Origin of the sequence: Niallia sp. XMNu-256, from assembly GCF_036670015.1 — a bacterium.
In the GTDB taxonomy this organism is placed as follows: Bacteria; Bacillota; Bacilli; order Bacillales; family Cytobacillaceae; genus Bacillus_BD.
In genome coordinates, this window is the sequence record NZ_CP137636.1 from 1,941,822 (window position 1) to 1,999,492 (window position 57,671).

Genomic DNA, 57,671 nt, shown 5'->3' on the forward strand with positions numbered 1-57,671 from the left:
GGTAGAGTCTCTTGTATTAAGGATAGCTCCTTTATGTTCGAGTAAATGGGATTGTCCTGTAAAATCATAGGTGCGGCGTATTAGAGCTTGAACTTTGGAAGTAAGGACATTCAGATCAAACGGCTTGGCTATAAAATCATCACCGCCCATATTAATGGCCATGACAATGTTCATATTGTCAGAGGAGGAGGAGATAAAGATGATGGGAACTTTAGATAGCTTACGAATCTCCGTGCACCAATGATAGCCATTGAAAAAGGGTAAAGAGATATCTAAAAGAATTAACTGTGGATCAAAGGAAACAAAGTGGCTCAATACATTCTTAAAATCATCCACACACTCTACTTCGTATCCCCATGTAGCAAGATGCTTTTTCGTGGTTTTAGAAATAATGGAATCATCTTCAATAATTAGAATTTTATACATGATCTACTCCTATCTTAGAGGAAAAAATTCTCCCCCCTTAAATGAAATGATGATTTTTATATTATTAGTTCATCGAAACAATTAATTAGTCCTGTTAATCTATATCGTATAAGTATTATAACACGAAATAGGAGTTAAACTTCCAATGGCTAAAGCGTAATATTGAAACAGATCGCCACTACGTTTCAAGGGACAACCTATTCGACAAGTCTCTGTGATTTTGTAAAATTTAATTACTCCGATTGGTAAGTGAGTCTGGATTCTATTTAACTGTGTTGTTTGCACATATCCTGCCACATTAAAAAGTAGATAATATTATGATAACTTTAAATAAAGTTTTGCTACAAGTATACTTTAATGAAACTATACGACGACTTCTTTTTTCAATCCATAATACTCTTTAAGTGTACTTCCGCAAACGTTATCAGGAAATATAATGCGTAAAGGTTATCCGTTTATTAATATGTGAACGGATTGAAACCGGACTTTAGTTTCATGATATAATGAGGAGCTTAAAAATATGATGACTGGGTCGTCATTAAAGGGGGACAAAAAGAAGTCTCCGCATCGAGTAAACGGATAGAGGTGTAAACAGATGAATAAACGGTGGACAATTGATAAAATTAGAGAATTTGTAGAGAAAAATTCGGAAAGTAAGTTGCTAACGACAGAATATCAAGGTTTTTCACAAAAGTTACGATTTAAATGTTCATGTGGGAACGATTTTGAAAAAACATTTACGAAGTTTAAGAATAATCACCAACGTAAATGTGATGTTTGCCAACCACCTAAAGCGTCACGCTAAGTAAAGTAGAGAATGGGCTTTTTATGAATTAACTTCTTTTAGTTATGTTTGTGAGTTTCACTTTCTCAGCTTAAGGGGCAGTATAGATCCCCGCCTCTAGATTTGAGTAAATAAAGGGGGGAGGTGGGGGTCAACTGTCCGTAAAGCTCCAATTGGTTTAACTAACCATCAGTGGGGATAAAAGATTCCCAAACTAATGGAAGTTTCACTTCATCCGAAAATACCTTCTTCGATTTTCCATTTTGGTTTCACACCAATCTTGATTCCATTTTTCTTTCAACGTTGCCATCACACTTGCTTTAGGATTTCGATAATGGGTTTCACAATGTTCAAGAATTTCGTCTACCGTTACCCATTCTCCATCTCTTGAACGCATATATGCCTTAATTTTATCCATGGTAATCGAATAGGAAGTGACGCCTTCCCCTTTTTTTACGCCACCTATTTGGGTTTCATGGTGTTCTCTAATCTGATTGCGGATCCGTTGATAGGCTTTTCTTTTATCAGCGAGGGAATTATATTGAGCAGGGATGGAGATCGTGGTTTTTCTTTTGCCAACTTGGATTAATCCAATCTTGTAAATAGCTAAGATTTCCTTCACGCATCTCGGAATGCCTTGCTTACGCTTAGGAATAGCGATATAAACATATTGACCTAACCGCACTCGTTTGAGGGCTTGATCAATTAATTTAAAGGTTAAGGAGGTTTTCATTTCTACAATATAATTAATATCCCCGTTAATTCCTAATACATCACAATTCATCACTTCCCCATACACTACGGTACATCCTTGTTCCAATAAAAAATTCCTAACAGGTCCAAACAGTTCAGATTCTCGCATTTTTCATCATCCTCCTCTCACTTCACCCTTAATAAAAAAAATCTCCATCTAACCCGTTCAAGATGTTTCGTCACGGTTATTAGTCGTTTTTAACATCAGTTTCTTCAATTATATACTATAGCTATAATAAAAAGGGGGCAAAAAGCCTTATATTAGAAGAGCTGCAAAAATAACTGATGTTGAAAGTTTAAAAGGAGTTCATTTTCAAATCTTTCCTTTTGACTGCGAAAATAAAAAACAACACCGCTTCACTTGCATTTCTATACGGAAAAGGTCACGTAGGCATTTAATACAAAAAAGTTCCCCGCACGACTTGATTCCCATCCTGGTTAATATATTGAAGACACCCCAGCAAACTTTGTTTCTCCGATCCAAACTGAATGAAATCTACAGTTTTAAATGAATATTCCATAGACTTATGCCATTGCTATAAAAATTTTGATTATTTAGAATATTATTATAAAAGATTTTACGGTTCCACTATCAAGTGAATGAAAGGGAGGAGTTGGTTTAAAGACGATTTAAAAGATGGCAGGTAGAGTTTTGTATTGAAGTTAAACCTTAAAAAGAAGATAGATGAATAGAAAGGATGCGGTGAAAACATGACCAAAATTAAGGTAGCTATATTAGGGTCTGGAAACATTGGTACAGATTTGATGTATAAGATTCTAAAAAATGATGGGGATATGGAGTTAGCTTTACTTGCAGGGATTGATGCTAAATCTGAAGGGCTGACAAGAGCTAAAAACCTAGGAATCCGCACAAGCGATCAAGGCATAGATGCCATTTTGGAAGATCCTGAAATTAAGATTGTATTTGATGCGACAAGTGCAAAAGCACATATGGTTCATGCGGAAAAATTGCGTGCTGCAGGAAAGGTGGCTATCGATTTAACTCCTGCTGCTGTCGGTCCTTTCGTTGTACCAACCGTTAATTTAAGTGACCATATGGACGCAATGAATGTGAACTTGATTTCGTGTGGCGGACAGGCAACGACGCCTCTCGTATACGCAGTCAATCGAATTGTGCCTGTTCATTATGCGGAAGTGATTACAACAGCAGCAAGTCTATCTATTGGTCCGGGTACAAGGCATAATGTGGACGAATTCACCCAAACAACAGCGAATGCACTACACGAAATTGGAGGCGCTAACATAACGAGAGCGATCCCTGTTTTTAATCCAGCAACTCCACCGGTCAATATGACCAATACGGCGTATGCTGTCATTCAAGAAAAAGATTTTGATGAGGAAGCTGTAAAAAAATCAGTTGAAATGATTGTAGCCGAAATTTCGAGTTATGTTCCAGGATATCGTTTAAAAAATGCTCCAATAATTGACTACCGGGAGACACCATGGGGACATTTACCAACGGTTGTCATTATGAATGAAATTGAAGGAGCAGGAGATTTCTTTCCGACTTATGCAGGAAATTTAGATATTATGACTGCTTCAGCACGCAAGGTAGGAGAAGTGTTTGCACAAAATTTACTGAGAGCTCAGGAGGTAAAACAATAATGGTGCCAAGAATTACAGATACGACACTTAGAGACGGGGACCATGCGATCAATCATAGTTACACACCTGAAATGGTCCGGCAAATTGTAAGCGATTTAGATAAAGCGGGTGTACCTGTTATTGAGGTTAGTCATGGATCAGGCTTAAAAGGTTCTTGCATTCAACAAGGGTTTTCATTACATTCTGAATTCGATTTAATTGCAGCTGCTGTAGAAACAGCAAAACAAGCTAAAATCGCTTCCTTATTCGTACCTGGGATTGGAACAAGTCAAGAACTCAAAAAGGCCATTGAAATTGGAATCAGCATCATTCGTATAGCTGTTCATTGTACAGAGGCGGATGTGACTGAACAGTATTTTAAGATGGCTAAAGAAATGGGAATCGAGGCAGTAGGTTTCTTAATGATGTCCCATACACAGCCAGCAGATGTTCTTGTCGAGCAAGCAAAACTGATGGAATCATATGGGGCCGACTGTGTTTATGTAGTGGATTCTGCTGGTGCACTTGTTCAGTCAGGTGTTAGAGAGAGAATTTCAGCTCTCAAAGAAGCCCTTTCAATCGATGTAGGTTTCCATGGTCATAATAATCTCGGATTGGCAATTGGCAACACCATTACAGCACTGGAGGCGGGAGCAGACCAAATTGACGGAACATTGCGAGGTCTTGGTGCAGGAGCAGGAAACGCCCCTACTGAAGTATTGATCGCTGTATTAAATAAAATGGGAATTGAAACAGGAATCGATCTTTCGATATTAATGGATTCAGCAGAAGAGGTAGTTGCTCCACTCATGCCGACGCCAATTGTGATTGACCGAGACAATTTATCAAGTGGGTATGCTGGAGTGTATAATAGCTTTCTTCTACATGTTAGGAAGGCGGCTGAACAGTTTGGAGTAAAAGTTTCGGAAATTATGGAGGAACTAGGAAAACGACAAGCAATTGCTGGGCAAGAAGATTGGATTATTGATGTAGCTGTTCAGTTAGCTGAGAAAAAAGGAATAAAGGTTTAAAAAAAGAATATTTTACTTTATGTTCAAACATCCGCAAAAATATCAACATCACTTTTTGTGGATGTTTTCCCATTCTTCCCGTAAAGATGGAAGGAAATAATAGATTGAAAGAAGCGTTCAATCAATACAGAAATAAAGGGGGTAGAAAATGGTACAAAAGCTTCCATTAAGCATCACTTCTCAACTGGAATTACCTGTCATTACGGCTCCGATGTTTTTAGTTTCTAGTACTGAGTTAGTGATTGAAGCCTGTAAGTCAGGCGTTATCGGCTCATTTCCACTAGCCAATGCCCGAACTTTAGAGGACTTAGATGGGTGGATGCAACAAATCACTAATGAACTTTCAAAGGCAAGAACTTTAGAACCTAAACGAAAGATTGCCCCATGGGGAGTGAATCTCGTTGTCCATCGTACGAACAAAAGATATGAAGAGGATTTAACGTTTATTAAAAGATACCAACCACCCATTGTGATTACATCGCTAGGAGATCCAGGTCGTGTTGTTAATATGGTCCATGAATATGGAGGCGTTGTTTTTTCTGATGTAATAAACCTAGTACATGCTAGAAAAGCGGCTCAAAAAGGGGTGGATGGATTAGTTCTTGTTTGCAACGGGGCAGGCGGACATGCGGGAACATTAAATCCATTCGCCTTTATTGGAGCGGTTAAAGAGTTTTGGGATGGGTTGATTATACTATCCGGCGGCATATCAAGCGGTCGAGATATATTTGCCGCCCAAATCATGGGTGCAGATCTCGTATACATGGGAACTCGCTTTATTGCGACAAAGGAAAGTCTTGCAAGTTCAGAATATCAAGAAATGTTAATTGAAGCGACGCTCGAAGATCTCATTTACACGGATGCCTTTAGCGGGATTCGTGCGAATTACCTTGTTCCAAGTATCCGTAAAGCAGGGTTTGATCCAGAGCAGCTGCAAAAAATAGAGAATTTTAATTGGTCTGAATCAAAGGAAAATGACGCAAAACCTTGGAAAGACATTTGGTCTGCAGGCCAAGGTGTAGGGGCAATAAAAAAGGTCGAATATGTGGCTGATATCGTGAAAGAATTAAAAAAAGAATATTTACAGATGAAACAAACTCCAAGATGGTATCAGTAGAATTGTGCTCGATCCTTTAATAGACTCCGAATTTAATTTCCGTTAAAGGAGGAAGAAAATGAGCTTTCAAAGAATGTACCAAGCGAAGGTTTGTACGGCAGAAGAAGCTGTCCAGTTCGTTGAGGCTGATGAGGCCATTATTTTACCCATTGCCCCGGGAGAACCGCCTGCTCTATTAGAGGCACTGCCATCAAATGATCGTCTTCTGGGGAATACTCTATACAGAATGCTGCCAAGTTATCCTGTATTAAATATAAAGCCCGAGAAACTCAAGCAAGTATCGACCTTTCTTTCGGCTTCTGATCGTAATGCATTCAGTGAAGGAACCATCGAATTGCTTCCAAATCATTTTTCAGACATCCCTTCCCTATTGAAGCTTTCACCATCCCAAAAAGTGATTATGGCAGCTGTATCTCCAATGGATGAAAACGGCTATTTTTCCCTTGGAACAAGTGTCAGCTATATTGGGTCATTACTGGAAGAAGCAAAAACGATCATTCTAGAAGTCAATAAAAATATGCCGCGGACCCTCGGTGAACAGAACAGGATTCATATCAGCCAGGTAACGAAATTGATTGAACATGATTTTGATTTACCGTCCCTTCCTGAGCCTGTTCTTACTGATAAGGATGCCCAAATTGGCCAAACGATCGCGGAGTTGATTCAAAATGGTGATACAGTCCAAATTGGTTTTGGATCCATGCCAAATGCAGTGATGGAATATTTAAAGGGTCACCGAGATCTGGGGATTCATTCAGAACTGCTTCCTGATAAGGTAGTAGACTTATATGAAGCCGGTGTCATAACTAATTACAATAAAAGAATTTATAAAGGAAAAACAACCGCAACATTTGCGCTTGGCTCTAGAAAATTGTACGATTTTATGCACAATAATAAGGATATTCTAATGCTGCCTTGTCATGTGTCAAATGATCTTCAAAATATTGCCCAACTGGATCATCTTGTTTCCGTTAATTCTACCGTTGAGATTGATTTTTGGGGTCAGTGTAACTCCGAAACCATTGCTGGAAAATATTATTCTTCAACAGGCGGGCAAGGAGACTTTACAAAAGGAGTACGCTTAACTGAAAATGGGCGAGGAATCCTCTGTCTCTATTCAACCGCAAAAAATGATACGATCTCCAAAATAGTCCCGATGTTGTCTCAGGGAGCAATAGTGACGACATCTAAAAATGATGTGGATATTGTAGTAACCGAATATGGAAAAGCAGAACTAAAGGGGAAAACCGTTCAAGAACGAACCGAGGCCTTAATTAAGATTGCTCATCCAAAATTTAGAGACGAGCTCACTTTTGAGGCGATCAATCGAGGTTTTATTCCTCAGAAAAGCTTTTATCGAGTATAGTGATATGTAGATTGGGCGACCGGTTGTTATTAAAGCTGCCGGAAGTCCAATCTCTTTTTATTGCCATATTTTACTTTCTAACCTTTTTCTATCAATGAGGATAATCTATTTTTTTAAAAAAATTATTAAGATGGCTGAAACAACAGACTTAAATGGTGATCCACTCTCTGTTGTAATCAGATATTCATCAAAAGAAATTTATAGAAAACCAAAGAAAATATACAGATTTTTCACATAATTTAGTAGATTCGTGTCATTGTTATCAATGTTCGAACAATTTAAAATTAGATTATATAAAAGGATGGCGGAGTTTTGCGTAAACAGCAGAACAATCGGTGATCTCAATTAGCGTTCTCCACTACTGTTTAAATAACGAATTTAATAGTTTCAGATATAGAATTTAACTACTCATATCCTTAAGCGTAATCGTGCTTGAGGAGGAATGACTAGAAAGACTTAGATAAAAAAATGGTTTAGAGGGGGAAGAACCAGTGAATTTACAGGAAGCGGCAAGTCAATTACTAGAAGCAGAAGAAACAAAGAAAGTAATTAAACCTTTAACAGATGTATATCCTGACATTTCCGTTGATGACGCATATTTTGTCCAATTAGAGCAAATTCGCCGCAAAGTAGAAAAGGGAGCGGTCATTGTTGGGAAGAAAATTGGTGCTACAAGTAAAGCCATTCAGGAGTTGTTCCAAGTAGAGCAGCCAGATTATGGGCATCTTCTCGAGGATATGATGTATGTCGATGGGGATACCATTTTCCTTGATCAATATATTCAGCCAAAGGCAGAATTTGAGATTGCCTTTGTACTAAAAAAAGATTTAAAAGGTCCCAATGTCACGGTCCTTGATGTCGTAGAGGCAACAGACTATATTGTCCCAGCAATTGAAGTGATTGATAGCAGAATAGAGGATTGGAAGATTCGATTTGAAGACACTGTCGCTGATAATGGATCATCTGCTGGAGCGATTATCGGTGGAAACCCAACGCCACTAGATGGGATTGATTTAACTCATATTGGCATGGTTGTTTATAAAAATGGTGAGTTTCTTACGTCAGCAGCAGGTGCCGCGGTGCTTGGTAATCCTCTTCGTGCTGTGGCATGGCTAGCAAACTCCTTAGGAAAATATGATGTTTCCTTAAAAGCAGGTGAAATTGTTCTATCAGGAGCTTTATCAACCGCTGTTCCAATTGAGGAAAATGATACATTTACGGTTGAATTTGGCCATATTGGGTCCGTTTCAGCGACATTTAAACGTAACAGTAAGGAGGGTTCGAAATGATAAAAACAGATGTCATCGATCAAATCGCTCATGAACTGTATGAAGCAGAAAAAACACAAACAACAGTTGGAAAATTTGTTGATCGTTATCCAGAGTTGGATGCCGACCTAGCTTATCAAGTTCAAGACCGATTGATTGATTTAAAATGTAAAGAAGAAAAAACTAGAATCGTGGGGCGTAAGCTTGGTTTGACAAGTAAAGCAAAGCAGCAAATGATTGGTGTCCACGAACCGTCGTATGGCGTTTTATTGGAAAGTATGCAGCTTATGGAAGGGGAACCGATCTCTATCTCTCCATTTATCCACGCAAAAGTCGAACCAGAGATTGCTTTCGTTTTTCATAAAGAAGTTCGTGGTCCGCATGTAACGGTAGCTGAGATTTTAGCAGCAACCGCTTACATTGCTCCAGCTTTAGAAATAATTGATAGCCGATTTGAAAAGTTTAATTTTACGCTTGCTGATGCGATCGCTGATAATTCTTCCTCCTCTCGTTTTATCATCGGTGAAAGATTTTATAAGCCAGACGAAGTTGATTTGCGTTTAATGGGGATGGTCTTTAAAAGGAACGGTGAAGTGATCGAAACAGGGGCAGGGGCTGCTGTGATGGGCCATCCTGCAAGAGCGATTGCCTGGATGGCCAATAAGTTGCGAAAAACAGGACAAAGCATTAAGGCTGGTGAGGTTGTATTGAGCGGAGCGATATCTGCCTCTGCAACGATTGCACCAGGAGATTATTTTTCGGCAAGTTTTGATGGAATCGGCTCAATAGAGGCGAAATTTACTGAGTAATTAATAACCTTAATACGTTAGGGATGACTGCCCGTAAAGCTCCAAAAGTTGAACAAAGACTAAATAAGCCTATTGCAACGTCTATGTAACTAGCCTGCTGTTACATAAAGCTTTCCATCAGTGGGGAGGACAGAAAAATTCCACTGATGGAAGTGTCACTTTATCTAAGGAGGAATTGTAATGGTAATCGTTTGCAAAGAACATGTCACAAAAGGATTAAATATATTACCTGCTCCACATGTGGAACAAATTCCAGATAAAAGAAAAGAATGCTGTATATTCTGCAGTGGACAAGCTATATATCAAATGTTTACTTTAAACTATTCAACAATGTCTATCGTTCCAAAAGCGGAAAAGCTTCTTGTTTAATGGTGAAAAGGTTAGCCGGGCCTATTCAGATAGGTTTGAAACTGTTCCTTAAAAATCGGAGGATTAGTAGGTATTTTGGAAAGCGATTACAAAGTGTGAGAGAACCGCACTTTCTATGCGGTTCAAGTGATTTAGGATAGCCCTACTATCCGTAAATGGATCATTCTTCTGTGCTGTTTCGCTAACTAATCCTTCTTTAATTAAATAAATTCTCATTAAAAATTATCGTTGTAATCATAGCGAAATCCATCATTTTGGGCAGTAACACCCTCTTTTTCCTGCAAATGATCCGTTGTATTTTGTATCCCTTTATCCTTGTTGTTTGTTTTATGAATTTGTTGTCTTTTGTTTGTCTTCACTTAAGCTAGCCTCCTAATATTCTATCTCAACTATCTTCCCTAGAAAATCTTCTTATTATTCAACCTAAAGTTATCAACGAAATTCGGCGGGCGATTTTGATTAAAAAAAGAGAAAGGTGGAGGATCAACTGCCCGTAAAGCTGCGAAATCATGAAAACAGACTAAATACGCCACCGGAAACGTCTCGTGACCAGCAAGCTATGGGCTAAGCTTTCCATCAGCGGGAGATGTAAGAAAATCCCCATTGATGGAAGTTTTTCAATTTATCTGCATTCGTTAATTAAATTTTAAAAAATGTCCATTTATATATTAAAAAGGATTAAAATGAAAGATAAAGATTTTAGGCTAGAGGAGAAAAACAGTGGAAATAAGAATGTTAACATCATTAGAGGATGCAGAACAATATCGTTGCATTAGACTCGAGTCTTTACAAAATAATCCTGAATTCGTAACGAGTTATGAAGAGGAAAAAGCCGTTCCTGTACAAAATTATAAAGATGAATTTCACATGGATGATTCTTATACATTCGGGGCTTTTGACAACCATGAACTTGTTGGAATCATTACCTTATATCGGGACAAGCCCTATAAACTAGGTCACAGAGCCCATATCGGAGCAATGTATGTGTCTCCTTCTAAAAGAGGCTCAGGAATAGGAAAAGCTTTAATGAAAGAGGCCATTAACAAAGCAAAAAGCTTAAATGGAATTGAACAGATCTATTTAGCCGTTGTTTCAAATAATGAATCAGCGAAAAAACTTTATTCTTCCCTGGACTTTCAAGTTTTTGGTACAGAGAAAAGAGGATTAAGAGTAGAAGAAAATATCTATTATGATGTAGATTTTATGATTTTATATTTATAAAGGCTAATAGGGCAGACATAGCAATCCATGAAAAAGGGACGGCTTTTTTTTGACCAGTCATTATTGACAAATTCGCTGCGATCGATAAAATGAAAACATCTTAGTTTGGAGGTTTTTGTTTGTCTAACTTATGTTTAGAGCTGGTAGGTGCTTTCTCTTAATTCTGAAAAAAATTAAGGAGAGTGTCTATTTTGGAAAAATATTTTTATGAAGCTTTTGAGGGGTTGACGCGTTTAGCTCCTGGTAGCGAACATTCAACAAAAAAGGCTGTTTCATTGGTAAATGTAGATAGAGAAAAAGAATTAAACATCCTAGATATAGGATGTGGTACAGGAATTCAAACATTGATTTTAGCAGAAGTTTTTCCACATGCTCATATCACAGCCGTGGATACAAATCAACAATTTTTGGAAATGCTGAAAAAACAGATACACACGAATGCATTAGAAGACAGAGTTACGGTTCTCAATGCTTCTATGTTTGAGATGGAATTCCCTTCGGAAACCTTTGACCTTATCTGGGCGGAGGGTTCGATTTATATTATTGGATTTCAAGAAGGACTTAAACAGTGGAAACGCTTTTTGAAGCAAGATGGTTATTTGGTATGTAGTGAAATTTCTTGGTTGCATTCCAATCCTTCCAAAGATAGTAAAGAGTTTTGGACAGAAGGATATTCAGAAATCAATACGATTCCCAATAAAGTGAAGCAAATTCTTGATCTAGAATATGCTATTGACTTTTCATTCGTATTGCCAGAGGGAGACTGGATAGAGTATTACCATCCATTGGAACATAACCTCAAAGAGATGGAACTCAAGTATGATGATCATCCTGTTGCTATGACTGTAGTAAACATGATTAAACAAGAAATCAATTTATACCATAACCAATCTCGAGATTATAGTTATGTTTTCTACGGAATGAAAAAATTAAATTAATGGAAAGGGGAATTGATTGGTCAATCAGTTCCCTTTTTTACCGATAGGGCCCTTTCGGTGTCAGTAATAGTCATATGCTGTTTCTCATCCTACTTTTAACGATTCTAAGATCATGTAATTATAAAACTTTCGATTTTTATATCCTAAATGGTTGGTATTAAGTATTATTCCATTGTATAATTTAAACCATCACGTTATAGTTCGGAGGGGTTGCCTTGGGAAGGAAAGGTTGAAAATTGGAGAATTGGCAGAAATGGCCAAAGTGACGAAGCGAACCATTGATCATTATACAAATCTTGGTCTTTTAGAAGTGGAACGTTCTGCTTCGAATTATCGTTACTATGATCAATCTGCAATCGAGCGGTTACACTTTATTGAGCAATGTAAAAAGGACGGCATGTCATTAGATGAAATTAGGAAAGTGATTATAGAGCAGGATGCGGAAGAAATGGATGTTCTCGAGCTTAGATTGAAAATTAAAGGCTTAGAGGATGATGTATCTGAGGTTTTGGCTCATCTTAATAAAAGTAATTTGAAAGATTTAGAGTATGTGAAAAAGAATATTTCAAAAGAAAGTCTGTCATTAATTCAGGCTCTGCTTTTATTAATAAATCAACAATAGCATTAGAAAGAACAATAAACAATATTTCAGGAGGTGTAAGTCTTACGGTTGTAAGACTACTTATTGACGACCATTAACTTAATTTTAATTGCACTATTAATCGCATTAACGGCATTCTTTGTAGCAACTGAGTTTGCTATTGTAAAAGTGCGTACATCACGAATTGATCAACTCATTGCTGAAGGAAAAAAAGGAGCCATTGCTGCAAAAAGAGTAACCACTCATTTGGATGAGTATTTATCAGCATGTCAGCTAGGGATCACCGTTACAGCTTTAGGACTAGGTTGGTTAGGTGAACCGACCGTTGAGAGACTATTACGTCCATTATTTACTTCATTAAATTTAAATGAATCGATCACACATATTCTATCCTTTAGTATTGCTTTTGCCTCCGTTACCTTTTTACATGTTGTTATAGGGGAATTAGCTCCAAAAACGGTTGCCATTCAAAAGGCTGAAATGGTCACGTTGTTATTTGCAAAGCCGATTATTTGGTTCTATAAATTAATGTATCCATTTATTTGGTTATTGAATGGTTCTGCTCGTATTTTAGTAGGAATGTTTGGAATAAAACCTGCTTCTGAACATGAAGTCGCTCACTCAGAAGAAGAACTCCGAATTCTTTTATCAGAAAGCTATAAGAGCGGGGAAATCAATAAAAATGAATTAAAGTATGTAAACAATATTTTTGAATTTGATGAACGAACAGCGAGAGAAATTATGGTTCCTCGTACAGAGATCGTTAGTATTTCCATTGATGATCCGATAAGTGAGGTCCTGAAATTAATCGAAGAAGAAAGCTATACGCGCTACCCTGTAATCAATGGGGATAAGGACCATGTTCTTGGTTTTATCAATGCAAGAGAATTATTAACCGCTATTATTAAAAATGGAAAAAGTGATGAAGGGCTGAAATTAGAGTCTTTTATTAATCCAATTATCCATGCAATTGAAGCGATTCCTATCCATGATCTATTAGTGAAAATGCAAAAAGAACGAATCCACCTTGCGATTCTAATTGATGAATATGGCGGAACATCTGGTTTAGCTACTGTTGAAGATATCATCGAAGAAATTGTTGGGGAAATAAGAGATGAATTTGATGAGGATGAAATCCCTGAGATTCGTAAGGTGAAGGAAGATCATTATATTTTAGACGGAAAATTACTGATTGAAGATGTTAACAATTTATTAGGAACAAATCTCACCAACGATGAGATTGATACAATTGCCGGGTGGTTCTTAACCCAAAATTTTGATGTAAAAGTAGGAAGTGAAATTGAATCAGAAGGCTATTTATTCCGAGTACACGAAAATGATGAACATCATATTCAATATTTAGAGGTAAAAAAATTGAAAGAATTTGAGCTTACTGAAGATAATTAGCATCCTTAAAAAAGTGTAGCGGTTCTTCTACAAATGGAGAATCGCTTTTTTTTTGCTTATAACGTGGTTAATCTTTATTAAAAACAAATTTAATGTATTATGTATAATGGAGAAAAAAATGATATGAGGGAGATATAAAATGGGAGAAATCGATATTATATTGATTATTAAAATGATTATTATTGGACTTGTTCAAGGTTTTACAGAACCCATTCCTGTGTCATCTAGCGGGCACGTAATGATTGCTAGTGAAATCTTGGGACTAGGTGAACAAGGATTTACTTTTGCTATATTAACAAATACAGCTTCACTGCTTGCTATTCTTTTTATTTATAGAAAAGATATTGCAAGACTTGCAGTAAATTCATTTCTATTTTTGAAAACGAAAAATCTACGTTATAAGAGTGACTTTCGGTTTGTTCTCTTTATCGTCATAGGCACGATTCCAGCGGGGGTTCTTGGGATTTTATTAAGTGACTTTATCGCAGAAAGTGTTAGCATGACGACGATTGCGGTAATGCTTTTCGTGACCGGGATTGCCTTATGGTTCATACGTAATCTGAAAGGTAAAAAAGATGAAAGTGATATCACAATGAAGGATGCTTTTATTGTGGGGTTAGGACAGGCTGTCGCGTTAACACCAGGCATTAGCCGCTCAGGTGCAACCATTATTTCAGCCATTGCGGTTGGAATGAAACAAGATACAGCCCTTCGATTTTCATTTATGTTATATATTCCTGTGAGCGTTGGAGGAGTGATACTAGGTCTTTCTGATTTTCTCAATGAACCGAATAAAGCAGACTTAGCCATTCCATATTTAGCGGCATTTATTGCCACGCTTTTCATGACCTATTTTGCATTGAAATGGTTTATGGGAATTATGAAAAATGGGAAGCTCGTTTATTTTACCTATTACTGTTTCTTTGTCGGGGCCTTACTACTAATTTTCTTCTAAAGTTAATTTATAGCCCATTTCGAACGAAAAGCCAACTTCTACAGGAGTGGGATGAAAGTGAGATCAAATCAGGCGTGTCTTCAGATACGTTAATGATTTGATTTTTTTTATTTTCTAAGGTATCTTCCACTAACCAGTTCGAAAGTTTTTATAATTGAATTAACAAATGCCAAAGCAAGGAATGAGGGGGAATCTTTTAAAAGAGCGTTAATGTTAATGTTATTTTTATGAAACAAAAGTTATACTTTCGGTGAATAAAATTTTATTGAGGGAGACGTTTATGGGGAAAACAATTTCTAAATTAAAGTCTAAAGCAAAAAAAGTTAAGCAAGATATTTTTGTTTTAGTAGAAGCCTACAAACATCCTAAAACACCTTTATTTGTTAAATTATTATCTATTATTATCGTAGCATATGCGTTTAGTCCGATTGATTTAATACCTGATTTTATACCTATTTTGGGGTATTTGGACGATATTATCCTTATCCCATTAGGAATCATTATAGTATTGAAATTGGTACCTGATGATGTTCTAAAGGAATGTCGTGAAAATGCAGAGAAAGCCGAGAAGGTAAAAAAGAAAAATTGGGTTATCGGAACGATTATAATACTAATTTGGGTAGCCGTTTTATTTTGGGTCATTACATTATTTTTTAATTAGTTGAGCACAAATGGATTTTAGGCCAAAGGTTTAAATGACAATAAGAAAACCAATAGCTCAAGTGGCCTTGTTGCGAAACAGGTAACTTAAGGCATATCCCCTATTTTTTATAGAGTTAGTTAAGCAAGAACTAGGGAATTACTATTGGTAACAGAGGATTTATCGTATTGGAAACTAAATGGGCCGGTCTCATACTGAGATCTTGCCTTTTTTTTATTAAATCGTATTAATAAACTTAAGAACAAACTGTGAATTTAAATGGTTTTGGTACCTATTTAAGATCCATGGTCGGTGCAGTTATTGTGGACACCATACACTTATGCAGGTTTCATAGTTTGATGGAAATATAGATTGGTTTGTGTTACCTTACTAATAGTTTTTAAAAATAGTAGGTGAATGCATTGTTAATAAAAAAATTGAAAAAGATAGCTATTATTTGTATAGGTTTTATCTTTGTTATCGGTTTGGTTGCAGGCTATATTGTAAATAAAAATTGGGTGTATCGATATAAATCAGAATTGGATCATTTTTTCGGAAAAGGTAACTGGGAGTATATATCTAAAGAGACGTTAGAGAGTGGGGCCTATTCAGAGTATAATTATTCTAGACATCCAAATTTATCAGGAGAAAGGCCAGGTAAATACAATAAATGGCACATTCGTTATAACGAGGGAAATGAAGAAGAAATCTGGACCCTTTCAAATCATGTTTATAAAATTAATAATAATACATATGGACTATTAAGTCCCCGCAAACTTTCTAGTAAACAGGCATTGTATTTTGAATTAATGCTTATTTCTTTTGATATACTCAATAAGGAGCTATTTAATGAATTAATTGGAAGTGAACTATCGGAAAAAGAAGCATATCCTATTGATGTTTCTATTTATTATAATGGTAAACCAAATCCTAAATTCTATAGTGCTTTGTCTAAAGAAACATGGTTCACAGTAGATCGAGTTACGGTTGAAAATTATTTATCTAGCGATTTACACGACTTTCATATAAAGATAAGAGCTTTTGACTATAGACTAAATGAATTAACAAATAAAGAAAAACAGAATGTATTTAACAGTCTTGAAACCATTGAGAAAAAGGTACTCGATAAGTACGGGGAACATGCAACATTTCGAATTTATTTTGATAAGGAACACCAAGTGGAATATATAGACGGAGTGAAGCAATAACTAAGGGCACTTTCGTTCGCACAGCAGAGAACAACGTATGTGATTTCAAGCTAACTGGCACGGTCTCACACGCGGAGATCCTGTTCCTTTTTTATTTAAGACTTGTTTATTTCGTTAGAATTTGCAGCCTATAAGTTGTACTCGGAGTCAATTTCGCGGTAAGCTTTAAAGAGAAAAGAAATCCAATAAAGCAACTAATGTAAAGGTAAGCGCATAATAAAAAAGTATACGTTGAAGTAGCGTTTGTCTACCTCAACGTTTTTATAAGAGCTTATAAAATTAAGTACAAAGGGGTTGATTTTAAGTTGAGAATGGTTGATATTATTGAAAAAAAACGGGACGGATTGGAATTGACAAGAGAAGAAATCGAGTTTGCCATTAAAGGGTACACAGATGGAAGCATCCCTGATTACCAAATGTCGGCTCTTGCCATGGCTATTTATTTTAAAGATATGACCCCTTCTGAACGAGTCCATTTAACGATGGCCATGGTGGAATCAGGGGATGTCATTGATCTTTCCTCTATCGAAGGGATTAAAGTGGATAAACATAGTACAGGCGGGGTGGGGGATACGACAACACTGATCCTTGCGCCACTTGTTGCATCTGTTGGCGTACCTGTTGCCAAAATGTCTGGTCGAGGACTTGGTCATACAGGAGGCACGATTGATAAATTAGAATCGATTGCCGGCTTTCAAGTTGAAATCGATAATGACACTTTTCATCGTTTAATGAACGCAAATCAAGTGGCAGTTGTGGGTCAAAGCGGAAATCTAACCCCTGCGGATAAGAAATTTTACGGGCTGCGTGATGTGACAGGAACGGTGAACTCAATTCCACTAATTGCTAGTTCGATCATGAGCAAGAAGATTGCGTCAGGAGCAGATGCCATCGTGTTGGATGTGAAGACAGGCTCAGGTGCTTTTATGAAAAATTTAGAAGATGCAAAGGAATTGGCTCATGCGATGGTGCAAATCGGGAATGGGGCTGGGCGTAAAACCATTGCGGTCATTACAGATATGAGTCAACCTTTAGGTTATGCGATTGGAAATGCTTTGGAGGTCAAAGAAGCGATTGATACACTGAATGGAAATGGACCTAAGGATTTACATGAATTATGCCTGACGCTTGGCAGTAAAATGGTTTATCTTGCTGGAAAAGCAGAAAGTTATGATGAAGCGAGAAAAATGCTAGAGGACGCAATCCATACTGGAAAAGCAATTGAAAAGTTTAAGACCTTTATTGCTGCACAAGGCGGCGATTCTACTGTTGTGGATGATCCAACAAAACTTCCAACTGCATCTTATACTTTTGAAGTGGAGGCGCAGGAAGATGGAGTCGTTTCAGAAATTATTGCCGACAAGATCGGGGTAGCAGCGAGTCTATTAGGAGCGGGCCGCATCACAAAAGAGTCTCAAATTGACCTAGCAGTCGGCCTTGTTTTGAGGAAGAAAATCGGTGACAACGTCAAGAAGGGTGAGTCTCTTGTGACGATTCATAGCAACAAACAGGAAGTAATAGAAGTGAAGAAGCTTATCGATGAAGCCTTCTCCGTTTCACAAAATGAGGTTGAAAGACCCACATTAGTTTATGAAGTAATCGATTAGAAATTTGCCCCTAACTCAAGATTCTGAGTACTATTTCAGAATAGAAGCGGAGGGGTTAACTTCCCGTGAAACTCTGAAAGTTGAAAACAGACTATTACATCTGCAGCAATGTCTTTGTGACTAGCATCTTGCGAATCTCAGGCTGTCCATCGGTGGGGAAAAGACCCCTCACTGATGGAAGTATTACTTTACTCGAAAAGAAAATTTAAAAAATGATTTGCTTTTTCGTAAGATGTCTGTTATTCTAAGAAAGAATTATTTTTGTTCTTTTTTCAGATTGAGAATATATTTTGTTTTTCGTCTAAAGTTTTGAGCAAGGATAGTAACATAATGTGTGGAGACTCACACAAGGAGGCAACAATAATGGAACAAGGTAAAGTTAAATGGTTTAATGCAGAAAAAGGTTTTGGATTCATCGAGCGTGAAGCAGGAGAAGACGTATTCGTACATTTCTCAGCTATCCAAGGCGAAGGCTTCAAATCTTTAGACGAAGGTCAAAGTGTAACATTTGAAGTTGAACAAGGTCAACGTGGCCCACAAGCTGCAAATGTTCAAAAAGCTTAATTTAGTAAATGGCAGACCCTAAGTAAGGGGTCTGTTTTTTTTATTTGTTTTAAGGAGACAGAATTTCCATTTCAAAAGGATACACGGAATAAAAGCCCTACTCATTATGAATAGGGCTTTTACAACAATCATGAAACACAAATCAGTAATAGTAAAAATGGTAGACTAAGTATAGCACACTGCAGGAGCAATTCCTACTTTAACATGATTATAGCTATTCTCTTCTCCAGTTAAGAGGGAGAAAGTATCTAATAGGTCCTTCCTGTTTTCGAAAATGATTACGTAACTAGAAGACGGTTGAATTCTAGTCGGAGATGATTAAATTGTAAGTATTTCTACTGAATTGTTGAAAAATTCGGGTAACTGTTGAAAAATTCAAGTAACTGTTGCAAAATAATAATTAGACAGTATATAAAGCGTTTCAACATCTAAAGATTACAATCGAATTTGCTTGCACAAAACTGAAACCGCATTTTCCACATTTAAGCAAGTGCTACCTTAGACAACCGACTAAAATATGGATTGAAGATAGACGGATTAATATGTACTAAGGGTAAAATGAAAAAACTTCCATCCTAGTATCACTCTACTTCTTAGACTACAGTTAAATGTCAAATAGAAAGTGGTGTATAGATGTTTACGGAATCTCATTTTAATAAAAATCTTCATGTCGAAAACAATGGCTCTCTTTACTTAGGTGACGATCGCTCCATACTAATTTCTATTTCTGCCTTTAGAACCCTTCGAAAGAATTTAATTCAAAACATTGGAAGTGAAAGAATGAAAGGGTTTTTATTCCGTCATGGCTGGGAGAATGGACAGGAGGATGCTAACAAAGTATTAAAGAAAAATTTGCAAGACAAAAAAGAAGCCATCTATTATGGTCCGATCCTCCATCGGTTAAGAGGAAATGCCGATATTGAGGTTACAGAACTAGAAATGAAGGTAGAGAATGATAAGATATCCGTTCATATGGAAGGAATATGGAAAAATTCCTATGAAGCAGAAGAATACATGAGGGGATATGGACAATCTCATTCGTCTGTGTGTTATACACTCATTGGCTACGCCAGTGGCTATTTAACAAAAATATGCAATCAAATGGTAATCGTTAAAGAGCTTTCGTGTCAAGCAAAAGGAGATCAATTTTGTAGATGGATTGGGAAATCATTGGATTATTGGAATGGAGAAGTAGATGAGGAGCTAAAGCTTTATCAAGAATCACCCATTGTGGAAGAGTTAGAGTTGACATATGAAAAACTTCTTGAAGAAAAAAGTTGTTTAGAAAAAAGTACAATCATTCATAAGAAGTTGACGGATGAATTGTTGCAAGGGAATGATTTAACTTCAATTGCAGAAGTTGTTTTTAAAGAAACGGATACTCCAGGAATGATTACAGATGAAAAACATCATCCCCTTGCCTATATTGGAATGTCCAGTCTCACAGTAGAAAGCCTCAATGAAGAATTTGTCACCTATTTAATGAAAACGAAAAGGAAATGGAACATAAATATAAATGAAACAACTTGTATTCGGATGGAGCATCATACCCGTTTGATCACACCGATCTATTTACAAGGAAAGATAAAAGGATATTGTACATTTATTTATATGGACGATCATGTCGAACAGTCGCAATTTCATAAAATGATTTTAGAACGGACCTCTTTAGTGATCTCCCATTACCTGCTCAATGAAGTGACAAAATTTGAGACAGAACAGCGGATGATGGGAAGCTTTTTTGATGAAATTCTAAGGGGAGATTATTTGGATGAAGAAGAGGTGCTCAGACGTGCAAGTTTTATCCAAGTCGACCTCTCAGGAAGTTATCGAATGGTGGTTATCCAGTATCGATTGCAACAAAATCTAAAAGAAGAATTTATTTTCCATGAACAACTTTTAAAAGAAATAACGAATTACTTTAAAAGTAAAAAGCAAAACATCTTAGTGGGGCATCGAACAAAAAGTGTGATTATGCTGATTCCTACGAGTTATATGACTCATGAAGGAATTGAACCATATCTTGAGGATGTATTGGATTATCTCTCAACCCAATTTCCGAAAGTAGTTTTTTATGCCGGAGTGAGCAAACAAACAAATCAAATCGGCAGGGCAAATGATAGTTATAATGAAGCATTTACTGCCTTACGAATGGCGACAATGAATCATCGCATCATGAAGTTTGATTCACTTGGTATGGTGGGTCCCTTAATTAATCAAAATAATAAACAAGACATTCGGCTCGTAGCATCAAATTTGCTTGGTGAACTCATTGATCCGTTAACGAATAAAAAACTAGAATTATTGAAAACATTGTATCTATTTCTTGCAAATGGAGGCAATCTGGAACAAACCGCAAATGAAAATGCCTTATCACTCAGCGGATTACGGTACCGAATTTCGAAAATAGAAGAGTTTCTGGGACACAATCTTAGAGACCCATTTTATAACTACCAGATTTATTTAGCGCTGCAGTCATTAATTTTGATCGGTGATTTAGATTTGGATAAAACTGAATAGATGTATAGAATTCTGTCAAAGCCCTCATGCAAAGGGCTTTTTTGCGTTAAAAAAAGTTTATACCAGTTTCGACGATTCCTTCTTGTTTTATCGATCAATCTGAAGGAAGAAGCGGGAAAAATGACCTAATCTGATGAAAACTAGCAGATACCTTCTAAAAAACAAAAATTTTTAGAATATTCATGTTATTGTGCGAATTGGTTAAAATTTGTAATATAAAGATAAGAATTCAACTTCTACATAAATAAAATTCAAATAATTCAATTAAAGAGTGACCGATGCTAATCAACTATTTTTCTATTATTTGAATGTAGAAATGAAAACGTTTTTATTCGTTTTCAGTAAAAGAGTGAAAGGAGTCTCGATCATGCCATTTATCCAAATCAATATAGTAGAAGGGCGTTCGCCCGAGAAAAAGGAAAAATTAATTGCAGAAGTATCTGAGTTAGTATCAGATGTGTTAGAGGCACCGCTTGAAAGTGTTCGTGTCATGATACAGGAAATGCAACCAGAACATTGGGGAATTGCTGGAGAATCCGTGAAGAAAAAACGCTCTCAGGCCAATCAAACGATAAAGTGAAACTTCCATCAGTGGGGGATTTCTTTCACCCCCCCACTGATGGTTAGTTGAACCAATCGGAGCTTTTACGGGCAGTTGATCCCCCGCCTATCTTCTTTTATTATACTTAGAATTTTGTGGTGGAGGTCTTACTGCCCATTAAGCCTGATAAACTCGTGAAATACATTTAAATTAATAGATTGATATGAAATGGAGGAAACAAGATGACTCAAGTTGAAAACTTTTTCCCTGGTTTAGATGGAGTGATTGCTTCAGAAACAAAGATCTCTTTCCTAGATACGGTACAAGGGCAAATTGTGATGAAGGGCTATGACTTAATAGAATTGTCGAAACAATATCGCTACCTTGACATTGTTCATTTATTGCTAGAGGACAAACTTCCGAATCAAGAGGAGAAAAGGAAATTAGAAAATAAGCTGAAAAGCTACTATAAAGTGCAAGAAGCCATCTATGAAGTTTTTAAACTGCTGCCGAAACAGACACATCCAATGGACGCCCTTCGAACAGGGATCTCCTTTATTTCAGGATATGATGATGATATTGACAATCGTGCGTTAGATGCAAATAAAGAACGGGCATACCGGTTGTTAGGAACAATCCCTAACATTGTGGCAAATAGTTATCGGATTCTCACCAACCAAGAGCTTGTCCAACCAGATCAAGAACTATCATACAGCGCTAATTTCTATTATATGATTACAGGTCAAAAACCAACAGACCTCCAGGAGAAAATATTTGATCTGTCACTCGTTTTATACAGTGAACATGAAATGCCGAACTCTACATTTACATCAAGGGTAATCGCTTCAACTCAGTCTGATCTGTATGGAGCCTTAACAGGAGCTGTAGCCTCTTTAAAAGGGAATTTGCATGGCGGTGCAAATGAAGCAGTCATGCATATGCTGCTAGAGGCAGAAACAGTGGAGGAGTTTGAAGCACTTTTAGAAACAAAACTATTAAACAAAGAAAAAATAATGGGCTTTGGACATCGTGTCTATATGAAGAAAATAGACCCGCGTGCGCTAATGATGAAAGAAGCGTTAAAAGAGTTAAGTGAAATAAAAGGGGACGACCTGTTACTGCGGATGTGTGAAGCGGGAGAAAGGTTAATGGAAAGGGAAAAAGGTCTATATCCAAACTTAGATTATTATGCAGCACCTGTTTACTGGATGCTTGGAATTCCGATTCCCCTTTATACGCCGATCTTTTTCGGGTCGAGAACAGTCGGACTATGTGCACATGTAATTGAACAGCATGACAATAACCGTCTGTTCCGACCACGAGTTCATTATACGGGTGAACGTCACGCCGTAAGCAAGTAAAACCGCTCACCGTAACCTGAATATTCTGGCTGACATTCAGGTTACTCCTATCATAACAAATTCATAAGGAAAGGGAAGGATAATCATGCTTAAAACAAACGAACTGAAGAAAACAGACCAATTACTAGAGGATATTGCAGATTATGTCATGAACAAAGAGATTCATAGTCAAGAAGCTTTTGACACGGCACACCATGTGCTGATTGATACGATTGGCTGTGGAATATTGGCTCTTAATTATCCGGAATGTACAAAATTATTAGGACCGGTTGTACCGGGCACGGTTGTTCCAAATGGCACAAAAGTACCAGGCACTTCCTATGTCCTTGATCCGATCAGGGGAGCGTTTAATATTGGTACGATGATTCGCTGGCTTGATTATAACGATACATGGCTTGCAGCTGAATGGGGACACCCATCCGATAACTTAGGCGGAATTTTAGCTGTGGCAGATTACATAAGCCGCGTCCGACTTTCAGAAGGAAAAGATCCGTTAACAATGCAGACAGTCTTAGAAAGTATGATTAAAGCACATGAAATTCAAGGGGTACTGGCCTTAGAGAACAGCTTAAATCGTGTCGGTCTTGATCATGTTCTGTTCGTCAAAATTGCCACAACAGCCGTTGTAGCAAAATTATTAGGAGGAACAAAAGAAGAAGTGATTAATGCATTATCCCATGCATGGATTGACAATAGCAGCTTGCGTACGTATCGACATGCACCAAATACAGGATCACGTAAATCATGGGCTGCAGGTGATGCCACAAGCCGCGGGGTTCAATTAGCGTTAACGGCCTTGAAAGGGGAAATGGGATATGCTACAGCACTGTCCGCACCAGGCTGGGGCTTCCAAGATGTCTTATTTAATAAACAGGAATTGAAGCTGGCACGTCCGCTTGATTCTTATGTGATGGAAAATGTTCTCTTCAAAGTATCGTATCCAGCAGAATTCCATGCCCAAACGGCTGCGGAATGTGCAGTAGAGCTTCACCCACAAGTGAAGAACCGTCTAGATGAAATTGATAAGATTACGATTGCTACTCACGAATCGGCCATCCGAATTATTGATAAAGAAGGTCCGTTACACAATCCTGCAGATCGTGATCACTGTCTACAATATATTACTGCGATTGGACTGCTCTTTGGAGACATTGTTGCTGACCATTATGAAGACGAAACGGCATCAGATCCTCGTGTAGATCAGTTAAGAGATAAAATGATCGTCGTTGAAAATAAACAGTATAGCATTGATTATTTAGATCCAAATAAACGTTCAATTGCCAATGCGATTCAAATTCACTTTAAAGATGGTACTCAAACAGAAGTAGTGGAATGTGAGTATCCATTAGGACATCGTTTCCGTCGTGATGAAGCGATTCCACAAGTGATTAAAAAGTTTTCAGCTAATATTGAAACTCATTACTCACAAAAACAAATTAAAAACATTGAAGAGGTGTGCCTAAACGCCGATCGTTTAACAAATATGTCTGTCAATGAATTTATGGATTTATTATCCATTTAGGGGGGAAGGGAAATGGCTTGGATTGTAGATCAACCTTCATCACAAGCAGAATTAGCTGCTAGATTTAAAGAGTTCATGAATGAGCCTGAAATTTTGCAAATTCCAGGTGCACATGATGCAATGGCTGGCCTTGTTGCCAAACAAGCTGGATTTTCAGCGCTCTATCTGTCAGGTGCTGCTTATACCGCAAGCATGGGCTTACCGGATTTAGGAATTGTTACTTCAGCCGAAGTCGCACAAAGAGCGAAAGAAATCATTCGTGCAACTGACCTGCCCCTATTAGTGGATATTGATACTGGGTTTGGAGGCGTTTTGAATGTCGCCCGAACAGCTCGGGAAATGTGGGAAGCGGATGTTGCTGCTGTTCAACTTGAAGACCAGCAGCTTCCGAAAAAATGCGGTCATTTAAACGGAAAAAAACTCGTTACTACAGAAGAAATGGTACAAAAAATTAAAGCAATTAAAAAAGTAGCTCCAACCTTGGTGATTGTTGCTCGCACAGATGCGCGTGCAGTCGAAAGTTTAGAATCAGCGATTGGGCGTGCAAAAGCATACGTGGAAGCAGGAGCTGATGCTATTTTCCCTGAAGCCCTTCAGTCAGAAGAAGAATTTCGCTTGCTTGCTCAATCAATTTCAGTGCCGTTACTGGCAAATATGACAGAGTTCGGAAAAACGCCTTATTACTCGGCGGCTCAATTTGCAGACATGGGCTACCAAATGGTGATTTACCCTGTAACCTCTTTACGGGTAGCCGCCAAAGCATATGAACGAATTTTTGGAATCATTAAGGAACAAGGATCCCAGAAGGATGGCTTGGACGATATGCAGACAAGAAGTGAATTGTACGAGACCATCTCCTATTACGAATTTGAGGAATTGGATCAAGAGATATCGAAAACATTGTTGTCAAAAGGACAATAAGATGAAACTTCATCAGTGGGGGATGGTCATCCCCTGCTGGTGAAAACTTCTTTAAAACTTAAATGCGCCAAGGCGAATTTGATACGTAATAAGGAGGATAATGAATGGCAAACAAACCTACTTTCAAAAAGAATTTAAGGGATCAGCCGTGGGATTTTAAAACGAAGAATGAATATGAAGAAGTGACGGTCAGACAACAGCCATATGTTCATATGCAATATCGGCATGTTTATGATGGGAAAGACTTTGATATTTATGATCCACGTTACACAAGATTAAAATCTTCTGATTGGGAAGCTTTCCGAGATCCAAAGAAGTTTTGGTATACGACTTATGTCAATAATAGAAAGAAACTAGCAGAAGAAATTGAAAACGGATTCAACTATGCGGATCAGCTTGGGATTATTAAAAATCTATCACCACAATGGGCCGATGCCCTTAGGGACCTTTACACCCCTCTTCGTCATTTAGAATATGGCGAGAACGTCCAAATGCAATATGTAATCCGCTATGCATTAGGTTCGGCCATTGAGCAATGTGCAACCTACCAAGCGTATGACAAAACAGGAAGAGCCCAGTGGATCTCGCAATGGGCGATGAATATGCAGGAACATCATGGTGACTTTCTTGATCATGGGAAACAAGTCTTATTAAATGAGCCAGCCTTTCAGCCATTACGAAGCTATGTGGAAGAGATTCTCGTAACAGAAGACTGGGCTGAAGTGCTTGTTGCTGAAAATTTAACATTTGATCTTTTACTAGGAAACTTAATATATCGTGAATTTAATCAAGAAGCGGTCAAACGTGGAGACACCCATCTATCAATGTTAAACTTTGTGATTACAAAACAATTGGATTGGCATCGAGATTGGGCTTTCGCTCTCTTTAAATTATTGGCGCAAGATCAAGCAGAAAGCCGCTGGGATTATTTAAAGGCTTTAGGTTATGAGGAGTGGGAGGGCGACTACCGTTGGGGTAGAACGTTAAGTGACCCAAGAGAAACACCGGAGGAAACTCTTTCAAATGCAGAAATTATTCAGGAATGGGTAGAGAAATGGTACCCGAAGGCCTTTGAAGCTGTTCTTGCCTTAGCGCCATTATTTGAAAAACATGGAATCGAAATGAACTTACCAGCAACATTGAAAAAGATTGAAGAGGAAGCGATTATTCCAATTTATAAGAAAAATAAACTGCCTTTTAAACCTTATGAAATCGCCTATAACTAGAAGAGAGGATGGATGAAGATGTCAGAACAACAAGCCTATGTTGGGATGGATTTAGATACGAGTGGAGGAAGTCTCGTCCATGCGATTATCCAAGCGGTTCAAGAAGATAATGAAGGGGTCGTTGTAGAAGATTACATGGTGTATAAAAAGGTGAAAGCTCCTGGGAAAATGATTTTAAATCGTGAAACCGTCGAAGAACATCTTGGAGCAGACTTTGATATGGATCAAGTGCATATCGTCATGTCCTCTTGTTTCGGTTTTATTACAGATTGGGATGAAGAACAGTTAACGATCGAGTGGGAAGAATAAGGAGGAATGTTTAGTGTCTAAAATGGGCTTAAAAGAAAAATATCATGCTATGACAAGGGACTTAATGTGGGAACCAAAGGATTTTGATATAGATAAAGTCTATCCATTAATTGAAAAGGAAGGCATTATTCTCAAAGATCCAAGTAGATGGGAAGACCCATTCCGGATGGCGTATAACCAATATGTTAAAATACAATCGGAAAAAGATGGAATTTATCATGCGGTTCGCAATGCGTTTGAAGCCAATGATGGTCATGCAAAGGTCGTGGATTCCCGCTGGTATGAAGGGGTAAAAGTTTTTGCGACAGCTGTACAACCTGCTGAATATGCTGCACATCGATTGATGGCCTATGTTGGCCGCAATATCCCTATCGAAGCGATCCGTTTTGCCACATTCAATCAGGCAATTGATGAACTACGCCATGCTCAAATTGAAATTAAGCACTATGCTCATATGAGTAAACAAATTGACGGATTGCATAGTTTTTCAAGCACGTCACAAAATCTCTGGTTTAACACGGTGTCAAAGTCTTTCTTTGATGATGCGATGACAGCGGGTCCATTTGAAGCCTTAATTGCCATTTCTTTCTCATTTGAATATGTGTTTACGAATATTCTCTTTTTACCATTTGCTTCATCTGCTGGAGCGGTAGGGGATGACAACTTTGCTGCGGTCGGAAAAACAGTCCAATCAGATGAGTCCCGACACATGGCACTTGGGATGTCTGCTTTAAAAATGCTGTTAGAAGAAGATGATCGAAACGTCCCACTCATCCAAGGCTGGATTGATAAATGGTATTGGAGAGCCTACCGCATGTTTTCTGTCATTGCGACACTTGTAGACTATTATCCTCGCATTCGACCGATCTCATGGAAGCGGGCATTTGAAACTTATGTAGAGGAGCAAGTATTTAATGGCTTGTTTAAGGATTTACGAAAGCACGGAATCCGCCTGCCAAAGTTTGCAGAAGACAGCATTAAAGAAAAAGAACATTATTCTCATGCGGTTATGCGCATTTTAGATCAGTATAAACACGCCAACCTTTTTAGAGGATTCCAACTACAGCCGGATGATTATGAATGGTTATCCAATGAATATCCATTATTTAATCAATATTATGAGCCATATTTCCGTAAAAATGATGATAATGTCTTTGCTCATCAAAGTCCAGGTATCCCGGCTATTTGTTCGGTTTGTCAAGTTCCTGCTGAGTTTCCGGATCCGGATAATCCTACACAATTATGGACGCAATATAGCGAGTATAATAACCGAACCTATTTAACTTGTTCGCCTGGATGTAAACATATTTTTGAAGAAGAACCATTTAAATATATGCAAATTTGGTACCCAGCGGAAGCTTATTTAAATGGAGAATTTGGCGAAGATCCTGTTGCCGGCTTATTCAAATACTCTGGTCTATCACCACATGAAGCAGGCGAGCATTATTCATCCAATGAACATGCCCGTTGGTTGGAACATCGAAGGGAGCTCGGTTTAGATAAAAAGTATTTCTAACAGAATGTGGAATGGGGGTAAGAATGGTGGACTACCTAAAAGATAAAAATCATCTGATCGTCTGGCCAGTTTTGGCACCAGAAAGTGACAATGAATTATCTACGAGTCATATTGGAATGAGAGCTCGTTATGATATGTTAGCTAGAGAATTGTTAGACGAATGCTTAGCCTTATATAAAGCGGATCAAAACAAGAACTATCGTTTCATTATAAAGCGAGAAGCAGGGGATATTAATATACCTTTAAATGTAACCGTTAAAGAAGCTGGGATGCGAAATGGCGATTATTTAAAAATCGTCGCTGGGTGAAAGTAGCATGTTTCTTGTTCGGAAAAAATAATCCTAGAAGGGAGTAGAAGCAGGTGAGCGATACAAAAACAGCGGTTGAAACTTATGAAGTAACATTAGAGCCAAGTGGAAAAACGATTGAAGTCAAGGAAGGACAAACATTGTTGGATGCCATGATTCGTAATGGAATACAGGTCGCCTATGGTTGCCGTCACGGAAGTTGCTCGGCTTGTAAATGCCAGGTTCTTGAAGGAGACTACGAGATTATGGATCGGGTATCCGAATATTCCTTAATGAGTTTTGAACGAGAAGAAGGGGTCACTTTAATGTGCAGTACATTGTTAGAAAGTGACCTTGTAATAGAGGTTGAGGAAGAAGAATCAGATCTCCCATTCTATGCAGTACACGATTTTGAAGCAGAGATCGTGGAAAATAAAGCATTTACCCATGATATCCATATGGTTAAATTGAAATTAAAGGAACCTACGAGCATTGAATATGCCTCAGGACAGTTTTTTGAATTTGATATTCCTGATCTAGAAGACACTCGTGCCTATTCATTAGCCAATAAATATCAAGACGGCAGTTTACTAGAGTTTCATATTAAACGTGTGCCAGAAGGAAAAGGCTCGAATTATATGTGTGACTTACAAGCAGGGGATGTTGTAACAGGTTCAGGTCCATATGGCAGCATGCAGCTTCGAGACCGTAATAAAGATCTCGTTTTCATTGCCGGTGGCTCAGGGATGGCTCCGATTAAAGCTTTATTAGAAGAATTATTTTCCGAAGATTTCGAACGTAATGTATGGTTCTTCTACGGTGCCCGTGCGAAAAAGGATTTATTTTTAGTAGAGGAATGGATGGAATTAATGGAGAAACATCCGAACTTCCACTTTATTCCGGCCTTATCCCAACCAGACTCTGAAGATGAGTGGAACGGAGAAACTGGATTTATTGCTGATGTCATTTCACGGAAGCTCGATGATACTTCGAACATGGACGCTTACCTGTGTGGCCCGCCGATTATGATTGAAACCGCATGTGATGCTCTTTATAAAGGTGGAATTAAAGGTACGAATATTTCTTACGATGAATTTTAAGCTAAATCTATGAATCTAACAATATTTAGGGGGGAATCAAGATGGCTAGAGTAATGCGGATGGGCCGAATCGAGTTAAAGGTATTAGATTTAGATAAATCAGTAAATTATTATACAAATGTGATCGGCTTAGAAGAAACAGGTCGAGTAGGAGACAGTGTTTACTTAAAAGCTTGGGATGAATTTGACCACCACAGTGTGATTTTGACAAAATCTGATTCAGCCGGCGTGGTTCATATTGCCTTTAAAGTCGAAACATTAGATGACTTAGCATACTATGAAAAGAAAATTGAAGAATTTGGCTGTACGACAACACGTATTTCTCATGGAACGAGATTGGCTGAAGGGGAAGCTGTCCATTTCATTTTGCCAACCGGTCATCACTGTGAGTTATATCATGAAATTGAAGTGCTGGGGAGGAAAGTGGGTACACTTAATCCCCACCCATGGCCATTAGATACAAAAGGAATTGCCCCGCACCGTCTTGATCACTGTTTATTAACAGGTGACGATTTAAAAACAGTCACAAGATTCTTTACGGAAGCACTGAATTTCAGACAAAGTGAAAAAATTACAACACTTGATGGAGAGGAATTATTAGGGAGCTTTTTATTTACAACGAACAGTTCTCATGATATCGCCTTCGTGAAAGGTCCTGATACAAAACTTCACCATGCTGGTTTCCATGTAGACTCCGTTCACGATATATTTAAAGCTGCCGATTTATTATCTATGTATGAAGTGCCGTTTGATGTTACCCCAACACGTCATGGAATTACAAGAGGAGAAACGGTTTATTTCTTCGATCCATCTGGCAATCGAAACGAAGCTTATGCCGGTGGATATATGGCCTATCCAGATATGCCAACAATCACTTGGACAGAAGACAAAATCGGCCAAGGGATATTCTATCATCGCCGCGAATTGTCAGAATCCTTTATGAAGGCATTAACTTAATAAATAAAAAAAGAAGGAGAGGGGGAATTTTATGTATCAAGTAAAATTGACGGCAAGAGGACAGCAATTCCAGTATGCTTGTGGGCCTAATGTAACGCCATTACGCGCAGCACGTGATCAATTCATACCGATTCCAACAGGCTGTCAGCAAGGCGGATGCGGCGTGTGCAAAGTCAAGGTACTAGACGGAGAATATAACCAAGAAATAATTCGTTCGCATGAAGCCTTATCAGACAACGATTTACAAGACGGCTATGCACTAACATGTTGCATGACCCCAAAAAGCGACCTTGAAATCATCACAATAGAAGACTACGAAAAACAAGAAGCCCATTCGAAACCACAAACGGCGTCACTGTGAAACGAATGCGTTACCAGATGGCGTCACAGTGACACCTCGAAAAATGACACCCACCAAAAAGCGCTGATTATCAGTTCTTTGGTGGGTGTTTTTACTTTCTATTTTTTCTTTTCATAAGTTTTGATAGGAAGGAGCTAAATGCATTCCTTTTTGTTGATTCACTAGGCGATTCGGTCTGTGTTGTGTCGATTCCCTGGATTGGCGTTTTAACGGTTAATTCACTAGGCAATTCGTTCTGATGTTTTTCAGTTTCCACGATTGGCGTTATAATGGTTCCTTCACTTGGCGGTTCGATCTGTAATTTTTCAGTTTCCTCAATTGCCGTTTTAGTAGTTACTTCCCTTGGCAATTTCATTACAGTTTCAATTGTTGGGATCGGTAGAGTAACAGGCAAAGCAGGTAGGTCGTCTGGCAGCACAGCGGGGGGATAGATTGGTTTGATGGCTGTCGTTTCAATTCTGTTTTCCTCTAGTTGTTGTTGAGGTTTATTGAAAAAGTTCCATAAAATTTCAGTTGCATTTGGACCTAAAGCGTCTGTGTAAGAGCCTTCCGGGTTCCCGCCTGACCAAGTATGCCCGATAAGATCAAACATCCAAAGTTCCAATAAAGGGAGATCGTCCCCATCATGATAAATTTGTTGGGTGTAGCTTCTCTCGTTCATGATTCCTGAATGGACCTCGTTTGGGGTAACATCGGCAAGTCCGATACCGCCTTCAACGAGAAAATTAGTCTGAGCCCACTGAGTAATCACTTGTTTACCATTAATCGGGTGAACGACTGTATCACAAATTCCGTGAAAAACAATCACCCTCATTTTCTTCTTAAACTCTCCCATCTCTTGAAAGGCACGGTTTCCACATTCATATGGATCAGGTACACCTTTCTCCATTCGATGTTTAGCCGCTTCTGCCGTAGGATCAAATAGAAAAAGTACATTGGCCGCGCCATAGGCTAAACCTGAAAAGATGGCAATCCCATTAAAAACATCTGGATACGTAACACCAAGGATACAGGCAAGGGACCCGCCTGCTGATAGACCCGCAGCATACACTTTATTGGAGTCAATCTTGTATTTACTTTTGACCTCATGAATCATTTCATAAATCAGTTTAGGATGTCCCTGTCCACGGTGTTGATTTTGGTCATAAAACCAGTTCCAGCACCCATAGGGGTTATACCCAGACAGATTTGTAGGATTAATTGAGCGGTTCATATCTGGATAGAGGACAAGAAAGTTTTCCTTTTCAGCCAGTACGTTCATGTTCGTTCCTGCCGCAAAGTCTTCTGGATTTTGTCCACATCCATGAAGCATGACCAACAACGGAGCCGCCTGGTCTGAATGATATTCACTTGGGACATAAAGCTTGTAGTTATAACCATTATAAATAAAATCGAGAAAATCTCCCAAATCCCTTAACCTCCGTTTCATCCCCTCATAACGGCAGGAAGTATAACACCACGGGAACTCAAAAGGAAATCAACTCCCCGTGAAGATCGTCCCAAATCTTGCTAAGAGCTTAAGAATAATGATTGTAAGAGTATTTCAATATGCTTCACCTGTGAGGGACTTTTGCACTCTGACAAAATCAGTTAAGCTAGCTCGTCTAACCATCAGGAGGGGATGAATGAATCCGCCCTCTACGGACTTCACTTTATACTTATTTTACCATCTTATTCAGGAGGTGGCCTTAACATAAGTGTTAATTTTTTGTATATTTAAAAAATGGAAGGATTTTTATACTAATAAGTAATAATGGTCATCGCGAAAGAGAAGGTTTGGCTAAACACATAAAGACAGGTACAGTTTTCGAAGAAGTTATGGATATTAGAAATGCTTATACTTACATTCTTCATGGACAAAAAAATTACTTCTTTTTTTACTCCATTTGTATATGTTTATACAAGGAAAGAAACGTCTAGGAAATAAACTTCAAGAATAATTCTAATGATGATACCGGAGGATCAAAAATGAGTTTGTTGGAAATAGCCGCTTTAATAGGTATTGATATTTTGCTATCGGGCGATAATGCGGTGATCATTGCGCTAGCTGCCAGTAAGGTCCCAAAACATTTACAAGGAAGAGTCATTTTCTGGGGAATGTTCGGCGCGATTAGTCTTCGAATCATAGCAGCTACTGTCATTATTGGATTCTTAGAATTTCCATTTGTCCAAGCAGTTAGTGGTGTGATCCTTTTTAGAATTGCTTACCAACTCATCGTGCAAAAAAATGAAGATCAAGGTCATGTGAAGCCATCGGATAGTTTTTGGGGCGCCATTCAAATAATTGCCATCTCAGACTTAGCCATGTCCATCGACAATGTGATTGCATTAACCAGTGTGGCAGATGGAATGAAGCCTTTAATATGGGGCATTCTCATTTCCATCCCAATTATCATCTTTGGAAGTCGCTATTTGATCATTCTTATGGAAAAATTCCCCATTATTATTTATGTAGGTGCCGGTTTCTTAGCTTATGCAGCAGGTAAAATGATCATTGAAGACAACGGATTGACCTCTTTATTCAATGTGATACCAAGCTCCTATCATTTATGGATTCCAATGATCATGGCTATTTTCTTAGTAACCATTGGATTTATAAGGAATAATCTGAAAAAAATATCGATATATCTCTAATATAGCCGAGGGGATAGTTTATTAACTTGCATTGAATTATAAATACCGTCACTCTATGGTAATGCAAACTTTTTACTATATAACCTATAAATAACAAGCAATGATCAAACAAACGCAGCAGCAACAGCATATGCGGGTAAATAAGCGGTATGAAATTAGACGAATTGCTTCTACAAGCTGTTTATATTTACAAAATAAACACGGATCTGTACATATACAAGCCGTGCTTTTATACGCTTAGTAGCGCATAGCACATAGCGTAAACTTACTATCCGAACAGTTACTTAAATTAAACTAAGTTTTTGGAGTCAAATCAAAAAGGGGATGCCCCTAAAGTTACACTTGGGACACCCTCTCCAAACTTGTTAGATAGAATAAACACTGAATCTAGTGTAGATTTTAGGTACTTGACTTTAAAGGCTTAAATGTGACTTTACGATATCCTTCTGCTTTTGAATTTACATATAACTTTCTATTAGGAACGGCAAGAGAAACCTCTTCATTTTCAAGAATATCCATTATTTTATAGTTGATTTGTTCCTTGACTTCTAAGAAATCTAACCAGACTGTTGTTTTTGTGAAAAAATAAATGTAAATATCTAATCCATTGTCTCCATATTTATCAAACTTACTAACAATTGTGTCTTGGTCGACTCCAGAGTGATTTTTCAACATAAAATCGATCTTACTAATAACATCTTCTAACTTTTCCTTGGGTGTTTCATACGATACACTTAAACTGAATACAATCCGCCTTTTTCCCATTTCACTCCAGTTCGTTATGTTTTCATTTGCTAATTTTGCATTTGGTACCGTAACAAGACCTTGTGCAAATGTTCGTATTTTTGTACTTCTAAAAGTAATTGTCTCAACAGTACCTTCTACGCTAGGTGTCAAAATCCAATCTCCAATTGTAAAAGGTTTTTCTGTAATGATTATAACTCCTCCAAAAAAATTACTGAGTGCATCTTTAGCAGCTAGGGCAAATGCAAGTCCGCCCAATCCTAAACCTCCAACCAAACCAACCACATTATAATTAAATTCTGCAGCAATCGCACTAAAGATGACAATCACAATAATAGCTCGCAATAATTTAGATAAGAAAGGGATGAGAATTTCATCAACTCCAAAATTGAATCTTTCGTTAAGCCTTGCAAAAATAAGTGAGGATGAAGATGATAAGTTAAAAAAACCCCAACCTACAAGAAAAATAATAGCGGATTTTATTAATTTTATAAATAACGTATGTGTATGATCAAAAAAAGGGAGCTGCCAAGCGGCTAAAAAAATTCCTAATAGAATAAACAGCCACTGAATGGGTTTTTCAAATGATAAAAACATACGAGAAAAAAAGGGGTGTGCCTCTTTTCGAATCCCTTTTACGATTAGAGCAATGATATACTTGGCAAATATCTTCCTGAATAGTAAAAACAACAAGAGGATACCTAATGAAATTCTAATATCTTTTATGAATTCGTATGAAAAGAATGATTTCCATGACATAACGAGACATCTCCTAATAATTCTCGACTTTAAACTAATCTGTCCTACTAATACTATTAGCTTGCTTAACTTGGTTGGAACAAGTAGTACAATGTGTGATTGAAAATATTGAATTTTTTAAATGTCATACCGTTATAATCCAATTAGGACTTCCCTTATTATTCGCGATTCCTGCAGAAAGTAGCCAATAAAAAATACAAAAAGAGCCAGTCTCTCTTTTTGCATTTTGGGCTGTCAGGAAGGTGTGCTTTACCTTTTTCTAAAAGATACCTTTTAAAAAAATAATAGTAAGCACAAAATTCATATTAAATAAGCATAAACATCGGTTCCTTAAAAAATACGGCCCAACCGATGCCTTATTTGTTCCCTGATTCAATTAAGATGAAGAAAATTTTTTTGGGGGATCACATCTTGTAAAAAATAAAGGCTCTGAAACCCGAGAGGAAAAAAACTATTAATTTATTGAAAGTGGTTAAAGAATGAATTTCTTGTTCTAAGGATTGGGGTGGGGCGGCAATCCATTATCTAAATTAAAATAATGGTTACCCCATAAATTAACATTATGGTTTTTGTTCCCTACGTATTTTATTGAGTAATGCCTGGCAACCTACTGAAACAAGATGGAAGGTTTCCTCAAAATTATTTGTGTAAAATGGATCAGGGATGTCTTTCTTGTATTTGGTCAGGTCGAGTAGTCTAATAATCTTTGGATGATTCGGCTTGCCGGTTATCCTGTAAATATCTTTTATATTGCTTTTGTCCATACCAATAATATAATCGAACTTCCAAAAGTCTTCTTTCTTTAGTCGGCGTCCAACAAGCCCATCGGAAGTTATATTGTATTTTTTTAGAATAGTAAGAGTTCCTGCGTGTGGAGGGAAGCCGATTTGCCATGGGCTGGTTGCAGCGGAATCAACTGTAATTTTGTTTGTCAAATTTTCTTTTTTGATTAAGTGACGAAACAAGGCTTCAGCCATCGGTGACCGGCAAATATTCCCCAGGCACACAAATAAAACGTTCAAATGTACTCCTCCTCTTTATTTATCTTATTTTATTCTAATAATCTTATTTGTAATGGATTATGTATGAACAAAATAGTGGATTGGACTGGTGTGTTGTTTGCATCACTTCAGTCATATTCGCTCCGTATGAACCTGCCAAGTTTAGAGCCTCATCTCTAACGTAATTACAACATATGTACAAAACAGAAATATGGGAACGGCGATCATCCATCCATTGGCGTTCGGGATGAATTTGGCTGCAAATAAACAATAAATCAGGCTACTTATATTTTGGAGAAAACAAGAGAAATAAAGTGGTTTATTTTTCTTTAGAGTGATCATTTCTGTAATGGAGAAAAATAAGGTTTGTATCAAAAAATTATCTCTGAGAATGATAAGAGTTTCCGAAAGCTGGCGGTGTTGGTCAAGATGGAAAAACGATTGTCTATAAATTTCATCTCCTCTGGTTACATTAATAGATAGAGTGATTAAAATGGATAAGAAACAAGAGAATATTAATGTACAATTAGGCGGAATGAGTCTTTTATGGGACAACTTCCAATGCTAAAGTCGGCGGGTATGAAGCTTCAGGCGATATTGAGAATGCGGGAAGATTAGATAAAGGATTCCGAAAGGGGAAGAAGACGATCTTGCTGCAGAGTCTTCACTAAAAGAAGGGGATTAAGGGGAAGATTAAAAATAAAACTTCAATCCTTTGCAAAAAAGCTTTGCTATTGAGTTGGAAAACGCCTAATTTAATGATTCTTGTCGCTTGGGAAAAGAAAGATAAGCCCAAGCGCTTTTTTATGGGGATTATTAACTAACTGGCAGGTTTATTCAACAAAAAGTAGCTACTTTTCACTTATAACCGTCCTCCAAGCTTAATTACATATTATTGAATGAATTGGGAATGATTGTTAAAAGACAACTAAAACTTGGAGAGGACGAATGGATGATGGACGATCTTTTAATAGCCCGTTCTTTATTTGGTACAACGATGGCATTTCATATTATCTTTGCAACAATAGGAGTAGGGTTGCCGTTGATGATACTGATTGCTGAGTTGCTTTACCAAAAAACGAAAGATCAAGATTATGTCGTAATGGCTAAGCGTTGGACAAAGGCATTTGCAGTCTTACTTGGAGTTGGTATCCCAACTGGTACGATTGCTGGAACCCAATTATCGTTACTTTGGCCTGGTTTTATGGAAGTCATCGGTCGGGTCATGCCGCTTCCTTTTCAAATTGAAATCTATGCCTTTTTTATAGAGGCCCTGTTTATGTCGATCTATGTTTATGCAGCAGAAAGAATCGCTCCTTGGATGAGAATCGTAAGCCTCATCCTAGTCGCTATCGGTGCATTAGCTTCAGCCGTATTGATTACGAATGTCCATGCTTTTCAGGGGACTCCTGCAGGCTTCCGATATGAGAATGGGGAATTTGTAGACATTGATCCTTGGGCTGCATTCTTTAACCCAAGCTTCTTTGTAACTGCTGGGCACGTTGCATTGTCCGCTTACGTTGTTGGAGCTTTTGTTGTATGTTCTGTTGCCGCTTTTAAAATGATGAAAAATGAATCTGGGTCTAGAATTTATCTTTTTCATCAAAAGGCATTGAAGATTGGTTTAGTGGTCGGGTGTATTTTTGCTTTCTTAACCGCACTAAATGGGCATTCTGCTGCTCAATATTTACATGAATACCAACCAGAAAAGCTAGCTGCTGCAGAGGGACTATTTGAAACTCAATCACATGCGCCACTTGCCATCGGTGGTTTTACAGATCCAGAGACGAAAGAAATAAAAGGGGCTATTGAAATCCCTTGGGCGCTAAGCTTTCTTGCTGGAAATAGCTTTGATACCGTCGTTGTTGGTTTGAATGATTTTCCTGAGGAGCTTTGGCCACCATTATTTATCCATACTCTTTTTAACGCAATGGTTGGAATTGGTTCGTTGCTTATCCTTATTCCCATACTCGTGTTTGCTTGGCATAAACTATTAAAAAAGAAGCAATATCCAAAACTCATGCTTTGGACACTCGTTACGACAGGTCCATTGGCCGTGCTTGCTATTGAATTTGGATGGATATTTGCTTGTACGGGTCGCCAGCCATGGGTGATTTACAGGATATTATCAACAGCTGAGTCAGCAACAACGGCAACGAACTTAAGTACATTATTCATCTTGTTTATTTCTGTATACATTATTTTAGCGATTGCCGTTGTGTTTGTATTGTTGTACTACTTTAGAAAAAATACAGAGTTAGATGATCTCGAGCGTGCAGAAAATAAAAATGTCCGTTTATTCAGTTCAAATTCATAGGAGGATATCCAATGACTGATGCTCTTATTGCGGTTACCGTGTTATGGGGGTTTGTCTTCATTTATGCTGTCATGGCAACGATGGATTTTGGTGCTGGTTTTTGGTCAATGATTTACATGAATCGAGAAAAAACGAAAGCAACCAATATTGCTAACAGGTATTTATCCCCGACTTGGGAAGTGACAAATACATTTATTGTTGCATTAGTTGTAGCGATCTATAGTCTTTTTCCAACTGCAGCATACACTCTAGGCACGATCCTGATTATTCCAGGAAGCATCATTTTGCTTTTACTGGCATTGCGAAGCGCATTTTTAGTATTTTCTAATATTGCCATCGAATTTAAGAAGCCATTAACGTACATATCAGGTATTACTGGCATAATCATTCCTGGTCTATTAATTAGTGTATTGCCCATTACACATGGAGAATTTGTTGATTACGGGAACGGTGCAGCGAATTTAAATTTACAGAGGCTTTTTACAAGCCCAAATGTATATGCTTTTATTGGTTTTGCTATCAGCAGTACTCTTTTTCTCTCATCTTTATTGTTAGCGGATTACTCGAAAGCATCGAATGAAATGAAGGCCTATCAAATATATCTTCGCGATGGGAAAATATTAGGACCCATAACCTTACTAATGGCCTTTCTCATTATGCTTACATTACCAAATGAGGCTGAGTGGTTATACAATCGAATGATGGACGACTTTCCATTATTATTTCTCTCAGTTGGCTTCTTTTTGATTATAGGGATTGGATTATATGCCCCTTCTCCTTTTCAGAAGGGAGTCAAGGGGATGCCAAGACTCTCTGTAATTGCAGTAACAATCCAATACCTCATTGCAAGTTATGTATATGGAAAAGCACATTTGCCGTATATCATCTACCCTAATGTGACCATTCACTCGGCTTTTACAGACCCTAATTCATTTAGAGCTGTATTTATTACCTATATAATCGGATTTGCGATTCTCTTTCCTGGCTTTATTTACTTTTGGAGTATTTTTATGAATGATAAAAGATATTTACGGCAAAAGCAGTAATTGGTATATACGACAAAGAAATTTGTGGAAGATTCATTTTAATAAAAGCATCATATCAGCATCAAGTTGTGTAGGTATATGTATAAGAACGATTAGTATGAAAAACGAATAAATATCAGCCACACGTTTTGTAAAAAATGTTGTGGCTTATTTAATTAATCGACAAGTCCCTGTGACTACGGTTGATAAATCCGAGTCATTATCTCTAAAATTGTTATAAAAGCAAAAAATGTGATGAATCTTCTGCATATTATGATATTATAGTAAAAAAACACTATTCATTCGAACATTCGGTTTTTTTTCAGTTAATTACATAATCATGTGTGCATAGATACAATGTTCAGATTAAAAGAGTAGAATTCTCTTATTATATGTATTGCGGGGTGTAAAATGAAATTTAAAATAAAGCTATATGCGAGCATTGGTGCGATCATATTGCTTATTTCAATTAGTGTTATTTATTTAATGAATTTGCTTGAACAATCCATGGTTAATATGCATGTAGTCGTCAATGACCTATATGAACGAATTGAAATTGCAACTGACATTAAGAATGAAACAGATGTTTTCACACGAGTTGGCAAGGAAATGATTGATAATTCGTTGGTGGAGCTTGATGCAACAAGAGTAAATCATTGGGAAAGGTCAAACTTGGCAATTAATCAAAAGATCGAGCTTTTAAAAGACAAGGACAAACAAGATATTTCGAAGGAGTTACTAGAAAAATATCGAATCTTGCTTCAATCCTATAACGAATCGATTCAGCATGGGGTCACCATGAAATCCATTGATCAAAATGTAGAAATCGACCAAAAGCTTTTTGATGACCTTGATCTTAAAAGGGAAAGAATGCTGCAAGTGACCAACCTTCTTGTGGGGTTACAGGAACAGGAAATGAAAAATGAACTTCTTACATCAAGAGAAACTTACAATGTTGCAGTATCAACGATTTATATTTATCTTGCTCTTACAATCATTGTAGGTGCTGGTTTAGTAATATTGCTGATTAGTCGAATGACAAAGAATCTTCACTATGTAACATCTGTTATGGAAGGAATTCGTGAAAGCAATGCTGAACAATTGCCGAGGATCGAGCTTTCCACGAATGATGAGATTGGTTCCATTGCCAATGCGTATAATAAGATGGTTTCTGAACTTGAAATTCATAGTCAACACGAAAAGAAATTGCTAGAGGAAGCGGAAGAACAGAGCTGGCGACAAACGCAAATTACAGAAATCGTTCGGATGTACCCAGAGGCAAAGGATTTAAATATGTTGGCTCAAGGGTTTATGTCAAAGATCGTCCCAATGGTAGCTGCTAGTTTTGGTGCTTTTTATATAAAAAGTTCTGAAGAAGAAGAAACGCTTTTAAAAAGATTAGCAACTTACGCCTTACCAAGGGACGATAAGAGATATGAATCTTTCCGACTTGGAGAAGGACTTGTTGGTCAATGTGCACTTGAAAAGAAGCCGATTCTATTAAATGATGTACCCGATAATTATTTAAAAATTCGTTCAGGAATAGGAGAAAGCACGCCAACTAGCATTATTATTTTTCCTATATTATATGAAGGGGAAACGCTGGCTGTTATTGAAATCGCCTCCTTTGAATCCTTCATGGACAGTCACATAAAGCTTCTCAGGGAAGTGGTAGGAACATTTGGAATTGCAATCAATAGTATTTCAAATCATATGAAAGCAGAAAGGTTATTACAAGAATCACAAAGCTTAACAGAGGAACTACAAGTCCAATCTGAGGAACTGCAGTTGCAGCAGGAAGAATTAAGAACAACGAATGAAAAGCTTGAAGAACAGTACACTGCTTCTGAGCAAAAGAAAAAGGAACTAGAGAAAGTAAAGTTGGCATTGGAAGAAAAGGCTCAGCAATTAGAAGTGAGCTCCCACTATAAATCTGAATTTCTAGCTAATATGTCTCATGAGCTTCGAACCCCATTGAATAGTTTACTGATACTGGCGCAAATCCTTACTGAAAACAGCGAAGGCAATTTGACAGAAAAGCAACAAGAATACATTCGTACCATCTATACTTCCGGAAATGATCTTCTGCTGCTAATCAATGATATTTTAGACTTGGCTAAGGTAGAGTCGGGAAAATTAGAGATCATTCACAATGAGGTGAACTTAGACGAGGTTAAGGAACAATTGATGATGCATTTTCTGCCAGTAGCGAGGCAAAAAGGCTTAGAATTTACGATTCAATGGGATGCAGATACTCAACAAAGTTTATACAGTGATCAGCATCGTTTGCTTCAAATATTAAATAATTTCTTGTCTAATTCCTTTAAATTTACAGAGCAGGGAAATGTAACCCTTGATATTCATCATGAAAGTAAAGATATTGTTCCGAGAGGTCAAGGGGCTGACCATACGTCTGAATTCCTGGCATTCTCTGTGGTTGATACAGGGATTGGCATCCCGAAAGAAAAGCAGGAAGCCATCTTTGAAGTGTTTAGACAAGCAGATGGAACGACGAGCCGAAAGTACGGCGGCACGGGGTTAGGACTCGCCATTTGCCGTGAATTGGCCAGTTTGTTAGGAGGTTTCATCGAGTTATCCAGTAGTGAAGGAAAAGGCAGCAAGTTTACTCTTTATTTGCCGATCCAACCACCGAACAGACAAATCGAAATGTTGGAGTCTTTTGAGGAAGCGGCAGTAAGTCTCGAAGATGATGATTATTCATTTGATTTATTGAGTGAGGAACCTACTAGCCTAACGGAACAGGAAAACTCATTTTTACAAAATAAAAAAGTGCTGATTATTGATGATGATTTCCGTAATGTATACGCATTAACGATTGCACTCGAAAAGGTAGGGATGGAAATTATCGCAGCGGAGAATGGATATGAAGGAATTGATATGCTGCAGAAAAATCCGGACGCGGATATCGTCCTAATGGATATTATGATGCCTGAGATGGACGGATTTGAGGCCATTAAAAGAATTAGGCAAATGCCGAGCTATCAGTCTTTGCCCATCATTGCTCTTACAGCAAAGGCGATGAAGAAGAGCAGAGAAGAATGTTTAGAAGCAGGGGCAAATGATTATATCAGTAAGCCAATTAATATTGATCAATTATTCTCACTCATGAATGTGTGGTTGTATCAAAAGAGAGGATAAGGGATAAAACATGGATATCATGACGCATGAACAAGTACAAAAAGAAGAAATCGAACAGATTGAAGCCGATATGTTGCTCGAGTCTATTTACCGCTGTTATGGATATGATTTCAGAAATTACTCGAAGCCATTTATATTGAGAAGACTTCTAAATCGAGTTCATAAGGAAAATGCAGCAAGCATTTCAGCGCTTCAAGAAAGGGTCCTGCGTAACCCGATGTTAATGAAAGAAATAGCCTCTGATCTGTCTATAAATGTAACCGAGATGTTTCGTGATCCGTCATTTTTTCAAACATTTCGGCAAAAGATCATTCCCATTGTAAAAGAGTACGCGGAGATTCGAATTTGGCATGCGGGTTGTGCCAGTGGTGAAGAAGTTTATTCAATGGCCATTCTTTTGCAAGAAGAGGGAGTTTATGAGAAAGCGAGAATCTTTGCTACCGATATTAATGGAAGAATGATCCAACAGGCAAAGAAAGGGGCTTTCTGTTTAGCAAATATGCAGCAGTACACAAAAAACTATATGGAAGCCGGTGGAACTAAATCCTTTTCAGAATATTATAAGGTGGCAGGCGGACAGGCCGTTTTTAATCCGCTACTGCAGAAAAACATTGTTTTTGCCGAGCATAATTTAGTGACAGATACCTCATTTAATGAGTTTGATATTATCATCTGTCGAAATGTATTAATTTATTTTAATCAGACCTTACAAAACGAGGTTCATAAGCTATTTTATGAAAGTCTTAGTTTATACGGTTTTCTATGTTTAGGCAAAAGAGAGGGGGTTCGACTTACTACTTATGGAAAATTCTATGATGAAACTGACGCAACAGAAAAACTATACCGAAAAATCCAATAACACCGTCTCAAAAAATGTAAACATTTTAATGGTTGATGATCATCCAGAGAATTTACTTGCGCTAGAGGCAGTGCTTTCATCCCCTAACTATCAATTAGTCAGTGCAACATCAGGAAAAGAGGCATTGAAATACCTCATCAAGCAAGAATTTGCCGTGATCTTGCTTGATGTACAAATGCCTGGGTTAAATGGCTTTGAAACAGCAAAATTGATTCGCGCACGGGAAAAAACGAAGCATACACCGATTATTTTCATTACTGCGATTAGCCAAGATCGGGAAAATGTTCAACGTGGTTACTCTGTAGGGGCCATTGATTATATTTTTAAACCCTTTCATCCTGAAACATTAAAACAGAAAATCGAAAAGTTTGTTGAAATCCATCAGAAATATGAAGAAAAGATTAGCCACACAGAAGAGCAGTATTCCATGGAACTAGAGGAAATAAGAAGGGAACAATTCATTGATTTAGAAAAAATGGTGGAGGAACGAACATTCGAGTTTCTATCAGCCAATGAAAAGTTAAAACAAGAAATTAAGGAGCGGAAAAAGATTGCCGAACACCTCCTCGCATCCCAAGAACGTTTTCGCAAGGTTTTTCATGCCAGTCCGAATTTAATGGCGATTGTTTCTACAAAAGATGAAACGTATATCGATGTGAATACAAGCTGGCTACAGTATACAGGATACCTTTACGATGATTTAAATAATCAAAGATTTCACTTAGCTCAATTTGTAGAAGAGGAAACAGAGAATCCAATCCGTTTAGAGCAACCCATTCGAAATATGAAAATTCAATATCGGACGAAAAAAGGGGATAAACGCTCTGGTTTACTATCATCGGAAATGATAGATATCGATTCCGAACCTTGTATTCTATTAGTATTAACTGATATTACGGAAAAGGTTCTTCTTGAAAAAGGAATATCCCGGCTCGACCAATTAAATTTAATCGGAGAAATGGCAGCCGGAATTGCTCATGAAATTCGAAATCCGATGACAACGGTTTATGGATTTCTTCAAATTGCAAAGGGTGGACAAGTATCAAATGAGTATATTGATTTGATGTTAGCTGAATTAGATAGGGCCAATTCCATTATTACCGAGTTTCTAAATTTGGCTAAAAATAAGGTTAGCCATAAAAAGATGTATGAGTTAAATGCCATCATTGAATCTTTATTTCCGTTAATGCAAGCGGAGGCCCTACGTTCCGGCAAACAGGTCGTCCTTCAACTAGACCCAAATTGTACGGATATTTTTATCGATGAAAAAGAAATTCGGCAATTAATATTAAATATCGCTTTAAATGGATTTGATGCGATGACAAGTGGCGGAAAACTAACTATTGGAACATACAATGATGAACACGCTGTCATTTTAACCATCCGTGATACCGGACCGGGAATTAGCCCTGAGGTGCTTGAGAAAATGGGCACGCCGTTTTTTACAACAAAGGACAATGGGACAGGTTTGGGGTTGGCCATCTGTTTCAGCATTGCGAAGCGTCATGGAGCAGATATTAATATCGACACCAGTCCTAATGGTACAACCTTCTCAATTCGCTTTACAAAAAATAGCGAAAAGGGTTTTGCGTAATTGGACTTAATTAGTAGAGGGAAGGCGGAGTTCTTATGTCCAGAAAAAGAAAGCTATGGTTTATTACCGTCTTGGCCTTATGCATCGTTATTTCAGGTACGTTTATTTATAAGCAATTTATTAAAGACAAACCAAAAGTTGTTGTTATTTTAATGGATTCTAATTATGAATATTGGGATATTGTCAGTGCAGGTGCTGAAAAAGGCTTTAAAGACTTTGAAATGAACGGCAAGGTTGTTGCCCCTAAAAATGGAACGGTGAAAGAACAGATCGAGCTTTTAGATGAGGCTTTAAAAGAAAAGCCGGATGCATTAGTTATTGCCCCAGCGCATTCGGATATTTTTCCAAAACTAGAGGAGTTTCACACAGCGGATATTCCTATCTTTTTCATCCAGACAGATGAAAAATGGGATAAGAAAACGGCCTATATTGGAACCGATAACTTTGAATTAGGAGAAAAGGAAGGAATCTTAATGGCTTCCCAGCTCCAGCCAGGGGAAAAAGTAGTCCTTCTTGGTAGACAGATGAAGTTTGAATCCGAACGATTAGCAGGTGCAAGAGCAAGTTTGGAAGGGGCTGGTATCCAAATCGTTGCGGAATACAATCAGTTATCAGAGAGTATTGATAATTTAAATGAGGTTGCTAAAGTGATGAACTCGATTCTGCAGGAACACCCGGACCTTAAAGGAGTTGTCACCTCAACTGATTATGTAGCACTTCCCGCTATAAAAGTGGTACAAGAACTAGGGGTCGATGTACCTGTTATGGGAACAGGAGGCATATTAGAGATGCTTCAATTTGTTAAAGAAGGTGTAGTCCCGATAACCATCTCGCTAAATCCGTATGATATGGGTTACTTAAGCGTGGAAACTTCTGCAAGGGTGGTCAATGGAGAAAAGGTAGATAAAGAGATATACACTGGAATTGATATCGTTACAAAAGGGAACGCAGAACAAAGATTAACATTTTATCAAAAAGTAATAAAAGGCAACTAATCTTCTTGGTTAGTTGCTTATTTAATTTACATTTCTAATTTTTTGGTGTGTCTCGTGAATTTAGAAATCCTTTTAACTTAGGATAAGGTCATATTTTGCCCTTTTACAAATAAATTTCAAACCCGGTTCGGATTTTCATGAAATACGAGAAAAATCTAAACTTTAACAATGAGAATATAGAGCTAACAATATGACAGTGTTTTATATATTTATGAATAGTATGTCCTATGAGAAAAGAATGAATTTACTTAAAAGTCAGACTATTTTGCTTTTTAGTGACAAATGTTACATCCCTAAATCGAATAATTGTTTTAACATAAGACTAAATAAAAAAAGAAAGAGGAGTTGTTACGGTTATGAAAAATATCGTTAACCTAAGTTTAGAAGAATTGGATAGACGCATCATTCATTTTGAGGAACGCCTTATGGACTTTATTATATGCGAAGACCAAATCGAGTTTATTAAAGAAATGTTAAGAGAGCTAAAGAATGCGAGGGAAATAAAGACCGGGTCACTGTGACGTCCCGAAAAATCTTGTTTCACAGAAATGTTTCACAGAAAAGCTAAGACAAGAATTATATACAGCAATGACTTTTCGCATTTTATAAAATTGTTATAGCGACAAAGGGAGTAAGGTCCAAGAGTGGCAAACAATAAAAACATCTCTAGCAAATACTGTGCAATAGCATTCTGTTGGTGCCTCAACTAACAACAAACAGTGGGGAATATATCCCACTGTTTGTTCCATTTAACGAGCTATCTTAAATAATTGACTATAGATTTGACGAAGCTTTGATGAATTCTCATGCCATTTAATTGGTTCACCCTTAACGATTTGAACCAATACATCTAGGCATCTATGCCATCCTGCAGCGGTATGAATTGCCCAAGAATCATCGTCGAAAGTATGGGTAAAGATCATTCGGCAACCTTTATCCTCACCCTGCAATGAAATGTTTACTAGATCATCCACCTCGCGGAAACCAAACAAATAGGGCTGTTCTAACTCTGTGATGATACCAGTATATGTCGTCCCTTCCCCATCATCGAAGGCAATCTTGCCACCAAGTCTGAGATCCATCTCCCCTGTAGCAAAAGGGTACCATTGGGAGAAGGAATTAGGATCTGTAATTACAAGGAAAACATCTTCTAGATTATGAGAAAATAATCGTTCGAACTTTAAAACATAACGACCGTTTGCCTCATGTAGTGTACCATAGTCATTCATCATTTCATCCTCCTTTTCTTATCCTTGAATTCTTACTATTCGTCGCTGTTTCTAAAAACAAATTAAAGTTGTTTAGACTCAAGAAAGATCTACAATTTCATTTTGATGTTTTTATTGTACCAAACATTTAAATAAGATGAGTGGACCGCTGTGACGACCTGAATAATAGAGATTGAGGATTCAACAGGGGCTGTCACTATTTAATAATGATGGAAGAGATGATAGTAATCGTAGTGAATATCATTAAATCAATATCGTCATGATAGTTATTGTGGTTTCGGTCGGATGCTAAATACAATCGCAGTAATCACTGAATCGACAAGGCATTATAATTATGATGTCCTTCCTTTCATTCCTTCATATCTTCTTTGGGATTTTTCACTATTACCAGTGATTACGATGTTTCTAATTCAGATGAAGCCACATTCCATTCCGTACATAAAAGCCTTAATTTTTGCAGGGGGAAGTGCATTTGTGGGTGAACCAACCTTTAAATGGTTAAAGACATATGACCCAGAGAACTGGAAATATATCTATTCATTTCCAATTTTATATATCATTTATTTTATTGCACATTCTATTAGTAATAAAAATGGATTTGATAAACTTAAAAAGTAAGTTTATACAAACATCATACAAATAATTCGATAGCGGTAGCCCTTTTAAGTAAAATAGGGTATTCTGAATGAATTAGTCGAAAATATGAAAGAACTAACCATAGAAGGTGAATGGGTATAATAGTAACGGAGTGATGATATGACAAAAGCTAAAGCGAAAAGCGGAATAGGTAGAGGGACCGGAAAGAAAGGCTGGAATCGTTGGCAGGCGAGTGCCAACCGATCCAAAAGTGCTAAACCATATAAAAGCAAAGGTACAAAAAAAGTGTAACATGGGGAGGTATCCCATGTTTCAAAACTTCCTTTTGAAACAGAGATGCCTCTCTTGGATTCTGCTGGAATTAAAAGAAAAAAATACATCTACATCTTTTGAATCAAGAGTCTCCCTTTATTCCTTCAATTTATAATTTAAAATCATTCGCAACATCCATTTTTCAATCAACCTCCAAGGCAGTACATTTTTTAAAAGTAGATTACGCTTCACTCCAACTCCAATCGGGTATCGAAAATGGGGTTTTTTCGTTTGGGAGGCAATCTTAGCAATTAATTTTGCGACATCAGTCGGATCCCCATATTTACTTTTGCTCGAATTCATTATGGATAAAAGGGAAGTCATATATGTTTGATACGCGGTATCTTTCTTTCGTTCGATTGCATCCACGGCACTCCAAATATTCGTCTGATAAGAGCCGGGTTCAATTAAAATCACATCAATGCCAAAGGGTTGAACCTCAAGAGACAGACTTTCGCTAAAGCCTTCAAGTGCATGTTTGGAGGCTACATAAGGGGAGAGACCTGGGAACCCCATTTTGCCACTAATGCTGCTCATATTAATAATTCTTCCACTTCTTTGTGTGCGCATCAGCGGAAGAATGGCTTGTGTAACAGCAATCACGCCAAAAAAATTCGTCTCAAATTGGGCTCTATAGTCATCCACTGAAATATCTTCATGAAATCCACCAATCGCGAGGCCTGCATTATTGACCAATACATCAATCGATGAAAATTGAAGACAATACTCTTTAAAAACGTGAATCGATTCCTTGGACGTTACATCAAGCTCGTGCAATGTAATGAAATCCCGTACCTTTTCTTGGCTGCTCTTTTCAATTAAAAGTTCAGATTTATGTAAATCTCTCATAGTAGCAATCACATCAAATCCACTTTTCGCTAATTCAATGACGGTTAATAATCCGAAACCACTGGAAGCCCCGGTAACTATTGCGACTTTTTTCTTCATTATAATCTCCTCAAACCATCTATTTATAGGGTAATCAGGCTTAACGGGCGGTGAAACTACCACCCAAGAATCTGAAGATAGGTGGGGATCAACTGCCCATAAAAAAGGTCCGAAAGTTCAATACAGCCTAAATAGGCTTACGGAAACGTTACGTGACCAGCAAACTGCAGGCAGGGAGCTTTCCAACAGTGGAAGTGTTAGAAAACGCATCTGATGGAAGTTTCCCTCTATATTAACAGCAATTAAAACAAATATCTTTTAGATTGTTCACACCATTTTCATCATGTGCAAAATACACACTTTAAGCAAAAGATACGGCTGCCCGTTAAATTCTTCTAGATTTAAATCGATCACACCCAACAAAGTCACCGGGACGCCTTTAAAAGTTGTGACGTCCCGAAAAAAATGCCCACTCTAACATGTTTAAAATGTATATTACAATGTTAAGTTTAGTGACAGGGTGCTGACATAGAGTTAAAGGTTGGTTACAAATCGGTTAAATCCCTTTTAATACTAGTAGATAAAGGGTATATATAAACATAAAAACTACATTATAACCTGGTCAATATGAAATGGGGGATAATTATGAAAGTTAGAGATGCGTATTATGATAATGCAAGATTTTTGTTAATTTTTCTAGTAGTATTGGGGCATTTTATTCAGTCTTATATTCACGATAATAAGTTTATTTTTAGTCTGTATACTACGATTTATTTATTTCATATGCCGGCCTTTATTTTGATCTCTGGCTATTTTGCAAAAGGGTTTAACCGGAAAGGGTATTTGGGAAAATTGGTAAAAAAATTGATTGGTCCATATCTTATTTTTCAGGGGATTTATTCGTTTTATTATTATTTCCTCCAAGATAAACCTCTTTCAAATTTAGATCCGTTAAACCCACAATGGTCACTTTGGTTTTTATTGAGTTTATTTTTCTGGAATCTATTACTATTCGTGTTTACAAAATGGAATATGAAATTTAGTATTCTTTTTGCTTTTTTCCTCGGAGTTTTAGTAGGTTACTTTGATATCATTAACTCTTATCTAAGTTTGTCTAGGACCATTGTATTTTTTCCTTTGTTTCTCTTGGGCTTTTATTTTAAAAAAGAGCATTTCACGAAGCTTCGAAATCATAAGATTCAATTCATGTCCATGTTATTTTTCATTGGCTTCTTCATCGTAATTTATATTGGTCCAGAATTTGAATATAAATGGCTGTTCGGTTCAAAACCATTCCAAGTTCTAGGTCAAGAAGGATTAAAGGCAGGACTGATCCGTTTGACGATTTATGGATTAACACTATTAGCGATTGTAAGCTTCCTAGCTCTTGTACCAAAAAAGAATTTGTTTTTCACAAAATGGGGGACAAGAACGATTTATATTTATCTCCTCCATGGATTTTTCATTCAATATTTTAGGAATAGTGAATGGGTAAACTTAATCAATAAACCTTGGCAAATCTCTTTGCTCATCCTTGCTACTTTTATATTAACTGCCTTCTTAGCAAGTAATTTCACAAAAAAGGTTACACAACCTCTCATTGAATTTCGAATCCCACAACGGTTTTTAGACGCTTATAATTCAGTAAAACATACAATAGGAAAAAAGAAAATGGAAGAGGGGAAAATTCCACATATATAGCAGAAGGTAAACTAAGGAGGACTCTAAAGCGTCCTCCTGTTTATTCTTTATAACTTTTTTGGTTCTTCTATAGATTTCAGATAGTCTGCTTCATAGTCATACAATGGGGTTGGGTATTCTCCTGTGAAATATGACATGCATAAACCTTTGTAGGGGGCATCGAAGTTCAATCCAATTGAATCTACCGTTCCAGTAACGCTTAGGAAAGCTAGGCTATCCGCACCAATTATTTTTTTAATTTCTTCAATGGAGTGATCCGCTGCAATCAAATCTTTCCGGTTTTGAAGGTCAATTCCATAAAAGTCTGGATAACGAAAAGGCGGGGAAGCAATTCTCACATGCACCTCAGTTGCTCCAGCATCGCGTAGCAACTGGACGATGTGTTTACTCGTTGTTCCTCGAACGATCGAATCATCGACCATGACAACTCTTTTCCCTTTGACAACCCCACTAACAGCTGATAGTTTCATGCGTACTCCTAACTCACGTAATTCTTGGGTGGGAAGAATGAATGTTCTAGCGATGTACTGATTCTTAATTAACCCCATTTCATTTGGAATCCCACTTTGTTCGGCATAACCGCTTGCGGCTGATAAAGAAGAGTTAGGCACACCCACAACGATATCTGCTTCTGCTGGCGCTTCTACAGCTAACGTACGTCCCATATTTTTACGTGCTGTATGTACGTTGACACCGGCGATGTTGGAATCTGGTCGTGCAAAGTAGATAAACTCCATTGAACAGATCGACATCGTTGTTTCTTCCGTGTATTTTTCGATTTGGTATCCATCATCGTTTACGATCACCATTTCTCCAGGCTCAACGGAACGAATAAACTTGGCACCGACAACATCCAATGCACATGTTTCACTTGCAAGCACATAAGCACCGTTGGACATCTGTCCGATGATCAGCGGTCTAAACCCATTAGGATCTAGTGCACCAATCATTTCGTTTGGTGTTAGAATCAAAAAAGTAAAAGCTCCTTTGATTTTATTCAAGCTTTCCTTCATTCGCTCTTTTAAGGTGTCTTTTTTACTGCGCCGGATTAAATGCATCAAAATCTCAGTGTCTGAATTCGAAGAAAAAATGGCTCCATGATCTTCTAATTCTATTCGTAATGTAGTCCCATTAATAAGATGACCATTATTGGCTAACGCAAATTCTTCATCATGAAATTGAAATAAGAACGGTTGAATATTTTCCATTCCATTCTTATCAGCCGCACCATACCGTACATGACCAATTGCCGTTTCACCTTTTAAACGATTGAATTGACGTTCGTCTTTAAATACATCGGTTAGAAGTCCTACCCCACGATGCCCATTTAACTTTCCTTTATCACTCGCAACGATTCCTGCGCCTTCTTGTCCTCTGTGTTGTAAACTATGTAATCCAAAGTAGCATAAGCGTGCCGCGTCTGGAATTCCCCAGACACCAAATACCCCACACTCTTCGTTTAAGCTTTTGATCAAGGTGTAGCCCCCTTCGAAATAATATACTAATAAAATATATTTCTGTATGACGGTGCAAAGTAACAATAAAACGTTTATACTAGTTATTGGGAATAGGACCTTCTTTTTCAACCGAATAACGATATGGTCAGGCTCACAGTAAGACTGAAGGGTCGCTAATATTGATTATGGAAAAATAGTTAATTCCAAATATTCTTTTCACATGAATCATTTGTCCAAACATATGCACAAATTTATTATATGTATGGAGATAAACCGTATACGTGAAATTAAAGTCATTCTCATCGTATTTTACCCGGTTTTAAAAATGCATAACAGAAATTTCAAAAAAACCCGCTCATGTGATGATATATAAGTCTTATTTAGCTATGTGTATCATGAACCATACATAGAAGGCGGAAGAAAAAGAAACAATAAATTTGAATCCACCTATCATTACTATCCTGATTTCGAGTAACAGCCTAAGTTACTGTCAATGAAGAGAGGAGGGGAAATTCGTGTCCAATGAAGAATATGAATCCCTGTTAAAGAAAGCGATTGAAGCAGCACCAGATTGGCTGAAGAAGGACGTTGAAAGCATTGTAGGTAAGGAAGAATATGCTGGCGTTAGTTATCTGATTTCAGAATTACATCATACCTATACATTTAGTCTTAGACATATCCTTTCAGCTAAGCATCTATCTAGTGAATGGTCAGAAGTATCGAGAGAACGATTACGCTTTATCGATAATAACATTGATATTATTGTTGCTCTTTATAATAATATAAAGAATCGTCAATAACTAAAGGTCCTAGTGACGCTCTGATTACTAAAAACGTTCCTAAATTATTAGTGTCAGGCCCCAGTCTGCTATTTAAATGCAGGCAGGGGCCTGGCCCTAATATTCCTGTTACTTCACGTATTCTTTTTCGCTATTGTCTTTTTTAGGAGCAACCTTTGTTTTTTCAAAGGTAATGAGAGCATTCCAACTGCCAGATGATTGACCATCTGCATAGTAGGTAGGTTCGGAATCTTTGTCTAGAATTCCTAATAGCATGGCTAAGTGGCGACCTCCAGATTCAACTTTTGCCATACTTGCATATTGAGGCAGCATGTTGTAAGCCATTTCATATTCTTTATTCATAATATGCTCCACGAACTCTTTATCAAGGGCGTGCTCAGATAAAGTTGGTTTGTTATGTCTGCCACGAACTAAGTTGTGAGAAAGGGCTCCACTGCTTATAAAGACAATTTTTTTATCACTCTTATGCAAAACTTTAGCGATCGTTTGACCCCATTTGTATGTTTCTTCAAGATTGGCAGCTAAAGTAACAGACAGATTGACTACTGGAATGTCTTCATTTGGTACGAGATAGCGTAAAGGAACAATCGTACCATAATCCCATACAAAATGTTCATCTTGGACTTCTATGACTGAAAGACCCGCTTCTTTACCAGCTTGAACGAGTTGAAGACCTAATTTTTCATCCCCTGGATAATGATAGGGTACATCTTTTATTAATTCTGGTGCTTCGGTAGCTGTAAGTAAACCTTTATGAACAGGATAGCAGTCTACATAATGAGCAAAGGTTGAAGGCCAGTGGCAGGAAACGAGGACAATGGCATCTGGCTTGACTGTTGCAAGATCCTGTGCGATTTCCTTCATTCCATCTACCATTGCTTGTTGAAAATCAGGTACTTGATCCTCGTGGCATATGCTTGGAACACGTGGGGCTAGAATACTAAATTCAATCGTCATAAATATCCCTCCATTAAAATAAAAAAACTTATTAATATAAATATTCTGCTAATATTAATGATAGCGTTGCCGTTTTCCGTTAACAAGACTCTTATTCTTCTATGGTGTTACATTCTTACCAAATATGACTCAATAGAAAAGGGTAGCGGCTCTTTCAGAAACTGAAAGGGCCGTTACCTTTTTTGGCCACTTTGACGCTGCGAAAAAACTTTGCGGTAAAAGGAGAGCGAGTTTCATCCTATTATTTTTCACATATAAGCTTCAGTTTTAGCTCATGTTTTACTCCTTTTCTTTGGGGGTACAGTAATTATGAAAATAGTTTTAAATTGGAGGTTTTAATTTGGCAAAGGTTGCATTTCTTCTAGCGAGCGGATTTGAAGATTCTGAGATGAAAAATCCCTATGATGCAGTAAAAGAAGCGGGACATGAGGCAATTATTGTAGGCTTAGAAAAAGGTGCAAAATGCGAGGGGAAAAAAGGAACGGTTTCCTACACGGCTGATGTTGGGGTATCTGAAGTAAAGGCGGAGGACTTTGATGCAGTTGTTATCCCTGGTGGAGGTTCTCCGGAAGCATTGCGTGTGAATGAAGATATTATTCGTTTTGTGAAGGAGATCAATCAAGAAGACAAATTAATCGCTGCCATTTGTCATGGACCACAGGTCTTGATCAGTGCTGATGTTCTAAAAGGAAAGGAAGCAACATGCTACATCGGAATACGCGATGATGTCAAACTAGCAGGGGCGGACTACCACGATAAAGAAGTGGTTGTTAGCGAAAACCTAGTGACATCTCGTACACCTGATGATGAACCTGCGTTTATTCGTGAAACTCTAGCAAAATTATCCTAAACCTAATTTAACTTCATTCAGCAAATTTATTTTGTACCGATAGCTTGCGACAGGTACAGAAATCCCCCGACTTCTATAAGTGAGGAATGGATGGAAAATGTTTTTTTATTCAGTAGGGGTTCAAACCTCGCTGAATGAAGTTAAGCCTCCGGCGGATGCCTCGGATTTTTTAAAGGTATTTTTCCGAGCGAGCTCGAAAAAAATCCGGGCGCAAATTCGGCGGGCGAATTTGATTCATGAAGATAAAAAATCGGTTCTATTAACGATAGAACCGATTTTTCTATGTTTTCATTTGCTTGCAGCAAAACATACACGCTGCGAGAGGGTGAAGCATTTAAGTGTTCTTTTCAAATTGATCAATATATAAATTTCCTTTTGTGCCCACGACAGCATACGAGATATCCAATACGGTAAGGTTCTGTTTTTTTAACTCATTGTTTAGCCAAGCTTCATTATAGATGTTTTGTTTAGATATGTTTTCGTATAGAATCTGTCCGTTATAGATTAGTTCAACCGGTACGGTTTCTGATGATTGAGTTCCTGAAGTTAAATCTTTCTTGGTGGTATTTCGGTATTGTGGTTTTTTTAAGACAGAGAGGGAGCCGTTTATCTCTAAAATTGCAAGTTCTACCTCATCAATACTGAAAATATCTTTACTCCGCAATGTTTGTTTAAGTGAATCCATTGTATACCCCAGTTGTTTCATTCTGTCTTCAAGGATCTCTCCATTTTTGATTAAAGTAGTAGGTTCTCCAGTGATCCACTTGCGAAAGCGTGAATTTTTAATGGCAATAAAATTTAACATGTACACGACGGTACTCATAATAGCCATAGCGATGACAAAATAGAGGAATTTAATTTTGATATTGAATGCTAGATTTCCTGCAATGGTTCCCATCGTAATGGAGGCAATATAAAGATGGTATGTTCTTTGGCTAATCGTCTGTTTACCGAGAAACTGGACAAAGATCCATAATAAAATAAAAGCAGTAAGGGTTCTAATTATAATTTCAATCGATCCTGGCATCTCAGTTACTCCCTTCAAAAACCCCTAAGAATTGAATGGATAAATAGTTTATACAAACTTCTTAAATACATGATGTAATTGGAAAAGGATAATAAAACTAGCTGATAATTTAGTTCCGATTTAGATTTCGATTTTATGAGAAAGGTACAGAGGTAAATGAAACCTATTATAGTTTCGACAAAGGATAGGGTAATATTCAAGGACTGAGATAAATTTTGAGCAGTGGTTCATTCTCATGTTACAAAGATCCATCAGACTTATCCCATAGAAAAAAGGGTTTCTATAAGAGAATATTAACAATAATTGGTATAATAACTGTGGATAGTATTTCGTACGTACAACAAATAACAAGAAACGGTAGGTGTTAAGACCTTTGGATTTTCAATATGAATTTAATTCTTTGATAACGACATTTGTACAGGAGGAACCTGAGAATCTAGCTAAAAGGCTTTATAATTGTATAGAAGAATCTGGAATCAAGCTCTATGCAGTGGTAGATCATCAAAGGGATATGGAGGCACTTCAAGTATACTCATACCCAGCTTTTACTCTTATATTCGGAAATCCCCGAATGGGATCCAAATTATTAGAAAAGCTACCAATGGCTGCGATTGATATTCCACTTAGGATTTCGATTATTAAATCAGAATCAGGTGAAGGCAGCAATATCATTTTCCGAGACATGGAACATCTATTTACAGATTATATTAAAGAAGTGGCAGATCTTCGTAATTGGGCACAAGAGGTTAATCAGATAGTGACGAGATTAGTTGAAAAATGTGTTGATAGCAACTAGTGTGAAATATTAAATGAGCCTCCTTTTCGGAAATAAATGACGTTCCGTTAAAAGGAGGTTTGTTAAATGGTTCATATTTGTATACTGAACAGCGCAACTATCAATAACTTTTTTAAAACCTTAGGCCGAAGTCACAGGGACGCCCCGATAAGAAAACGCTTCAATTCAGGTCTAATGCCCTATTTTTTCGTTATGGAAGAAGTAGTCATTGACAGTTGAGCGATTTTACCCGTAAAGTTGCTTATGATGCAATTGAAAACGGGGGAGTACAAATGTTATTTATTAATAATCTACTTCTGGATATGGAACTAGATCCTAGATTAGTAGAATATCTTTCGGTAATGATCAAGATTGTGCTAATTGGGCTTTTATGTGTCTTAGCCAATTTTATTTCAAAAAAAATTGTGATCAGGATCATCACTCGTATTGTGACAAATGCCAAAATCAAGTGGGGGAATATCCTTTTAGAAAGAAAAGTTTTTCGAAAGTTATCCCATATGGTTCCTGCGATCATCATTTATGCGTTTGCTGCAACATTTCCAACTTATCAATCGACCATTGAGAAATTAGCCGTTGCTTATATGATAATTGTAGGATTAGTGTTTATTCAAAGCTTATTAAATGCCCTGAATGATATCTATCAAACTTTCGAAATATCCAAGATTAAGCCGATTAAAGGAT

The 57,671-nt window shown here is 37.5% G+C and carries 56 protein-coding genes (2 of these 56 cut by a window edge); 45 read left to right on the plus strand and 11 right to left on the minus strand.

Going from position 1 to position 57,671, the window contains the following annotated elements:
- On the minus strand, positions 1-426 hold the 5' portion of the coding sequence (locus R4Z10_RS09810; RefSeq protein WP_338472982.1) for a response regulator transcription factor. The gene continues 246 nt to the left of window position 1, outside the view; the window shows 426 of its 672 coding nt (coding positions 1-426); its start codon is at positions 424-426; its stop codon lies off the left edge, out of view.
- 595 nt (positions 427-1,021) lie between these two features.
- Between R4Z10_RS09810 and R4Z10_RS09815 the strand changes: the two genes are divergently transcribed.
- Entirely contained in the window at positions 1,022-1,231 is a 210-nt protein-coding gene (locus tag R4Z10_RS09815) for a hypothetical protein (RefSeq protein ID WP_338472983.1), read from the plus strand.
- A gap of 205 nt (positions 1,232-1,436) precedes the next feature.
- On the opposite strand, the gene R4Z10_RS09820 is transcribed toward R4Z10_RS09815, so the two are convergent.
- Complete coding sequence (locus R4Z10_RS09820) at positions 1,437-2,072, minus strand: hypothetical protein (protein ID WP_338472984.1); 636 nt, start codon at positions 2,070-2,072, stop codon at positions 1,437-1,439.
- A gap of 602 nt (positions 2,073-2,674) precedes the next feature.
- Here R4Z10_RS09820 and R4Z10_RS09825 point away from each other — a divergent pair.
- The 7 genes from R4Z10_RS09825 (at position 2,675) to R4Z10_RS09855 (ending at position 9,528) form a co-directional block, all read left to right on the plus strand.
- A complete protein-coding gene (locus R4Z10_RS09825) occupies positions 2,675-3,589 on the plus strand; it encodes an acetaldehyde dehydrogenase (acetylating) (RefSeq protein WP_338472985.1) in 915 nt (304 codons plus the stop codon).
- Positions 3,589-4,599: a 4-hydroxy-2-oxovalerate aldolase gene (gene dmpG, locus R4Z10_RS09830; protein ID WP_338472986.1), complete on the plus strand. Its 1,011-nt coding sequence runs from the start codon at positions 3,589-3,591 to the stop codon at positions 4,597-4,599. Before R4Z10_RS09825 ends, dmpG begins: the two co-directional genes overlap by 1 nt.
- Positions 4,600-4,747: 148 nt before the next feature.
- Entirely contained in the window at positions 4,748-5,716 is a 969-nt protein-coding gene (locus tag R4Z10_RS09835; protein ID WP_338472987.1) for a nitronate monooxygenase, read from the plus strand.
- Positions 5,717-5,774: 58 nt separating this feature from the next.
- Positions 5,775-7,082, plus strand: coding sequence for an acetyl-CoA hydrolase/transferase C-terminal domain-containing protein (locus tag R4Z10_RS09840; protein WP_338472988.1), 1,308 nt, complete (start codon positions 5,775-5,777; stop codon positions 7,080-7,082).
- A gap of 491 nt (positions 7,083-7,573) precedes the next feature.
- On the plus strand, positions 7,574-8,371 hold the full coding sequence (locus tag R4Z10_RS09845) for a 2-keto-4-pentenoate hydratase (RefSeq protein WP_338472989.1): 798 nt from the start codon (positions 7,574-7,576) through the stop codon (positions 8,369-8,371).
- Positions 8,368-9,159: a 2-keto-4-pentenoate hydratase gene (locus tag R4Z10_RS09850; RefSeq protein ID WP_338472990.1), complete on the plus strand. Its 792-nt coding sequence runs from the start codon at positions 8,368-8,370 to the stop codon at positions 9,157-9,159. The genes R4Z10_RS09845 and R4Z10_RS09850 overlap by 4 nt, the downstream gene beginning before the upstream one ends.
- 180 nt (positions 9,160-9,339) lie before the next feature.
- Positions 9,340-9,528 (plus strand): hypothetical protein, encoded by a 189-nt coding sequence (locus tag R4Z10_RS09855; RefSeq protein WP_338472991.1) that lies wholly within the window; start codon positions 9,340-9,342, stop codon positions 9,526-9,528.
- A gap of 215 nt (positions 9,529-9,743) precedes the next feature.
- Here R4Z10_RS09855 and R4Z10_RS09860 read toward each other — a convergent pair whose 3' ends face one another.
- A complete protein-coding gene (locus R4Z10_RS09860) occupies positions 9,744-9,887 on the minus strand; it encodes a hypothetical protein (RefSeq protein WP_338472992.1) in 144 nt (47 codons plus the stop codon).
- A 361-nt stretch (positions 9,888-10,248) separates the two neighbouring features.
- On the opposite strand from R4Z10_RS09860, the gene R4Z10_RS09865 reads away from it, so the two are divergent.
- The 21 genes from R4Z10_RS09865 (at position 10,249) to R4Z10_RS09965 (ending at position 31,289) form a co-directional block, all read left to right on the plus strand.
- Positions 10,249-10,749 carry a GNAT family N-acetyltransferase gene (locus R4Z10_RS09865; protein WP_338472993.1) on the plus strand — a complete coding sequence of 167 codons (501 nt, stop codon included), beginning with the start codon at positions 10,249-10,251 and terminating at the stop codon, positions 10,747-10,749.
- 191 nt (positions 10,750-10,940) lie between these two features.
- Positions 10,941-11,687 (plus strand): class I SAM-dependent methyltransferase, encoded by a 747-nt coding sequence (locus tag R4Z10_RS09870; RefSeq protein WP_338472994.1) that lies wholly within the window; start codon positions 10,941-10,943, stop codon positions 11,685-11,687.
- 229 nt (positions 11,688-11,916) lie between these two features.
- On the plus strand, positions 11,917-12,309 hold the full coding sequence (locus tag R4Z10_RS09875) for a MerR family transcriptional regulator (RefSeq protein WP_338472995.1): 393 nt from the start codon (positions 11,917-11,919) through the stop codon (positions 12,307-12,309).
- Between the two features lie 63 nt (positions 12,310-12,372).
- Positions 12,373-13,695, plus strand: a complete 1,323-nt coding sequence (locus R4Z10_RS09880; protein ID WP_338472996.1) for a hemolysin family protein — start codon at positions 12,373-12,375, stop codon at positions 13,693-13,695.
- 139 nt (positions 13,696-13,834) lie between these two features.
- Positions 13,835-14,650, plus strand: a complete 816-nt coding sequence (locus R4Z10_RS09885; protein WP_338472997.1) for an undecaprenyl-diphosphate phosphatase — start codon at positions 13,835-13,837, stop codon at positions 14,648-14,650.
- A 280-nt stretch (positions 14,651-14,930) separates the two neighbouring features.
- A complete protein-coding gene (locus R4Z10_RS09890; protein ID WP_338472998.1) occupies positions 14,931-15,311 on the plus strand; it encodes a DUF1232 domain-containing protein in 381 nt (126 codons plus the stop codon).
- Between the two features lie 392 nt (positions 15,312-15,703).
- On the plus strand, positions 15,704-16,498 hold the full coding sequence (locus R4Z10_RS09895; protein WP_338472999.1) for a hypothetical protein: 795 nt from the start codon (positions 15,704-15,706) through the stop codon (positions 16,496-16,498).
- Positions 16,499-16,803: 305 nt separating this feature from the next.
- Positions 16,804-18,105, plus strand: coding sequence for a pyrimidine-nucleoside phosphorylase (locus R4Z10_RS09900; protein WP_338473000.1), 1,302 nt, complete (start codon positions 16,804-16,806; stop codon positions 18,103-18,105).
- Positions 18,106-18,468: 363 nt separating this feature from the next.
- Positions 18,469-18,669 (plus strand): cold-shock protein, encoded by a 201-nt coding sequence (locus R4Z10_RS09905; protein WP_338473001.1) that lies wholly within the window; start codon positions 18,469-18,471, stop codon positions 18,667-18,669.
- Between the two features lie 633 nt (positions 18,670-19,302).
- Positions 19,303-21,189: a XylR N-terminal domain-containing protein gene (locus R4Z10_RS09910; RefSeq protein WP_338473002.1), complete on the plus strand. Its 1,887-nt coding sequence runs from the start codon at positions 19,303-19,305 to the stop codon at positions 21,187-21,189.
- Positions 21,190-21,556: 367 nt separating this feature from the next.
- Complete coding sequence (locus R4Z10_RS09915; protein WP_338473003.1) at positions 21,557-21,769, plus strand: 2-hydroxymuconate tautomerase; 213 nt, start codon at positions 21,557-21,559, stop codon at positions 21,767-21,769.
- Positions 21,770-21,972: 203 nt separating this feature from the next.
- Positions 21,973-23,091 (plus strand): citrate synthase, encoded by a 1,119-nt coding sequence (mmgD, locus tag R4Z10_RS09920; protein ID WP_338473004.1) that lies wholly within the window; start codon positions 21,973-21,975, stop codon positions 23,089-23,091.
- An 85-nt stretch (positions 23,092-23,176) separates the two neighbouring features.
- Entirely contained in the window at positions 23,177-24,613 is a 1,437-nt protein-coding gene (gene prpD / locus R4Z10_RS09925) for a 2-methylcitrate dehydratase (RefSeq protein ID WP_338473005.1), read from the plus strand.
- Between the two features lie 12 nt (positions 24,614-24,625).
- Complete coding sequence (prpB, locus tag R4Z10_RS09930; protein WP_338473006.1) at positions 24,626-25,534, plus strand: methylisocitrate lyase; 909 nt, start codon at positions 24,626-24,628, stop codon at positions 25,532-25,534.
- A gap of 104 nt (positions 25,535-25,638) precedes the next feature.
- Complete coding sequence (locus tag R4Z10_RS09935; RefSeq protein WP_338473007.1) at positions 25,639-26,760, plus strand: toluene hydroxylase; 1,122 nt, start codon at positions 25,639-25,641, stop codon at positions 26,758-26,760.
- Positions 26,761-26,778: 18 nt separating this feature from the next.
- Positions 26,779-27,069: an MmoB/DmpM family protein gene (locus tag R4Z10_RS09940; RefSeq protein ID WP_338473008.1), complete on the plus strand. Its 291-nt coding sequence runs from the start codon at positions 26,779-26,781 to the stop codon at positions 27,067-27,069.
- A gap of 22 nt (positions 27,070-27,091) precedes the next feature.
- Positions 27,092-28,585, plus strand: coding sequence for a YHS domain-containing protein (locus R4Z10_RS09945; protein WP_338473210.1), 1,494 nt, complete (start codon positions 27,092-27,094; stop codon positions 28,583-28,585).
- Between the two features lie 26 nt (positions 28,586-28,611).
- Entirely contained in the window at positions 28,612-28,893 is a 282-nt protein-coding gene (locus tag R4Z10_RS09950) for a hypothetical protein (RefSeq protein WP_338473009.1), read from the plus strand.
- 53 nt (positions 28,894-28,946) lie between these two features.
- Positions 28,947-29,972 (plus strand): 2Fe-2S iron-sulfur cluster-binding protein, encoded by a 1,026-nt coding sequence (locus R4Z10_RS09955; protein ID WP_338473010.1) that lies wholly within the window; start codon positions 28,947-28,949, stop codon positions 29,970-29,972.
- A gap of 41 nt (positions 29,973-30,013) precedes the next feature.
- Positions 30,014-30,928 carry a catechol 2,3-dioxygenase gene (locus R4Z10_RS09960; protein ID WP_338473011.1) on the plus strand — a complete coding sequence of 305 codons (915 nt, stop codon included), beginning with the start codon at positions 30,014-30,016 and terminating at the stop codon, positions 30,926-30,928.
- A gap of 46 nt (positions 30,929-30,974) precedes the next feature.
- Positions 30,975-31,289, plus strand: coding sequence for a 2Fe-2S iron-sulfur cluster binding domain-containing protein (locus R4Z10_RS09965; RefSeq protein ID WP_338473012.1), 315 nt, complete (start codon positions 30,975-30,977; stop codon positions 31,287-31,289).
- Positions 31,290-31,380: 91 nt separating this feature from the next.
- On the opposite strand, the gene R4Z10_RS09970 is transcribed toward R4Z10_RS09965, so the two are convergent.
- Positions 31,381-32,697, minus strand: coding sequence for a PHB depolymerase family esterase (locus R4Z10_RS09970; protein ID WP_338473013.1), 1,317 nt, complete (start codon positions 32,695-32,697; stop codon positions 31,381-31,383).
- A 560-nt stretch (positions 32,698-33,257) separates the two neighbouring features.
- On the opposite strand from R4Z10_RS09970, the gene R4Z10_RS09975 reads away from it, so the two are divergent.
- Both R4Z10_RS09975 and R4Z10_RS09980 read left to right on the plus strand, forming a co-directional pair.
- The gene (locus R4Z10_RS09975; RefSeq protein WP_338473014.1) at positions 33,258-33,923 is read left to right on the plus strand and encodes a YjbE family putative metal transport protein; all 666 of its coding nucleotides are present in this window, start codon (positions 33,258-33,260) and stop codon (positions 33,921-33,923) included.
- Positions 33,924-34,023: 100 nt separating this feature from the next.
- On the plus strand, positions 34,024-34,164 hold the full coding sequence (locus R4Z10_RS09980; protein WP_338473015.1) for a hypothetical protein: 141 nt from the start codon (positions 34,024-34,026) through the stop codon (positions 34,162-34,164).
- A 158-nt stretch (positions 34,165-34,322) separates the two neighbouring features.
- Here R4Z10_RS09980 and R4Z10_RS09985 read toward each other — a convergent pair whose 3' ends face one another.
- Both R4Z10_RS09985 and R4Z10_RS09990 read right to left on the minus strand, forming a co-directional pair.
- On the minus strand, positions 34,323-35,264 hold the full coding sequence (locus tag R4Z10_RS09985) for a mechanosensitive ion channel family protein (protein WP_338473016.1): 942 nt from the start codon (positions 35,262-35,264) through the stop codon (positions 34,323-34,325).
- A 722-nt stretch (positions 35,265-35,986) separates the two neighbouring features.
- Entirely contained in the window at positions 35,987-36,448 is a 462-nt protein-coding gene (locus R4Z10_RS09990; protein ID WP_338473017.1) for a low molecular weight protein-tyrosine-phosphatase, read from the minus strand.
- A gap of 934 nt (positions 36,449-37,382) precedes the next feature.
- Between R4Z10_RS09990 and R4Z10_RS09995 the strand changes: the two genes are divergently transcribed.
- From R4Z10_RS09995 to R4Z10_RS10025, 7 genes are all read left to right on the plus strand, one after another.
- A complete protein-coding gene (locus tag R4Z10_RS09995) occupies positions 37,383-38,744 on the plus strand; it encodes a cytochrome ubiquinol oxidase subunit I (protein WP_338473211.1) in 1,362 nt (453 codons plus the stop codon).
- A gap of 11 nt (positions 38,745-38,755) precedes the next feature.
- Positions 38,756-39,790, plus strand: a complete 1,035-nt coding sequence (locus R4Z10_RS10000) for a cytochrome d ubiquinol oxidase subunit II (RefSeq protein WP_338473018.1) — start codon at positions 38,756-38,758, stop codon at positions 39,788-39,790.
- A 390-nt stretch (positions 39,791-40,180) separates the two neighbouring features.
- Positions 40,181-42,928, plus strand: a complete 2,748-nt coding sequence (locus tag R4Z10_RS10005) for a response regulator (RefSeq protein ID WP_338473019.1) — start codon at positions 40,181-40,183, stop codon at positions 42,926-42,928.
- 10 nt (positions 42,929-42,938) lie between these two features.
- Positions 42,939-43,787, plus strand: a complete 849-nt coding sequence (locus R4Z10_RS10010; protein WP_338473020.1) for a protein-glutamate O-methyltransferase CheR — start codon at positions 42,939-42,941, stop codon at positions 43,785-43,787.
- Positions 43,729-45,381 carry a response regulator gene (locus tag R4Z10_RS10015; protein ID WP_338473021.1) on the plus strand — a complete coding sequence of 551 codons (1,653 nt, stop codon included), beginning with the start codon at positions 43,729-43,731 and terminating at the stop codon, positions 45,379-45,381. The genes R4Z10_RS10010 and R4Z10_RS10015 overlap by 59 nt, the downstream gene beginning before the upstream one ends.
- Before the next feature lie 35 nt (positions 45,382-45,416).
- Entirely contained in the window at positions 45,417-46,376 is a 960-nt protein-coding gene (locus R4Z10_RS10020; protein ID WP_338473022.1) for a sugar ABC transporter substrate-binding protein, read from the plus strand.
- A 356-nt stretch (positions 46,377-46,732) separates the two neighbouring features.
- Positions 46,733-46,897 (plus strand): hypothetical protein, encoded by a 165-nt coding sequence (locus R4Z10_RS10025; RefSeq protein ID WP_338473023.1) that lies wholly within the window; start codon positions 46,733-46,735, stop codon positions 46,895-46,897.
- A 228-nt stretch (positions 46,898-47,125) separates the two neighbouring features.
- On the opposite strand, the gene R4Z10_RS10030 is transcribed toward R4Z10_RS10025, so the two are convergent.
- Positions 47,126-47,605 (minus strand): SRPBCC family protein, encoded by a 480-nt coding sequence (locus tag R4Z10_RS10030; protein WP_338473024.1) that lies wholly within the window; start codon positions 47,603-47,605, stop codon positions 47,126-47,128.
- A 285-nt stretch (positions 47,606-47,890) separates the two neighbouring features.
- Between R4Z10_RS10030 and R4Z10_RS10035 the strand changes: the two genes are divergently transcribed.
- Positions 47,891-48,223, plus strand: coding sequence for a CBO0543 family protein (locus R4Z10_RS10035; RefSeq protein WP_338473025.1), 333 nt, complete (start codon positions 47,891-47,893; stop codon positions 48,221-48,223).
- Between the two features lie 138 nt (positions 48,224-48,361).
- Positions 48,362-48,493: a DUF3934 domain-containing protein gene (locus tag R4Z10_RS10040; protein WP_338473026.1), complete on the plus strand. Its 132-nt coding sequence runs from the start codon at positions 48,362-48,364 to the stop codon at positions 48,491-48,493.
- 117 nt (positions 48,494-48,610) lie between these two features.
- Here the strand turns inward: R4Z10_RS10040 and R4Z10_RS10045 are convergent, their stop codons facing one another.
- Positions 48,611-49,462: an SDR family oxidoreductase gene (locus R4Z10_RS10045; protein ID WP_338473027.1), complete on the minus strand. Its 852-nt coding sequence runs from the start codon at positions 49,460-49,462 to the stop codon at positions 48,611-48,613.
- Between the two features lie 582 nt (positions 49,463-50,044).
- On the opposite strand from R4Z10_RS10045, the gene R4Z10_RS10050 reads away from it, so the two are divergent.
- Complete coding sequence (locus R4Z10_RS10050; protein WP_338473212.1) at positions 50,045-51,103, plus strand: acyltransferase family protein; 1,059 nt, start codon at positions 50,045-50,047, stop codon at positions 51,101-51,103.
- 47 nt (positions 51,104-51,150) lie between these two features.
- Here the strand turns inward: R4Z10_RS10050 and purF are convergent, their stop codons facing one another.
- The gene (purF, locus tag R4Z10_RS10055; protein ID WP_338473213.1) at positions 51,151-52,575 is read right to left on the minus strand and encodes an amidophosphoribosyltransferase; all 1,425 of its coding nucleotides are present in this window, start codon (positions 52,573-52,575) and stop codon (positions 51,151-51,153) included.
- A gap of 500 nt (positions 52,576-53,075) precedes the next feature.
- Between purF and R4Z10_RS10060 the strand changes: the two genes are divergently transcribed.
- On the plus strand, positions 53,076-53,360 hold the full coding sequence (locus tag R4Z10_RS10060) for a hypothetical protein (RefSeq protein WP_338473028.1): 285 nt from the start codon (positions 53,076-53,078) through the stop codon (positions 53,358-53,360).
- Positions 53,361-53,468: 108 nt separating this feature from the next.
- On the opposite strand, the gene R4Z10_RS10065 is transcribed toward R4Z10_RS10060, so the two are convergent.
- The gene (locus R4Z10_RS10065; protein WP_338473029.1) at positions 53,469-54,317 is read right to left on the minus strand and encodes an extradiol ring-cleavage dioxygenase; all 849 of its coding nucleotides are present in this window, start codon (positions 54,315-54,317) and stop codon (positions 53,469-53,471) included.
- Positions 54,318-54,657: 340 nt separating this feature from the next.
- Between R4Z10_RS10065 and R4Z10_RS10070 the strand changes: the two genes are divergently transcribed.
- Positions 54,658-55,167, plus strand: a complete 510-nt coding sequence (locus R4Z10_RS10070) for a type 1 glutamine amidotransferase domain-containing protein (protein WP_338473030.1) — start codon at positions 54,658-54,660, stop codon at positions 55,165-55,167.
- Positions 55,168-55,501: 334 nt separating this feature from the next.
- Here the strand turns inward: R4Z10_RS10070 and R4Z10_RS10075 are convergent, their stop codons facing one another.
- On the minus strand, positions 55,502-56,194 hold the full coding sequence (locus R4Z10_RS10075) for a DUF421 domain-containing protein (protein WP_338473031.1): 693 nt from the start codon (positions 56,192-56,194) through the stop codon (positions 55,502-55,504).
- 373 nt (positions 56,195-56,567) lie between these two features.
- Between R4Z10_RS10075 and R4Z10_RS10080 the strand changes: the two genes are divergently transcribed.
- On the plus strand, positions 56,568-56,990 hold the full coding sequence (locus tag R4Z10_RS10080) for a DUF302 domain-containing protein (protein ID WP_338473032.1): 423 nt from the start codon (positions 56,568-56,570) through the stop codon (positions 56,988-56,990).
- Between the two features lie 272 nt (positions 56,991-57,262).
- Positions 57,263-57,671 carry the 5' portion of a mechanosensitive ion channel family protein gene (locus R4Z10_RS10085; protein WP_338473214.1) on the plus strand. The gene runs 860 nt beyond the window's last position, so 409 of the gene's 1,269 nt are visible here — the first part of the coding sequence; the start codon lies at positions 57,263-57,265; its stop codon lies off the right edge, out of view.

Bases quoted from the DNA above. Each gene is read 5' to 3' on its own strand.
- R4Z10_RS09815 (WP_338472983.1), top strand. From the start codon at position 1,022: ATGAATAAACGGTGGACAATTGATAAAATTAGAGAATTTGTAGAGAAA.
- R4Z10_RS09820 (WP_338472984.1), bottom strand. From the start codon at position 2,072: ATGCGAGAATCTGAACTGTTTGGACCTGTTAGGAATTTTTTATTGGAA.
- R4Z10_RS09825 (WP_338472985.1), top strand. From the start codon at position 2,675: ATGACCAAAATTAAGGTAGCTATATTAGGGTCTGGAAACATTGGTACA.
- dmpG (WP_338472986.1), top strand. From the start codon at position 3,589: ATGGTGCCAAGAATTACAGATACGACACTTAGAGACGGGGACCATGCG.
- R4Z10_RS09835 (WP_338472987.1), top strand. From the start codon at position 4,748: ATGGTACAAAAGCTTCCATTAAGCATCACTTCTCAACTGGAATTACCT.
- R4Z10_RS09840 (WP_338472988.1), top strand. From the start codon at position 5,775: ATGAGCTTTCAAAGAATGTACCAAGCGAAGGTTTGTACGGCAGAAGAA.
- R4Z10_RS09850 (WP_338472990.1), top strand. From the start codon at position 8,368: ATGATAAAAACAGATGTCATCGATCAAATCGCTCATGAACTGTATGAA.
- R4Z10_RS09855 (WP_338472991.1), top strand. From the start codon at position 9,340: ATGGTAATCGTTTGCAAAGAACATGTCACAAAAGGATTAAATATATTA.
- R4Z10_RS09885 (WP_338472997.1), top strand. From the start codon at position 13,835: ATGGGAGAAATCGATATTATATTGATTATTAAAATGATTATTATTGGA.
- R4Z10_RS09890 (WP_338472998.1), top strand. From the start codon at position 14,931: ATGGGGAAAACAATTTCTAAATTAAAGTCTAAAGCAAAAAAAGTTAAG.
- R4Z10_RS09905 (WP_338473001.1), top strand. From the start codon at position 18,469: ATGGAACAAGGTAAAGTTAAATGGTTTAATGCAGAAAAAGGTTTTGGA.
- R4Z10_RS09910 (WP_338473002.1), top strand. From the start codon at position 19,303: ATGTTTACGGAATCTCATTTTAATAAAAATCTTCATGTCGAAAACAAT.
- R4Z10_RS09915 (WP_338473003.1), top strand. From the start codon at position 21,557: ATGCCATTTATCCAAATCAATATAGTAGAAGGGCGTTCGCCCGAGAAA.
- mmgD (WP_338473004.1), top strand. From the start codon at position 21,973: ATGACTCAAGTTGAAAACTTTTTCCCTGGTTTAGATGGAGTGATTGCT.
- prpD (WP_338473005.1), top strand. From the start codon at position 23,177: ATGCTTAAAACAAACGAACTGAAGAAAACAGACCAATTACTAGAGGAT.
- prpB (WP_338473006.1), top strand. From the start codon at position 24,626: ATGGCTTGGATTGTAGATCAACCTTCATCACAAGCAGAATTAGCTGCT.
- R4Z10_RS09935 (WP_338473007.1), top strand. From the start codon at position 25,639: ATGGCAAACAAACCTACTTTCAAAAAGAATTTAAGGGATCAGCCGTGG.
- R4Z10_RS09940 (WP_338473008.1), top strand. From the start codon at position 26,779: ATGTCAGAACAACAAGCCTATGTTGGGATGGATTTAGATACGAGTGGA.
- R4Z10_RS09945 (WP_338473210.1), top strand. From the start codon at position 27,092: ATGGGCTTAAAAGAAAAATATCATGCTATGACAAGGGACTTAATGTGG.
- R4Z10_RS09960 (WP_338473011.1), top strand. From the start codon at position 30,014: ATGGCTAGAGTAATGCGGATGGGCCGAATCGAGTTAAAGGTATTAGAT.
- R4Z10_RS09975 (WP_338473014.1), top strand. From the start codon at position 33,258: ATGAGTTTGTTGGAAATAGCCGCTTTAATAGGTATTGATATTTTGCTA.
- R4Z10_RS09980 (WP_338473015.1), top strand. From the start codon at position 34,024: ATGATCAAACAAACGCAGCAGCAACAGCATATGCGGGTAAATAAGCGG.
- R4Z10_RS09985 (WP_338473016.1), bottom strand. From the start codon at position 35,264: ATGTTTTTATCATTTGAAAAACCCATTCAGTGGCTGTTTATTCTATTA.
- R4Z10_RS09995 (WP_338473211.1), top strand. From the start codon at position 37,383: ATGGACGATCTTTTAATAGCCCGTTCTTTATTTGGTACAACGATGGCA.
- R4Z10_RS10000 (WP_338473018.1), top strand. From the start codon at position 38,756: ATGACTGATGCTCTTATTGCGGTTACCGTGTTATGGGGGTTTGTCTTC.
- R4Z10_RS10005 (WP_338473019.1), top strand. From the start codon at position 40,181: ATGAAATTTAAAATAAAGCTATATGCGAGCATTGGTGCGATCATATTG.
- R4Z10_RS10010 (WP_338473020.1), top strand. From the start codon at position 42,939: ATGGATATCATGACGCATGAACAAGTACAAAAAGAAGAAATCGAACAG.
- R4Z10_RS10015 (WP_338473021.1), top strand. From the start codon at position 43,729: ATGGAAAATTCTATGATGAAACTGACGCAACAGAAAAACTATACCGAA.
- R4Z10_RS10020 (WP_338473022.1), top strand. From the start codon at position 45,417: ATGTCCAGAAAAAGAAAGCTATGGTTTATTACCGTCTTGGCCTTATGC.
- R4Z10_RS10025 (WP_338473023.1), top strand. From the start codon at position 46,733: ATGAAAAATATCGTTAACCTAAGTTTAGAAGAATTGGATAGACGCATC.
- R4Z10_RS10030 (WP_338473024.1), bottom strand. From the start codon at position 47,605: ATGAATGACTATGGTACACTACATGAGGCAAACGGTCGTTATGTTTTA.
- R4Z10_RS10035 (WP_338473025.1), top strand. From the start codon at position 47,891: ATGCTAAATACAATCGCAGTAATCACTGAATCGACAAGGCATTATAAT.
- R4Z10_RS10040 (WP_338473026.1), top strand. From the start codon at position 48,362: ATGACAAAAGCTAAAGCGAAAAGCGGAATAGGTAGAGGGACCGGAAAG.
- R4Z10_RS10045 (WP_338473027.1), bottom strand. From the start codon at position 49,462: ATGAAGAAAAAAGTCGCAATAGTTACCGGGGCTTCCAGTGGTTTCGGA.
- R4Z10_RS10065 (WP_338473029.1), bottom strand. From the start codon at position 54,317: ATGACGATTGAATTTAGTATTCTAGCCCCACGTGTTCCAAGCATATGC.
- R4Z10_RS10075 (WP_338473031.1), bottom strand. From the start codon at position 56,194: ATGCCAGGATCGATTGAAATTATAATTAGAACCCTTACTGCTTTTATT.